This is a genomic window from Phenylobacterium sp. (assembly GCF_036563285.1).
In the GTDB taxonomy this organism is placed as follows: Bacteria; Pseudomonadota; Alphaproteobacteria; order Caulobacterales; family Caulobacteraceae; genus Phenylobacterium.
Genome location: NZ_DATCMR010000002.1, coordinates 115,344 through 171,653 on the forward strand (window position 1 = coordinate 115,344; position 56,310 = coordinate 171,653).

51 protein-coding genes and 1 tRNA gene (2 of these 52 running past the window's edge) are annotated in these 56,310 nt (G+C 69.8%); 27 read left to right on the plus strand and 25 right to left on the minus strand.

The window, feature by feature from the left end:
- The 4 genes from glf to VIL76_RS00825 form a co-directional block, all read left to right on the plus strand.
- On the plus strand, positions 1 to 738 hold the 3' end of the coding sequence (gene glf / locus VIL76_RS00810; RefSeq protein ID WP_332043078.1) for a UDP-galactopyranose mutase. 1,557 nt of this gene lie to the left of the window's left edge; the window shows 738 of its 2,295 coding nt (coding positions 1,558-2,295); its start codon lies off the left edge, out of view; the stop codon is at positions 736 to 738.
- A gap of 109 nt (positions 739 to 847) precedes the next feature.
- Positions 848 to 1,078 (plus strand): hypothetical protein, encoded by a 231-nt coding sequence (locus tag VIL76_RS00815; RefSeq protein ID WP_332043079.1) that lies wholly within the window; start codon positions 848 to 850, stop codon positions 1,076 to 1,078.
- A gap of 34 nt (positions 1,079 to 1,112) precedes the next feature.
- Positions 1,113 to 1,502, plus strand: coding sequence for a helix-turn-helix transcriptional regulator (locus VIL76_RS00820; protein WP_332043080.1), 390 nt, complete (start codon positions 1,113 to 1,115; stop codon positions 1,500 to 1,502).
- A 23-nt stretch (positions 1,503 to 1,525) separates the two neighbouring features.
- Complete coding sequence (locus VIL76_RS00825) at positions 1,526 to 2,845, plus strand: M20/M25/M40 family metallo-hydrolase (RefSeq protein WP_332043081.1); 1,320 nt, start codon at positions 1,526 to 1,528, stop codon at positions 2,843 to 2,845.
- Here the strand turns inward: VIL76_RS00825 and VIL76_RS00830 are convergent.
- Both VIL76_RS00830 and VIL76_RS00835 read right to left on the minus strand, forming a co-directional pair.
- The gene (locus tag VIL76_RS00830) at positions 2,829 to 4,460 is read right to left on the minus strand and encodes an acyl-CoA synthetase (protein WP_332043082.1); all 1,632 of its coding nucleotides are present in this window, start codon (positions 4,458 to 4,460) and stop codon (positions 2,829 to 2,831) included. The genes VIL76_RS00825 and VIL76_RS00830 overlap by 17 nt on opposite strands.
- 69 nt (positions 4,461 to 4,529) lie before the next feature.
- The gene (locus VIL76_RS00835; RefSeq protein WP_332043083.1) at positions 4,530 to 5,375 is read right to left on the minus strand and encodes an enoyl-CoA hydratase; all 846 of its coding nucleotides are present in this window, start codon (positions 5,373 to 5,375) and stop codon (positions 4,530 to 4,532) included.
- A 127-nt stretch (positions 5,376 to 5,502) separates the two neighbouring features.
- Here VIL76_RS00835 and VIL76_RS00840 point away from each other — a divergent pair, with 127 nt between their 5' ends.
- The 3 genes from VIL76_RS00840 to VIL76_RS00850 all read left to right on the plus strand — a co-directional run bounded on the left by VIL76_RS00840 (position 5,503) and on the right by VIL76_RS00850 (position 7,375).
- Positions 5,503 to 5,994, plus strand: a complete 492-nt coding sequence (locus VIL76_RS00840) for a hypothetical protein (RefSeq protein WP_332043084.1) — start codon at positions 5,503 to 5,505, stop codon at positions 5,992 to 5,994.
- 132 nt (positions 5,995 to 6,126) lie between these two features.
- Positions 6,127 to 6,387, plus strand: coding sequence for an SWIB/MDM2 domain-containing protein (locus tag VIL76_RS00845; RefSeq protein ID WP_332043085.1), 261 nt, complete (start codon positions 6,127 to 6,129; stop codon positions 6,385 to 6,387).
- A gap of 136 nt (positions 6,388 to 6,523) precedes the next feature.
- Complete coding sequence (locus tag VIL76_RS00850) at positions 6,524 to 7,375, plus strand: alpha/beta hydrolase (RefSeq protein WP_332043086.1); 852 nt, start codon at positions 6,524 to 6,526, stop codon at positions 7,373 to 7,375.
- Here VIL76_RS00850 and VIL76_RS00855 read toward each other — a convergent pair.
- From VIL76_RS00855 to VIL76_RS00895, 9 genes are all read right to left on the minus strand, one after another.
- Positions 7,372 to 8,334 (minus strand): type II secretion system F family protein, encoded by a 963-nt coding sequence (locus VIL76_RS00855; RefSeq protein WP_332043087.1) that lies wholly within the window; start codon positions 8,332 to 8,334, stop codon positions 7,372 to 7,374. The genes VIL76_RS00850 and VIL76_RS00855 overlap by 4 nt on opposite strands.
- Positions 8,331 to 9,293, minus strand: a complete 963-nt coding sequence (locus tag VIL76_RS00860; RefSeq protein WP_332043088.1) for a type II secretion system F family protein — start codon at positions 9,291 to 9,293, stop codon at positions 8,331 to 8,333. The genes VIL76_RS00855 and VIL76_RS00860 overlap by 4 nt, the downstream gene beginning before the upstream one ends.
- Positions 9,290 to 10,699, minus strand: a complete 1,410-nt coding sequence (locus tag VIL76_RS00865; RefSeq protein WP_332043089.1) for a CpaF family protein — start codon at positions 10,697 to 10,699, stop codon at positions 9,290 to 9,292. Before VIL76_RS00865 ends, VIL76_RS00860 begins: the two co-directional genes overlap by 4 nt.
- Before the next feature lie 3 nt (positions 10,700 to 10,702).
- Positions 10,703 to 11,920: an AAA family ATPase gene (locus VIL76_RS00870; protein ID WP_332043090.1), complete on the minus strand. Its 1,218-nt coding sequence runs from the start codon at positions 11,918 to 11,920 to the stop codon at positions 10,703 to 10,705.
- The gene (gene cpaB / locus VIL76_RS00875) at positions 11,917 to 12,831 is read right to left on the minus strand and encodes a Flp pilus assembly protein CpaB (protein WP_332043091.1); all 915 of its coding nucleotides are present in this window, start codon (positions 12,829 to 12,831) and stop codon (positions 11,917 to 11,919) included. The genes VIL76_RS00870 and cpaB overlap by 4 nt, the downstream gene beginning before the upstream one ends.
- Before the next feature lie 149 nt (positions 12,832 to 12,980).
- Positions 12,981 to 13,151 carry a Flp family type IVb pilin gene (locus VIL76_RS00880; protein ID WP_332043092.1) on the minus strand — a complete coding sequence of 57 codons (171 nt, stop codon included), beginning with the start codon at positions 13,149 to 13,151 and terminating at the stop codon, positions 12,981 to 12,983.
- Positions 13,152 to 13,426: 275 nt separating this feature from the next.
- Entirely contained in the window at positions 13,427 to 14,725 is a 1,299-nt protein-coding gene (locus tag VIL76_RS00885; RefSeq protein ID WP_332043093.1) for a pilus assembly protein TadG-related protein, read from the minus strand.
- Complete coding sequence (locus tag VIL76_RS00890) at positions 14,722 to 15,108, minus strand: TadE/TadG family type IV pilus assembly protein (protein ID WP_332043094.1); 387 nt, start codon at positions 15,106 to 15,108, stop codon at positions 14,722 to 14,724. The genes VIL76_RS00885 and VIL76_RS00890 overlap by 4 nt, the downstream gene beginning before the upstream one ends.
- A complete protein-coding gene (locus VIL76_RS00895; protein ID WP_332043095.1) occupies positions 15,105 to 15,557 on the minus strand; it encodes a TadE/TadG family type IV pilus assembly protein in 453 nt (150 codons plus the stop codon). The genes VIL76_RS00890 and VIL76_RS00895 overlap by 4 nt, the downstream gene beginning before the upstream one ends.
- A gap of 611 nt (positions 15,558 to 16,168) precedes the next feature.
- Here VIL76_RS00895 and VIL76_RS00900 point away from each other — a divergent pair.
- The 7 genes from VIL76_RS00900 to VIL76_RS00930 all read left to right on the plus strand — a co-directional run bounded on the left by VIL76_RS00900 (position 16,169) and on the right by VIL76_RS00930 (position 34,638).
- Positions 16,169 to 25,441, plus strand: coding sequence for an ice nucleation protein (locus VIL76_RS00900; protein WP_332043096.1), 9,273 nt, complete (start codon positions 16,169 to 16,171; stop codon positions 25,439 to 25,441).
- 231 nt (positions 25,442 to 25,672) lie between these two features.
- Positions 25,673 to 27,754 (plus strand): N-acetylglucosamine transferase, encoded by a 2,082-nt coding sequence (locus VIL76_RS00905; protein ID WP_332043097.1) that lies wholly within the window; start codon positions 25,673 to 25,675, stop codon positions 27,752 to 27,754.
- Between the two features lie 8 nt (positions 27,755 to 27,762).
- Positions 27,763 to 29,040 (plus strand): FkbM family methyltransferase, encoded by a 1,278-nt coding sequence (locus VIL76_RS00910; RefSeq protein WP_332043098.1) that lies wholly within the window; start codon positions 27,763 to 27,765, stop codon positions 29,038 to 29,040.
- Positions 29,041 to 29,132: 92 nt separating this feature from the next.
- Positions 29,133 to 30,917, plus strand: coding sequence for a hypothetical protein (locus VIL76_RS00915; RefSeq protein ID WP_332043099.1), 1,785 nt, complete (start codon positions 29,133 to 29,135; stop codon positions 30,915 to 30,917).
- On the plus strand, positions 30,914 to 32,587 hold the full coding sequence (locus tag VIL76_RS00920; protein ID WP_332043100.1) for a hypothetical protein: 1,674 nt from the start codon (positions 30,914 to 30,916) through the stop codon (positions 32,585 to 32,587). The genes VIL76_RS00915 and VIL76_RS00920 overlap by 4 nt, the downstream gene beginning before the upstream one ends.
- Positions 32,588 to 32,619: 32 nt before the next feature.
- Positions 32,620 to 33,570 (plus strand): UDP-glucuronic acid decarboxylase family protein, encoded by a 951-nt coding sequence (locus VIL76_RS00925; protein WP_332043101.1) that lies wholly within the window; start codon positions 32,620 to 32,622, stop codon positions 33,568 to 33,570.
- Between the two features lie 45 nt (positions 33,571 to 33,615).
- Entirely contained in the window at positions 33,616 to 34,638 is a 1,023-nt protein-coding gene (locus VIL76_RS00930; RefSeq protein ID WP_332043102.1) for a mechanosensitive ion channel family protein, read from the plus strand.
- Positions 34,639 to 34,650: 12 nt separating this feature from the next.
- On the opposite strand, the gene VIL76_RS00935 is transcribed toward VIL76_RS00930, so the two are convergent.
- A tRNA-Lys gene (locus VIL76_RS00935) sits at positions 34,651 to 34,726 on the minus strand.
- Positions 34,727 to 34,851: 125 nt separating this feature from the next.
- On the opposite strand from VIL76_RS00935, the gene VIL76_RS00940 reads away from it, so the two are divergent.
- Complete coding sequence (locus VIL76_RS00940; RefSeq protein WP_332043103.1) at positions 34,852 to 35,157, plus strand: Hpt domain-containing protein; 306 nt, start codon at positions 34,852 to 34,854, stop codon at positions 35,155 to 35,157.
- Here the strand turns inward: VIL76_RS00940 and VIL76_RS00945 are convergent.
- Together VIL76_RS00945 and gcvA are read right to left on the minus strand one after the other, a co-directional pair.
- The gene (locus tag VIL76_RS00945; RefSeq protein ID WP_332043104.1) at positions 35,154 to 35,462 is read right to left on the minus strand and encodes a chorismate mutase; all 309 of its coding nucleotides are present in this window, start codon (positions 35,460 to 35,462) and stop codon (positions 35,154 to 35,156) included. The two genes, VIL76_RS00940 and VIL76_RS00945, sit on opposite strands and share 4 nt — an antisense overlap.
- Positions 35,463 to 35,477: 15 nt before the next feature.
- Positions 35,478 to 36,434, minus strand: a complete 957-nt coding sequence (gcvA, locus tag VIL76_RS00950) for a transcriptional regulator GcvA (protein WP_332043105.1) — start codon at positions 36,432 to 36,434, stop codon at positions 35,478 to 35,480.
- Positions 36,435 to 36,606: 172 nt separating this feature from the next.
- Here gcvA and cobA point away from each other — a divergent pair, with 172 nt between their 5' ends.
- Genes cobA through VIL76_RS00980 form a run of 6 tightly spaced genes read left to right on the plus strand, consistent with a single transcriptional unit; the run spans position 36,607 to position 41,546 of the window.
- The gene (gene cobA, locus VIL76_RS00955) at positions 36,607 to 37,437 is read left to right on the plus strand and encodes a uroporphyrinogen-III C-methyltransferase (RefSeq protein ID WP_332043106.1); all 831 of its coding nucleotides are present in this window, start codon (positions 36,607 to 36,609) and stop codon (positions 37,435 to 37,437) included.
- Positions 37,434 to 37,793, plus strand: coding sequence for a DUF2849 domain-containing protein (locus tag VIL76_RS00960; protein ID WP_332043107.1), 360 nt, complete (start codon positions 37,434 to 37,436; stop codon positions 37,791 to 37,793). The genes cobA and VIL76_RS00960 overlap by 4 nt, the downstream gene beginning before the upstream one ends.
- Positions 37,794 to 37,797: 4 nt before the next feature.
- Entirely contained in the window at positions 37,798 to 39,453 is a 1,656-nt protein-coding gene (locus VIL76_RS00965; RefSeq protein WP_332043108.1) for a nitrite/sulfite reductase, read from the plus strand.
- Positions 39,437 to 39,937 carry a DUF934 domain-containing protein gene (locus VIL76_RS00970; RefSeq protein WP_332043109.1) on the plus strand — a complete coding sequence of 167 codons (501 nt, stop codon included), beginning with the start codon at positions 39,437 to 39,439 and terminating at the stop codon, positions 39,935 to 39,937. Before VIL76_RS00965 ends, VIL76_RS00970 begins: the two co-directional genes overlap by 17 nt.
- A gap of 2 nt (positions 39,938 to 39,939) precedes the next feature.
- A complete protein-coding gene (locus tag VIL76_RS00975) occupies positions 39,940 to 40,704 on the plus strand; it encodes a phosphoadenylyl-sulfate reductase (protein WP_332043110.1) in 765 nt (254 codons plus the stop codon).
- 26 nt (positions 40,705 to 40,730) lie between these two features.
- Positions 40,731 to 41,546 (plus strand): ferredoxin--NADP reductase, encoded by an 816-nt coding sequence (locus VIL76_RS00980; protein ID WP_332043111.1) that lies wholly within the window; start codon positions 40,731 to 40,733, stop codon positions 41,544 to 41,546.
- Here the strand turns inward: VIL76_RS00980 and VIL76_RS00985 are convergent.
- Together VIL76_RS00985 and VIL76_RS00990 are read right to left on the minus strand one after the other, a co-directional pair.
- Positions 41,543 to 42,049, minus strand: coding sequence for an AAA family ATPase (locus VIL76_RS00985; protein ID WP_332043112.1), 507 nt, complete (start codon positions 42,047 to 42,049; stop codon positions 41,543 to 41,545). The two genes, VIL76_RS00980 and VIL76_RS00985, sit on opposite strands and share 4 nt — an antisense overlap.
- 90 nt (positions 42,050 to 42,139) lie before the next feature.
- Entirely contained in the window at positions 42,140 to 42,619 is a 480-nt protein-coding gene (locus tag VIL76_RS00990; protein WP_332043113.1) for a 3D domain-containing protein, read from the minus strand.
- Positions 42,620 to 42,804: 185 nt separating this feature from the next.
- On the opposite strand from VIL76_RS00990, the gene VIL76_RS00995 reads away from it, so the two are divergent.
- Both VIL76_RS00995 and VIL76_RS01000 read left to right on the plus strand, forming a co-directional pair.
- Positions 42,805 to 43,395, plus strand: coding sequence for a glutathione S-transferase family protein (locus tag VIL76_RS00995; RefSeq protein WP_332043114.1), 591 nt, complete (start codon positions 42,805 to 42,807; stop codon positions 43,393 to 43,395).
- Between the two features lie 46 nt (positions 43,396 to 43,441).
- Positions 43,442 to 44,443 (plus strand): S1/P1 Nuclease, encoded by a 1,002-nt coding sequence (locus VIL76_RS01000; RefSeq protein ID WP_332043115.1) that lies wholly within the window; start codon positions 43,442 to 43,444, stop codon positions 44,441 to 44,443.
- 7 nt (positions 44,444 to 44,450) lie between these two features.
- Here VIL76_RS01000 and VIL76_RS01005 read toward each other — a convergent pair whose 3' ends face one another.
- Positions 44,451 to 44,912: a low affinity iron permease family protein gene (locus tag VIL76_RS01005; protein WP_332043116.1), complete on the minus strand. Its 462-nt coding sequence runs from the start codon at positions 44,910 to 44,912 to the stop codon at positions 44,451 to 44,453.
- Between the two features lie 71 nt (positions 44,913 to 44,983).
- Between VIL76_RS01005 and folD the strand changes: the two genes are divergently transcribed.
- On the plus strand, positions 44,984 to 45,895 hold the full coding sequence (folD, locus tag VIL76_RS01010; RefSeq protein WP_332043117.1) for a bifunctional methylenetetrahydrofolate dehydrogenase/methenyltetrahydrofolate cyclohydrolase FolD: 912 nt from the start codon (positions 44,984 to 44,986) through the stop codon (positions 45,893 to 45,895).
- A gap of 6 nt (positions 45,896 to 45,901) precedes the next feature.
- Here folD and VIL76_RS01015 read toward each other — a convergent pair whose 3' ends face one another.
- Genes VIL76_RS01015 through VIL76_RS01030 form a run of 4 tightly spaced genes read right to left on the minus strand, consistent with a single transcriptional unit; the run spans position 45,902 to position 49,426 of the window.
- On the minus strand, positions 45,902 to 46,534 hold the full coding sequence (locus VIL76_RS01015) for an ABC-type transport auxiliary lipoprotein family protein (protein WP_332043118.1): 633 nt from the start codon (positions 46,532 to 46,534) through the stop codon (positions 45,902 to 45,904).
- Positions 46,531 to 47,493, minus strand: coding sequence for an MlaD family protein (locus tag VIL76_RS01020; RefSeq protein ID WP_332043119.1), 963 nt, complete (start codon positions 47,491 to 47,493; stop codon positions 46,531 to 46,533). Before VIL76_RS01020 ends, VIL76_RS01015 begins: the two co-directional genes overlap by 4 nt.
- The gene (locus tag VIL76_RS01025) at positions 47,493 to 48,302 is read right to left on the minus strand and encodes an ABC transporter ATP-binding protein (RefSeq protein ID WP_332043120.1); all 810 of its coding nucleotides are present in this window, start codon (positions 48,300 to 48,302) and stop codon (positions 47,493 to 47,495) included. The genes VIL76_RS01020 and VIL76_RS01025 overlap by 1 nt, the downstream gene beginning before the upstream one ends.
- A gap of 8 nt (positions 48,303 to 48,310) precedes the next feature.
- A complete protein-coding gene (locus VIL76_RS01030; protein ID WP_332043121.1) occupies positions 48,311 to 49,426 on the minus strand; it encodes an ABC transporter permease in 1,116 nt (371 codons plus the stop codon).
- Between the two features lie 218 nt (positions 49,427 to 49,644).
- Here VIL76_RS01030 and VIL76_RS01035 point away from each other — a divergent pair, with 218 nt between their 5' ends.
- A complete protein-coding gene (locus VIL76_RS01035) occupies positions 49,645 to 49,968 on the plus strand; it encodes a hypothetical protein (protein WP_332043122.1) in 324 nt (107 codons plus the stop codon).
- A gap of 165 nt (positions 49,969 to 50,133) precedes the next feature.
- Here the strand turns inward: VIL76_RS01035 and VIL76_RS01040 are convergent, their stop codons facing one another.
- The 3 genes from VIL76_RS01040 to VIL76_RS01050 form a co-directional block, all read right to left on the minus strand.
- Positions 50,134 to 50,520: a hypothetical protein gene (locus VIL76_RS01040; RefSeq protein ID WP_332043123.1), complete on the minus strand. Its 387-nt coding sequence runs from the start codon at positions 50,518 to 50,520 to the stop codon at positions 50,134 to 50,136.
- Between the two features lie 918 nt (positions 50,521 to 51,438).
- Entirely contained in the window at positions 51,439 to 51,948 is a 510-nt protein-coding gene (locus VIL76_RS01045; RefSeq protein ID WP_332043124.1) for a hypothetical protein, read from the minus strand.
- Positions 51,949 to 52,501: 553 nt separating this feature from the next.
- Positions 52,502 to 52,849, minus strand: a complete 348-nt coding sequence (locus VIL76_RS01050) for an NTF2 fold immunity protein (protein ID WP_332043125.1) — start codon at positions 52,847 to 52,849, stop codon at positions 52,502 to 52,504.
- Between the two features lie 74 nt (positions 52,850 to 52,923).
- Between VIL76_RS01050 and VIL76_RS01055 the strand changes: the two genes are divergently transcribed.
- Entirely contained in the window at positions 52,924 to 53,202 is a 279-nt protein-coding gene (locus VIL76_RS01055) for a hypothetical protein (protein ID WP_332043126.1), read from the plus strand.
- Between the two features lie 165 nt (positions 53,203 to 53,367).
- On the opposite strand, the gene VIL76_RS01060 is transcribed toward VIL76_RS01055, so the two are convergent.
- Positions 53,368 to 53,916 carry an ATP-binding protein gene (locus tag VIL76_RS01060; protein ID WP_332043127.1) on the minus strand — a complete coding sequence of 183 codons (549 nt, stop codon included), beginning with the start codon at positions 53,914 to 53,916 and terminating at the stop codon, positions 53,368 to 53,370.
- Positions 53,917 to 54,346: 430 nt separating this feature from the next.
- On the opposite strand from VIL76_RS01060, the gene VIL76_RS01065 reads away from it, so the two are divergent.
- On the plus strand, positions 54,347 to 56,310 hold the 5' portion of the coding sequence (locus VIL76_RS01065) for a hypothetical protein (protein ID WP_332043128.1). Its footprint extends 73 nt past the window's final position; only the first 1,964 of its 2,037 coding nucleotides appear in the window; it begins with the start codon at positions 54,347 to 54,349; the stop codon falls past the right edge of the window.

Consider the following 56,310-nt stretch of genomic DNA (forward strand, 5'->3'; position numbering starts at 1 on the left):
TCGGCCGTTGGGCGCGAGCTCTACGAGATGTTCTTCCGCGGCTACACCCGCAAGCAGTGGGGCATGGGCCCGGACGAGCTCGACAAGAGCGTCACCGCCCGGGTGCCGACGCGGACCAACACCGACGACCGCTACTTCACCGACAAGTTCCAGAACATGCCGGCCGAGGGCTACACCCGGATGTTCGAGAACATGCTCGACCAGAAGGGCATCACCATCGAGCTCGGCGTCGACTACGAGGACGTGCGCGACGAGGCGGTGTTCGACCGGCTGATCTTCACCGGCCCGATCGACGAATACTTCGACTACCGCTACGGGAAGCTGCCCTACCGCAGCCTGTCGTTCCGGCACGAGACGCTCGACCAGGAGTGGTTCCAGCCGGTGGGCACCGTGAACTACCCCGACGAGCAGACGCCCTACACCCGGATCAGCGAATACAAGCACCTGACCGGCCAGAGCTCGTCGAAGACGACGATCACCTACGAGTACCCGCAGGCCGAAGGCGACCCGTACTACCCGGTGCCGCGTCCCGAGAACCAGGCGCTGTTCAAGAAGTACGAGGCGCTCGCGCTCGAGACCCCGAACGTCCACTTCGTGGGCCGGCTGGCCACCTACCGGTACTACAACATGGACCAGGTGACGGGTCAGGCGCTGGCCACCTTCCGGCGGATCGCCGAGCGGGAGGGCCGTACGGTCATCGCCGCCCAGGCGGCCGCGAGGGCCATCGCAGCCAACTAGCCGCCGTACCCAAAATTCAACCTATGGGCGGCCCTCGCTTCGCGGCGGGGGCCGTTCGTGTTAAGCGGCCAAGGTTGGCGATAGGCCGCGCTTGGGGGCGAGCTCATCCATGGTCCGGACCGAGATGGAGCGGGCGCGCGAACTGGCGCGCAATCTCGTCGAGCTCCTGGCCTCCTACGAGGAGGAGCTCATGGCTCTGGAGGCCCAGGCGCCCGCCGCCGGGCCCCTGCGCCGTGCGGTCGGAATCGCCATCGCCGAGGCGTGTTACCTGATCTCGGACGAAGGCGGCGGGCGCGAAGGCTGGACGCCCACCGGCGACGCCCGGCGCAGGACGCCCTAAGCCACTCCGCAACAACGAGGACGACCGGAAGCTCATGGCTGGAAAACCCGAAGCGCTCGCCGATCCCGTGGATATCGCCGTGGGGGCCCGTATCCGGCTCCTGCGCAAGGTCAGGGGCATGTCGCAGCAGGCGCTGGCGGAGGCGGCGGGCGTCACCTTCCAGCAGATCCAGAAGTACGAGCGCGGGGCCAACCGGGTGAGCGCCTCGATGCTGTCGCGCATCGCCAAGACCCTGGATGCGCCGGTGTCCGAGATGTTCGGCGAGGCCAACCCCAATTCCGGCGCCATCGACGAGGTGGCGGCCCTGCTCGGCGAGCCCGGCGCGCTGGAGCTGCTGCGCGCCTATTCCAACCTGCCCAAGGGCCCGCCGCGCTCGGCCCTGGTGGACTTCGTCCGCACCCTGGGGGACAAGCCGGTCCGCTGATCCTGCCCCTTCCGGAGTTCCCCATGCGCCTGCCGCTCGCCGCCGCGTTCATGGCCGCCGGCCTCGCGCTTGCCACGACAGCCCACGGCGCCCCGCGCGATCCCGCCGAGCGCAAGATGGTGGAGGTCGTGCGCGCCGAGCACGGGCGCAACGTCGAACTGCTGAAGCAGATGGTGCTGGTCAACTCCGGCTCCATGAACTTCGCCGGCGTCGAGCGGGTCGGGCGGATGATGCGCGCCGAGCTGGAGCCGCTGGGCTTCCAGGTGCGCTGGATCCCGATGGCTGAGGCCGGCCGCGCCGGACACATCGTGGCGACGCACAAGGGTAACGGCCGCGGCAAGCGCATGCTGCTGGTGGGCCACCTGGACACGGTGTTCGAGCCCGACAGCCCCTTCCAGGGCTGGACGGTCCGCGGCGACATCGCCGAGGGGCCCGGCTCCAGCGACATGAAGGGCGGACTGGTGATCATGGTCTCTGCCCTGCGCGCCATGCAGCAGGCCGGGACGCTCAAGGACGCCGACATCACGGTCGTGCTCACCGGGGACGAGGAGAAGCCGGGCAGCCCGATCGCACTCGCCCGCCGCGACCTGATCGCCGCGGGCCAGGCCAGCGACGTGGCGCTGGACTTCGAAGGCCTCTCCCGCGAGGGCGGCCGCGACACCGGCTCCATCGCGCGGCGATCATCGAACAGCTGGACGCTGAAGGTGAAGGCGCGATCGGGACACTCCTCGGGCGTGTGCATGCAGGGCGTCGGCTGCGGGGCGATCTACGAGCTGGCGCGGATCATCGACACCTTCCGCCGGGAGCTGCCCGAGCCGAACCTGACCTACAACGTCGCCCTGGTCTCCGGCGGCGCCCAGGCCTCGATCAACCCGGCCGAGACGGCGGTGAGCGCCAGCGGCAAGGCCAACATCATCGCCGCCGAGGCTGTGGCGCTGGGCGACATCCGCACGCTCTCGCCGGAGCAGGATGCCCGCGTGCGCGCCAAGATGGAGGCCATCGTCGCGCGCAGCCTGCCCAACGCCGAGGCGAAGATCGCCTTCGCCGACACCGGCTATCCCGCCATGGCGCCCACCGAGGGCAACCGGCGGCTGCTGGCCAGGCTGAACGAGGTCAACCGCACCCTCGACCTGCCGGAGATGCCCACAGGCGACCCCGCCAGCCGCGGCGCCGGCGACATCGCCTTCGTCTCCTTCATCGACGGGCTGGTGGGCCTGGGCATGGCCGGGCAGGGCAGCCACGCGCCGGGCGAGACCGCCGACCTGAAGAGCCTCGACGTGCAGGCGATGCGCGCCGCGCTACTGATGACGCGGCTGTCGAAGGAACCTAGGCCGGCGCGCTGAGCGCCGCGAGCGCGCGGTCCTTGATCGCCTTGTAGTCGACCTTGCCGTTGGGGGCGCGGCCGATGGAGTCCACCAGCACGAGCTCGCGCGGCGCCTTGTAGCCGGCCAGCTGGCCCTGCACGTGGCCGGCGAGCTCCTTCAGCGTCGGCTGCTCGCCGCCTTCGGCCTCGACGACGGCGCAGATGCGCTCGCCGAAGCGGGGATCGGGCACGCCCACGACCACGGCGTCACGCACGGCGGCGTGGGTCTTCAGGGCCTCCTCGACCTCTTCGGGGAAGACCTTCTCGCCGCCGGTGTTGATGCAGACGCTTCCCCGGCCCAGGAGCTTCAGGGTCCCATCGGCGTTCACCTCGGCCCAGTCGCCGGGCACGCTCCAGCGCTGGCCCTCGATGACCTTGAAGGTCTTCGCTGTTTTCTCTTCGTCCTTGTAGTAGCCCACCGGCAGGAAGCCGGTGACGGCGACCAGGCCGCGCTCGCCGGACCCCGGCTGCACCCGGCGGCCGTCCTCGGTGAAGACCGCGCAGGCCGGGCCCAGGGCGAACGCCGCGGTGGGTGCTTCCGCGCCCGGGGCCGACGCCGAGAGGCCCATGCCCACGGCCTCGGAGGAGCCGAAGCTGTCCATGATGATTGCGTCCTTCGCGTAGCCCAGCAGACCGCGCTTGTTCTCCTGGCTCCACATCGAGCCGGACGAGCTCATGGCGCGCACGCTCGACAGGTCCCAGCGGCCGGGATTGGCCTCCAGCGCCTCCAGCATGGGCGTGGAGAAAGCCAGGCCGACGATCACCACATTGGTCGCCTGCAGCCGGTCGACCTCGTCCCAGAGCTCCATGGCGTTGAACTTGCGCGAGGGCAGGGTGGCGATGGTCCCGCCGACGTTCAGGCTGATGAAGGACGAGAACTGTCCGGTGCCGTGCATCTGCGGGCAGGCGACCAAGGCGATGGGGCGCAGGTGGTCGGGCGCGGCGATGCGCTCCAGGATCTCCGCCACCGAGCCGGCGGGCGGGATGCCCAGGGCGGCGTTGCCGGCGGCCCCGATCACCTGGAAGAGGTCGTCCTGGCGCCACATCACGCCCTTGGGCATGCCGGTGGTCCCGCCGGTGTAGAGCAGCAGCAGGTCGTCGCCGGAGCGGCCCCAGGGGGCCTTCACGGGACGTTCCGCGGACGCCTTGGCGACGACCGCCTCGTAGTCCTCGGCCCACGCCGGGACCGGATGGCCGGGCTCGGCGACCGCCACCCAGGCCTTCACCTTCGGCAGCCGAGGCCGGATGCCCTCGACGAGGGTTGCGAAACCCGAGTGGAAGACGATGGCCTCGGCGTCGGCGTTGTCGAACAGGTAGACGAGCTCTTCCGGCCCGTAGCGGTAGTTGGTGTTCACCGGGGCGAAGCCGCCCTTGAAGGCCGCGAAGTAGGTCTCGAGGTACTCCGGCCCGTTGTAGAGGTAGGCGGCCACCTTCGCCTGATGGCCCAGGCCTGCAGCGATGAAGTGGGCCGCCAGCGCGTCGGCCCGCCGGTCGAAGTCGGCCCAGGAGAGCACCCGCTCCCCCTGGATGTTCGCCGGATGGTCAGGCTGGGCGGCGGCGATCGCCTCCCACACGTCCGCCAGGGTCCACGCCACGCCTCACCTCCCAACACGCCTTTTGGTTTTGGACGGGATTTGACCGCCCTGACGTGGGGGCATGTCAACTCACGGGGTCTTGGCTTTCCCGCGCACCTGCAGACCTGCGGGGTCCACCGGCATGCCGTGCACCTGCATGTTGTGGCTGTGGGCGAGCTGGTGCAGGGCGAAGGCCGCGCCCATGGCCTGGACCCGGCCCTGGGCGTCCTCGGCGGCGTTCACCGCCTCCTTGGCGAGCTTCAGGGCGAAGAGGGGCTTGGTCGCAATCTTCTGGGCCAGGGCCAGGACGAAGGCCTCCAGCTCCGCGGCGGGGACCACCTGGTTCACCATGCCAAGCGCGCGGGCCTCCTGCGCCGTCAGCCAGTCTGAGGTGAACAGCAGCTCCTTGGCCTTGCGGGGGCCGAGCTCCCAGGGGTGCGCGAAGTACTCCACCCCGCCCACGCCCATGGCCACGGTGTTGTCGGCGAACTGGGCGTCGTCGGCGGCGACGATCAGGTCGCAGGGCCAGGCCAGCATGAGCCCGCCGGCGATGCACTTGCCCTGGACCGCGGCGATGGTGGGCTTGGGGATGTTGCGCCAGCGCTCCGAGAGGCCGAGGTAGATCTCCTTCTCGCGCGCCATGCGGCCCTCGGCGCCGGCGCAGCCGAAGCCGCACCAGGTCCCCACCGTCTCGAAGGGCGCCATCTGCTCGGCGATCGCGCCGCCCTCGCGCAGGTCGTGGCCGGAGGAGAAGTGCGGCCCGCTGGCGGCCAGGACGATCACCTTGACCCCGTCGTCGCGCGCGGCGCGGTCGAAGGCGTCGTTCAGGTCGTAGAGCAGGCGGGTGTCCTGGGCGTTGCGGGCGTCCGGCCGGTTGAGGACCAGGCGGGCCACCTGCGGCGCCGGGGTTTCGTAGAGGATCGTGCTGGCGGTCATGGGCCCCTCCGGGCGCCATAACAGCCCGGCGCGCCCGGCCTGTCGACGCCGCCCTCGCGTCAACCTTGGCGGGAACCCTCAAGGCGCAACGGGGTTGGTCCCGCGACCCGTTCTGAAAGAGGCGAGCATGGCTACGCTGTCCTACACCGACCAATCCACCCCCTACGCGGACGCCCACGCGCCCGCAGCGCACCACGACACCGGCTACGGCCGCGCCCACCGTGACCTGGGCGCCACCGCTTTCGTCTGGCTGGCCTGGGCCGCCGCGGCCTTCTTCTGGGGCATGACGCTGACCACGGCCTTCAACATCATGGGCGTGGCGCCGCCTGCGCAGGCGCTCGGACCGGGCGAGGCGGACGCCGGCGGCGTGGGGTGGGGCCTGATCAACTTCGTGGGCGTGATCGTCCTGGGCCTGGCGATCGCCTACGGGGCGATGCGCTACTTCACCCGTGACAAGCGCAAGGATCCAGTCACCGAGGCGGCCACCGCTTCCCTCTACGACCGGGTCGAGCGGTCGGGCGGGGACGACGAGGTGACCCTCTCGCCCGAGGCGCACGAGACCGGCGAGCGGGCTGCTTACCGCGACGTGACCCTCGATCGGGACCCCCTGCGGCCCTGATTTGGGCTAAAGCGACGCTTTGGCGCGCTTCGCCTGTGGCGCGGCGCGCCTTGCGCCCCTAGAGTACCTCAAGCGACTCAGCCCCTGCGTGACCGTGGGGGCGGCGCCTGAATACATAGCTGGGGGAGCCCAATGGCCGATACCAAGAAGAACAACGCCCTGCAGAAGCCTCTGACGCCCTCGGCCGAACTGGCCGCCGTCGTCGGTTCCGGCCAGCTGTCGCGTGGCGAAGTGGTCTCGAAGATCTGGGACTACATCAAGAAGAACAACCTGCAGAACCCGCAGAACAAGCGTGAGATCGTGGCCGACGCCAAGCTGAAGCCGGTGTTCCACGGCAAGGACCGGGTCAGCATGTTCGAGATGAACAAGCACCTGGCGCAGCACCTGAAGTAGGCCTGCGCAAGGTGTAAGGGGCCTCCTCAGACGAGGCCCCACCGAAGGGACCCCGCCGGCGCGAGCCCGCGGGGTCCTTTTCGTTTGAGCTCCAGCGGCGCATGCTCCGGCCATGCGAGGACTACTCTTGGCCGGAATGACGCTGCTCGGCGTGCTGGCGGTGACGCCCGTGATGGCCGCCACGCCGGGACCGGTGACCAAGGTGTTCAGCCGCGCGACGCCGGCCGGCGAGGTGCGGATCGCCGCCCGGGTGATGGGGCAGGGGCCGCTGGTGGTGCTGGTGCCCTCGCTGGGCCGCGGCGCGAGCGACTTCGACGAGCTGATGGTGCAGCTGGCCGAGGCCGGCTTCATGGCCGCCTCGGTCGACCCGCGCGGGATCGGCCAGAGCCGCGGCCCGACCGACGGCCTCACCCTGTTCGACTATGCCGACGACGTGGCCATGGTGGCGCGGGGGCTCTCCGACCGGCCGGCCGTGTTCGTGGGGCACGCGCTCGGCAATCGGATCGTGCGGGCCGCCGCTTCGCGCCATCCCGAGCAGGTCTCGCGGCTGGTGCTGCTGGCGGCCGGCGGGCAGGTCCCGATCGCGCCTGCGGTGCTGAAGGCGCTGAACGGCGTCTTCGAGGGCTTGCCGGCTGACCAGCACCTGGAGGCCGTGAGGCTGGCCTTCTTCGCCCCGGGCAACGATCCGGCCATCTGGCGGGGCGGCTGGCATCCGGCGGTGGCGCGCCAGCAGCAGGTCGCGCTCGCCGCAACGCCCTCCGAGCAATGGACGGGCGGGGGCTCCACCCCGATCCTCATCGTCCAGGCGCAGGACGACACCGTCGCCCCGCCGGCCAACGCCGAGGCGCTGGTCAAGGCCTATCCCGGCCGGGTGCAGGTGAGCGTGCTGCCCCACGCCGGCCACGCCATGCTGCCCGAGCAGCCGGCGGCGATCGCGGAGATCCTGATCGGCTACCTGAAGACCGGCAAGCCGCCGGCCGCGCCCTAGTTCATCGCCTTCAGGCCCTGGATGATCGCCGGACCCAGCAGCACGACGAACAGCGCCGGCAGGATGAACAGGATCATCGGGATGGTGAGCGTGGCCGGCAGGCGCGCGGCCTTCTCCTCGGCCTTCATCATCCGCGTGTCGCGGAACTCCGCCGACAGCACACGCAGGGCGTGGGCCAGCGGGGTGCCGTACTTCTCGGTCTGGATGAGGGTGTTCACCAGGCCGCGGACCGAGGGCAGGGCCACCCGCTTCGAGAAGTTCATCAGGGCGTCGCGGCGGTTGGGCAGGAAGCTGAGCTCGATGGCGGTGAGCCCCAGCTCGTCCGCCAGCTCGGCGTTGCCGCCGCCGATCTCGCGCGCCACGCGAGCCAGCGAGGCGTCGAGGCTCAGGCCCGCCTCGGCGCAGATCACGAACAGGTCGAGGGCATCCGGCAGGCCCTTCTGCAGCTTCAGGCCGCGCCGCTCGATGGCGTTCTTCACCAGCAGGATCGGCAGGTAGACCCCGACCGCGATCCCGGCCACGCCGATCAGCCCGCGCACCGCCATGCCGCCGTCCTTGGCCAGGTAGGGCGCGAGCATGTAGGCGGCGAGGCCGAGCGCCAGCGGGCTGACCAGGCGCACGGTCAGGAAGATCGTGGTGGCGTCGGGCGAGCGCCAGCCGGCCTGGGTCAGCATGTCGGCGGCCTTCTTCGCCTCCACGCTGCGGTCGAGCTTCAGCCTGGCCAGCATGCGCTTGGCCGCCACCAGGGAGTGTTCGCGCTGGGCCCGCCGCGGCGTCAGGCGCTCGGCCCGCAGCTCCTTGCGCCGGCGGGCGAGATTGCGGGCGCGCACGGCGACCAGGTCCTTGGGCGACAGCGCGCGCATCACCGTGAGGATGGTCAGGAAGTTCGCCGCCCCCACCACGAGGGCGATCACCGTCCCGCCGTTGGGACCGAGCGGCAGCATCTCGGCGAGGCTCATATCTCGAACCTCGTCATCTGCCGCATGACCGTGGCGCCGACGGTCATGCTGACCACCGCGCAGGCGACCATGACCTTGCCGAGCGGATCGGTGAACAGCAGGCGGATGTAGTCGCCGCTGACCATGAACATCAGGGCGGTGGTGACGAAGGGCAGGGCGGACAGGATAATGGCGCTGGCGACCGCTTCCGACGACATGGCCTTGATCTTCAGCTTCATCTGCTGGCGGCGCCGCAGGATGTGCTCGAGGTTCTCCAGGGTCTCCGCGAGGTTGCCGCCGGTCTCCCGCTGCACCGAGAGGCTGATCACCAGGAAGTTGAACTCGGGCAGGCCCAGCCGCCGCGCCGTCTGCCACATGGCCGCGTCCAGCGGGGCGCCCAGGCGCACCTGCTCGGCGATGCGGCGGAACTCCTCGCCGACGGGGTCGGGGCTCTCCTGGCCGATCACGCCGATGGTCTCGGTCACCGGCAGGCCGGCGCGCAGGCCGCGCACCATCAGGGCCACGGCGTCGGGGAAGGCCTTGAAGAACCGCAGCCGCCGACGCGCCATCATGAAGCCCACGGCGACATGTGGCAGCCACAGGCCCGTGGCGACGGCCTCCAGCGCCGCCAGCAGGGCGGGCGCGCCCACCAGCAGCGCCACGACCAGGGCGAGCGCGCCCACCACCAGGCAGGCCGCGCCGTAGTGGGTGAAACTGATCGGGTAGCCGGTCGCCTCCAGCCGAGTGCGCAACAGGGCGGGCTTGGGCATGAAGCGGAGCACCACCGCGTCGAGGCGGGTCTCGCTGGAGCGGCGGATGGCGCTCTCGCGGGCGTGGCTGGCGCCGGTGCGGCCGACCGCCCCCAGCGCCCGGGCGCGCTTGACGAGGGCGCGGTTGCCGCCGCCGCCGTCGAAGATGGCCATGACGACGAGGCCGACCGCGCCCACCATCATCAGCAGGATCAGCGGAGGCAGGGTCACCCCATGGCCTCCAGCAGCATGCGGTCGAGGCCGTAGTACTCGGCCCGCGGGCTGAAGGCGGGGCGCAGGCCCGAGGAGTCGAAGCGGCCGCGCAGCAGGCCGTCGGCGCCTTCGCCCTCATACTTGTAGGCGAACAGCTCCTGGGTGGTGATCACGTCGCCTTCCATGCCCACCACCTCGGTGATGGAGGTGATGCGGCGCACGCCATCGCGCATGCGGGCGATCTGCACGATCATCTGCACGGCGGCGGCGATCTGGGTCCGCACGGCGCGGCTGGGCAGGTTTACGCCGGCCATGCCGACCATGTTCTCGAGCCGGGTTAGCGCCTCGCGCGGCCGGTTGGCGTGGATGGTCCCCAGGGAGCCGTCGTGGCCGGTGTTCATGGCCTGCAGCATGTCCATGGCCTCGGCGCCGCGGACCTCGCCCAGGATGATGCGGTCGGGCCGCATCCGCAGGGCGTTCTTGACCAGGTCGCGCATGCCGACCTCGCCGCGGCCTTCCAGGTTGGCGGGCCGGGTCTCCAGGCGCACCACGTGCGGCTGCTGCAGCTGCAGCTCGGCGGCGTCCTCGATGGTGACGATCCGCTCCTCGGCCGAGATCATCTGCGAGAGCGCGTTGAGCAGGGTAGTCTTGCCCGAGCCGGTGCCGCCGGAGATCAGGATGTTGAGCCGCGAGCGGCCTGCGATCTTCAGCACCGTGGCCATCTCGGGCGAGACGTTGGCCTGGCGGACCATGCGGTCCAGGTCGATGCCCTTCTTGGAGAACTTCCGGATCGAGATCGAGGGGCCGTCCAGCGCCAGCGGCGGGATGATGATGTTGACCCGGCTGCCGTCCAGCAGGCGGGCGTCGACCATCGGCGAGGACTCGTCCACGCGCCGCCCCACCTGGCTGACGATGCGGCCGGCGACGGCGATCACGTGGGAGTCGTCGCGGAAGGCGGCGTCGGTGAGCACGAGGCGGCCGCGCTGCTCGATGTAGATCTGGCGCGCGCCGTTGACCATGATGTCGGTCACGGTCTCGTCGGCGAGGAGGGGCTCCAGCGGGCCCAGGCCCAGCATGTCGTCGAGGATCAGGCCGACCAGCTCGCGCTGTTCACGCTGGTTGAGCTGGATCTTCAGCTCGTCGAGGATCTCGCGCACCGGCTGGGCCAGCTCGACGGCGAGCTCCTCGCGCGGCAGCCGGCTGGCCACCTCGGTGTCGATGCGTTCCATGATCCGGGTCTGGACCTCGGCGGAGGCCGCCTGGATCTTGCTGGGCGCGGCCCGCGACTGCGTCGGCCGGGCGGCCGCGAGCGGATCGGCGTCGTTGGCGGGGCCGTTGGCGCGCGGCTCGGCGGCGACGTCCGTGGCGGCCTCGGCCGGCGGGGCCGCCGGCGTCCTGTCATGAAGTCCGCGGCGGCCGAACATGGATCAGCGCCTCAGGAGCTTCTGCAGCCAGGAGCCCTTCTCCGGCTCCAGGCCTGCGGGAGCCGTCTGGCCGGTGACCAGCGAGGTCAGCCGGCGGAGCTCGTCGGCCAGGGGGCTGGTGCGGGCCGCGGCGATCAGCGGCTTGGCCTGTTCCGCGGAGGCGACTGAGGCCTTGGCGTCCAGCGGCGCCTGCAGGGCGATAGGCGCCCCGATGGCGTTCTCGAACTCCGCGGTCGGCACCTCGCCGAAGCCGCCGCCGGTGCGGTTGGCGGCGACGGTGACGCCGCCCTGCGGGCGCAAGGTCTTCAGCAGGGTGAGCAGCCGCTGGGTGTCGCGCATGGCGGGCAGGGTGAGGTCGGTGACCACCACCACGGCGTCGGCGCGCGCGAGCGCCTCGCGGCTCAGCCGGTCAGCGCGCCGCGGCACGTCCACGACGACCAGGTCGGCGGCCTCGGACATGGCGCCCAGCAGGGCCTGCAGGCCGCGCGGGGCGACCTCGATGTCGTCTTCCAGGGACTCCTCGGCGCCGAGGATGCGGAGGCTGTCGCTCTGGTGGGCCATGGCGGAGCCGAGCAGCAGGCTGTCGATGCGCTCGGGGTTGGCGAGGATCTCGCGCAGGCCGCGGCCGGGCTCCAGGTCCAGCGCCAGCGCGGCGGCGCCGAACTGCAGGTCGAGGTCCAGCAGGACCGTGTTCTGGCCCAGGGTGTGCGCCGCCTCCCAGGCGACGGATAGCGCCAGGGACGTGGTCCCGACGCCGCCGCGGGCGCCGACCAGCGCGACGATGCGGGCGGCCTTGGCCTTGGCGGGCTCGGCGGCCGGCCGCCGGTCGGCCTGGTTGAGCGCATCGGCCAGCACCTCGGGCGCGATCGGCTTCACCAGGTACTCGCTGACCCCCATCCGCATGAGCTCGCGGTAGAGGGCGACGTCGTTCTCGCGCCCGATGGCGACGACGCGGGTGTGCGGCTCGCAGACCTCGGCGAGCGCGTCCATGGCGGCCACGATGTCGCCGCTGTCGCTCACGTCGACGATCAGCAGCCGCGGCGCGGGGGCGTCGGCCAGGGCCTCGCGGGCCGCGGCCGCGCCGCCTTCGCGCACCGGCGCCTTGGCCCAGCCGAAGCGGGCGGCCACGTCGCGGATGGTCTCGCGGGTCGCGGCGTCCTCGGCCACGGCCAGGAAGGTCGGCGACAGCTCGTCGCGCGCGCCGAGCAGGGGAAGGGTCATGATCCGCCTCGTTCGGAAGGCACGCCCAGGGTGAGCGTCTGGGAGCCGCGCACGACCTCCACCTTGGTTACGTTGGGATCGGCGGCCGGGGCGGCGGGTTTCGACGCGGCAGGCCTGGGGGTGCGGGGCGGCGGCGCGCCGATGGCCTCCCTGTCGGAGGTGCGGGTGACGCGGCGCGCCTCGGCGACCGGGGCGTCGGAGGTGGCCAGGCTGCGCAAGCTGAGCGACAGCTTGCCGAGTTCGCTGACCACGGCGATCACCTCGGCGCCCTTGGGGGTGACCTCGAGGGTGGCGGTCTGCGGGACCACCACGTCCTTCTTGCCGTCGTAGGTGCGCTGGTCGACACCCAGCACGCGGACATCGGTGAGCACCGTCTCGCCGATCACTCGCCGTTGGCCGCCGGCGCCGGTCGGCTCGATGATGCGGGAGAGCACCACGTCGACGTGGTCGCCGGGCATGACGAACCCGCCGACGGCGGTCGCGGCGGAGACGTTGACGGTCATGGCGCGGTAGCCGGGCCGGAGCACGGCGGCCAGGATGCTGCGGTCGCCCGGGAAGGCGATGCGGTCCGGCGAGAGCGGCTCGCCGGGGCCGAGGCTCGTGCGCACCACGGCGCCGGTGACCTTCGGGATCTGCGTGTTGGCTTCGGTGAGGTAGCCGTTGACCGGCGCCTCCGCGGGCCAGGCCTGCCAGCGCAGGTGCTGCGGCTGCAGGATGGTGCCGGCGGGGAGGGCGGCGTTGGCCACCAGCACGCGCTTGCCGCTCACCGGGGCGAAGCCGGGCGACCGGGAGGACGCCTCCTGGGCGGCCTTCTCGACGGCCCCCTGCAGCCACTGCTGGGTCATGACGACGGTGCCGCCCGAGAGCAGGAGCGCGAGGCCCAGAAGTTTGACGCGGTTGGCGGTGAGCACGGACGGGTGTCCTGAAGTACGCGATGGAACTGGGGCGGGAGCCTGGTCTCCGAGCCGCGCCCGTCACGCGGCGACAGAGACGGGGGGCTCCGGATGGACCGGCTGCGGTGACGGGCTCTGCGCCCGTCACCGCGCCAGGCCGTTCAGCCTTAGCTGGCGGCCAGATCGCTCGCGACGGTTTCGAACTTGTCGCTGATGCCGGTGCCGAGAACGCCGGCGCCGACCGCTATAGCGAGCGCGATGAGCGCCGCCATCAGGCCATACTCGATCGCCGTGGCGCCCGAACGGTCACCGGCGAACTTCTTGAACATCTTGGTCATGGAGAACCCCTTCCTCATCCGTTCCGAGGGAAGACGGGGTAAAGACCTGATCCGGCCCCCTTCGGATGAGCTATGGATAAAGCTACGGTTAACTAACCGCAATGGTTGTGGTCCGCGACATTTTGGACGTACCGGGAAGAGCAGGGCGAATAGTCATTTGTATACGGAGAAGCCACGAAAAGGCCGGCAGCCCGCCATGATTGCACCTGAGGCGAAGGGCGGCGGCGCAAGCGCCACCGTAACTAAGGTGAAGCTGAACTAAGCTTTGCCGTAACCTACTCCACCAGCTTCGTCGGGAAGCCGCCAAGAGCGCGCACGCCCACCCCGGCGCACTTGATCTCGAAGGCGGCGTTGCCGCTGAACTGGACCTTGTCGGCGATCAGCTGCGTGCAGCCCGTACCGCTCGAAGTGTTGTTGGTGCCGTTGAACCGCACAGACTGTTTCGGGAAGTAGATCGCGCCCCGGATGGAGCCCGAGGACCCGCCGTTGATGGAGTTTACGCTGGTGCTCGCAGGCGCGGCGCGATCCTGCATGATCGCAATGCCGGCCGTCGGACCGGTGGGCGGGGCGACGATGTTGAGCGAGGCCGTCCCATTGACCTGCGCCTGGGCGTAGGCCGGCCCAGAGCCGCGCGTCAGGACGAAGGTGGTGCCCTGGGTGGCGTTCACGGTCACGCCGCCGTTCACGACGAAGTTCGCGCCCGTGATCACCACTACGCCTGGCGGGAAATTCACCGTCTGGCCGGTGGAGTTCAGCTGCAGGCCGCCACACCAGGTGAGCACCCCGCTCGGGGACGGCGCGATGTTCCAGACGCTCCCACCCGGGTTCCCCGGTCCGTTGCAGGCGCCCGCCGCCGGGATCGGCATGTCGGCGTAGGGGTCCTCGATGGAGGGCTGGCTGGTTTTGACGCCCTGGGTGACGTTCAAGGTCGGATTGCCGGTGATGCTGTAGCCGCCAACCAGGTTCACGCCGAGCGCCGTGAGCTGGGCGCTGCCGGTGATCTGCATCGCCGTGCCATGCGAGGAGTTCGCCTGCAGCTTGCAGTCCACGAGGTTCGGGCGGGTCGAGCCCACGAAGTTCACGGTCTGGATCTCGCTCCGGTTCAGCGCCAGGACGCAGGCGTCGCCGGCGCGGCCGGCCACCGCCACGGCGCGGGCGCGGATGGTGCTGTCGCCCTGGCCGAACAGGCCGGAGAAGAACCGCCGCATCGGCCGCTCGACGATCACCTCGACGGAGGTCGGCGTGCCGGCGACGGGGCCCGTGGTGGCGGGCTGGTTCACGATCACGCGGGCGCCGTCGACGTTGTTCGTGACGCCGTAGGTCTTGGCGACGCTGCGGGCCTGGTTGGTGACGGACGTGGCGCCGCTCATCACGCCCATGGCGGCGCTGAACGCCGCGGAGTCTGCCGCGCTCTGGGCGGCCCGGCGATGGGCGTAGGCGACGCCCAGGTCGGCGCCGAGGCCCACGAAGCCCAGCGACACCAGCATGGTCACGCCCGTGATGACGGCGGTCGCGCCCGATCGATCCGCGGCCAGGCGGACGGCCAGCGATCGTAGGCGCACGAAGATGCTCATGGGCGGCAGGCTCGCGCGGTCAGGGCCGGCGCGCTCGGCGCCAGGGTGTAGACGAGGAAGCCGCTGTCCAGGCGCGCGCTGACCTCGCGGCCGCAGGCGGCGCCCGGGGTGACGGTGAAGGCGCTGGTCGGCACGTTGAGCGCGGCGACCTTTTGCGCCGCGAAGGTCTGGATCTGCAGGCTGCTGCCGCAGAGGTCGGTGCGCACGGCCGCGCAGCGGCTGGCTTCCTGCACCGCGAAGGTCAGCGCCGCCTGGGTCCAGGCCATGCGGCCGGTCTCCATGACCCCCAGCAGCAGCGCGATCAGCGCCGGCAGCAGCATGGCGGTCTCGACGGCGGTCGCGCCCGAGCGGTCGCCCCACAGGGAGGGGAGGGGCTGCCTCATGGGATGCGCACCTGGGCGTCGGCGGTGATCCTGGACGGCAGCGGGATGGCCGGCCACGGCGCCAAGGGCGTGAACGTCGTCTGAGCCCGCACCGTGACGAAGCGGCCGGGCAGGTCGCCTTCGGGACAGCGCGCGCCGCTGGGCGCCACGATGGCGCCGCTCACCGCGCAGCCTTGCGAGAGCACGGCGGGCAGGGCGGTCACCGAGCCCTTGGCGGCATTGCGGACCACCCCGGCGATCCCCGCGGCGTTCCAGCCGGCCACCTTGGCGTAGTCCGCGCCGGCTTGGGCGGCGGCGTTCACCTCGATGGTCCGCGCGATGTAGCGGCCGGCGTCCACGGTCCCGGCGGCCACCATGCACAGCACGGGCGCGACGAGTGCGAACTCGACGGCCGAAGCTCCGGCCTTGTCCCGCGCGAGGCGGCGAAGATCTGTACGCAGACGAACCAAGTAAACCTGCAACGAACGCTAAGACATCATCGCAGCCGCACGCCAGACGGCGAGCAGGCTCCGTCGTTCACGCTAGCGCGCGGACTGCGGCGCCTGGGGCCTGCAAGTTGTCGCATCAACCAGACACGAGACGGCGCTGGCCATTACGGTCGAGCTTCCGAAGGCGGCTTGCGAACTCCTGCTGCGAGCTTGGCTGTAAGGGGCCAAGTCCAAGCCAGCACTGGGCTTGTAGCTTGGCCATAGCGACGGCGGCGGCGGCCGCCGCAGGACCTCTCCTGAACGTCAAACTGAGCTGTGCGGCATGACGCCACAGCTTTGCCGTTCCCCTTGATCCGGGGGCGATCCGCGGCCTCGGCGGCAACGTCCGGGGCCGGAGTAAGGGCTCTGCTCCCTGTACGCCGTAACCCCTGCAATCCGTTGGCCAAGTCGGCCGCCTGCGTCGTTCGGCCCCACGAGCCCCAGGTCCAGCTTTGCCCCCAACGACTCAGTGTAACGAGTTGGTAAGGGGACTCTTGGTGTGCGTACCCAGGGGGAAAAGTAATGCGCCCCCTCCTTGTCTTGATTCTTCTGACCTCGACCGACTGAAGCGCCGTATTTGAACAGGGTGGATAATGGGCATCTCTAACCTCACGACGCAGCAGATCGGTGCGCTGTCCGTCACCTCCATCCAGAACCTCACAACGACCGACATCCGGTCGTTGAGCGCTACCCAGCTTGGGGCGATCAACACCACCGGGATCGCGGTCCTCGATGCGACCCAGGTCGGGGCCATCACCGCCACGCAGATCCGGGGGCTGACGGCCGCCCAGATCCCCTACCTGCAGACATCGGTGGTCTTCGACACCACCCAGCTGGTGATGCTGGGCGGAACGCAGCTCAACGCCTTCACGCTCACCCAGCTCGGCGCGCTGGACACCACCCACATCGGCGCGCTTACCGCCACCCAGCTCTCGGCGCTGTCCACCACCAACATCTCGGTCCTCGACGCCACCCAGATCGGCGCGCTCTCCACGTCCCAGGTCCGCGGCCTCACCGCCGGCCAGCTCGCCGCGCTGAGCGTCACGGACATGGCGGAGTTCAGCCAGACGCAGATCGGCGCCTTCTCGGCGACGCAGCTCGGCTCGCTCTCCAACACCAACTTGGCGGCCCTCGACACCACCCAGGTGGGCGGCCTGACCGCCACCCAGATCAGCGGCCTGGCGACCGGCAAGCTCTCGGCGCTGGACGCGACGCAGATCGGCGCCCTGACCACCACCCAGACGGCCGGCCTGACGGTGACGCAGCTGCGCACCATGTCGACCACCGACTTCGGCGAGCTGAACTCGACGCAGATCACGGCGCTGACTCGCACGCAGCTGGGCGCGTTGAGCACCCAGAACCTGTCGAGTCTCGACGCGACGGAAGTCGCGGGGCTGACGACCACGCAGCTCGGCGGCCTCACCAGCACCCAACTGGCCGGGCTCTCCACCACCGACGTGGCGGAGTTCGCCGACACGCAGATCGGCGGCCTGACCTCGACCCAGGTGGGTTCGCTCGGCAAGACCAACTTCTCGGCGCTGGACGCCACCCAGGTCGCGGCGCTCACCGGCACCCAGCTGCGCGGCCTGAACGCCACCCAGATCGGCGGCCTCTCGACGACCGACATCGGCGAACTGGCCGACACCCAGGTGGCTGCGCTTACGGCGAGCCAGGTGGCGTCCCTCAGCACCACCAACCTGCGTGCGCTGGACGCCACGCAGGTGGCGGCGCTGACCGCGACCCAGATCCGCGGCCTCACCACCGCCCAGCTGAGCGGGCTCACCACGACCGGCATCGGCCAGCTCACCACCACCCAGGTGGCGGCGCTCGCTTCGACGCAGTTGGCGGCGCTCAACGCTACGAATCTGTCCGCCTTGGACGCCACCCAGGTGGGCGCGCTCACCGGCACCCAGATGAAGGGCCTCACCGGGGCCCAGCTGCTCGGGCTTTCGACCGCCGACATCGCCGAATTCTCCGAGACCCAGGTGGCCGCGCTCACCGGCAGCCAGGTGGCCGCCATGGGCTCGACCAACCTGTCGGCCTTCGACGCCACCCAGATGGCCGCGCTGACCACGACCCAGCTGCGCAGCCTCACGCTCGGCCAGCTCGGCGGCCTGACCACCACCGATATGGGCGAGCTGTCCGCCACCCAGCTGGGCGCGCTGACCGCCGCGCAGGTCGGCGGCCTGTCGCTGACCAACATCCAGGCGCTGTCGACCACCCAGATCGAGGGTCTCACCGCCACCCAGCTCGCCGGGCTCAACAACACCAGCCTGGCGGCGCTCGACGCCACCCAGATGGCCGCGCTGAACACCACCCAGGTGCGCGGCCTCAGCGCGACCCAGCTGCGCTCCCTGTCCACCACCGACTTCGCCGAGCTGACCCAGACCCAGCTCGAGGCGCTGACCTCCACGCAGATCGGCGCGCTGTCCACGACCAACCTGTCGTCGCTCGACGCCACCCAGGTTGCGGGCCTCGCCACCACCCAGCTCAGCGGCCTGACCGCCAGCCAGCTCGGCTCGCTCAGCGCCACGGACATCGGCGAGCTGTCCGAGACCCAGGTCGGCGCGCTCTCCGGCACCCAGCTGGCGGCGCTGACCCCCACGGCGCTTTCCGCGCTCGACGGCACCCAAGTCGCGGCGCTCAGCGCCACCCAGCTGCGCAGCCTCACCGCCACCCAGCTGCGCGGCATCTCCACCACAGACGTGGGCGAGCTCGACGCCACCCAGGTTGCGGCGCTGACGGCGACGCAGATCGGCGCGCTCAACGCCACGAATCTGTCCGCCCTGGACGCCACCCAGGTGGCGGCGCTCACCACCACCCAGGTCCGCGGGCTGACCACCACCCAGCTTCAGGGCCTCTCGACCACGGACGTGGGCGAGCTCTCGGCCACCCAGATCGGGGCGCTGGCCAGCACCCAGCTGGGCGCGCTCACCAACACCAACATCGGCGCGCTCTCGACCACCCAGGTGGGCGGCCTGACCGCCACCCAGGTCGGCAGCCTCTCGGCCACCGCCTTCTCCACCCTCGACGCGACCCAGGTGGGCGCGCTGTCGGAGACACAGGTCCGGGGCCTGACCGCCACCCAGCTGCGCGGCCTCTCCACCACCGACTTCGGCGAGCTCTCGACCACCCAGGTCAACGCCCTGACGAGCACGCAGCTGGCGGCGCTGTCGGCGACCAACATCTCCTCGATGGACGCGACGGCCGTCGCCGGCCTGTCGACCACCCAGCTGCGCGGCCTGACTGCGACCCAGCTCGGCGCGCTCAGCACCACCGACATCGGCGAGTTCGACGCCACCCAGATCGGCGCGCTTGCCGGCACCCAGCTGGCCGCGCTCTCCGCCACCGCCGTCTCGGCGCTCGACGCCACCCAGGTGGCCGCGCTCTCGACCACCCAGCTGCGCAGCCTCACGGCGACCCAGCTGCGCGGCCTGTCGACGACCGACGTCGGGGAACTGGCCGACACCCAGGTGGCGGGCCTCACCGCCACGCAGGTGGGCAGCCTCACCGCCACCGGGCTTTCCGCGCTGGACGCCACCCAGATGGCGGCGCTCACCGCGACCCAGGTCCGCGGGCTGACCAGCACCCAGCTGCAGGGCCTGTCGACCACCGACGTCGGCGAGCTCTCGGCCACCCAGATCGGGGCACTCGCCACCACCCAGCTGACGGCGCTGTCGACCACAAACCTGCAGGCGCTCAGCACCACCCAGCTCGCCGGCCTGACCGGCACGCAGCTGGCGGCGCTCTCCAACACCGCGGTCGGCACGCTCGACGCGACGCAGATCGGCTCGCTCAGCGAGACCCAGGTCCGCGGCCTGACCGCCGGACAGCTCTCCAGCCTCAACGCCACCAATTTCGGCGAGCTGACCACCACCCAGCTCAATGCGCTCACCGCGACCCAGCTGGCGGCGCTGTCGGCGACCAACATCTCCTCGATGGACGCCACCGCGGTCTCCGGGCTTTCCACCACCCAGCTGCGCGGCCTCACCTCCACCCAGCTGCGCGGCCTGTCGACTACCGACATCGGCGAGTTCGACGAGACCCAGATCGGCGCGCTCACCGCGACGCAGATCGGCTCCCTGAGCGAGACGGCGGTCTCCGCCCTGGATGCGACGCAGGTCGCGGCGCTCTCGGCGACCCAGCTGCGCGCGCTCACCGCCACCCAGCTGCGCGGCCTCTCCACCACGGACATCGGTGAGCTGGACGCCACCCAGGTGGCGGCGCTGGCCGCCACGCAGGTCGGCTCGCTCACCGCCACCAACGTCTCGGCGCTCGACGCCACCCAGATGGCCGCTCTCACCGCCACCCAGGTCCGCGGCCTGACCACAACCCAGCTCGGCGGGCTGTCGACCACCGACATCGGCGAACTGTCGGAGACGCAGATCGGCGCGCTGGCCACGACCCAGCTGCAGGCGCTCTCCGCCACCAACCTGCAGGCGCTCTCCACGACCCAGATCGGCGGCCTGACCTCGACCCAGCTCGGCGCGCTCACCGCGACCAACTTCGGCGCGCTGGACGCCACCCAGGTCGGCGCGCTCTCCGAGACCCAGGTCCGCGGCCTGACCGCCGGCCAGCTCTCCAGCCTGAACGCCACCAACTTCGGCGAGCTGACCACCACCCAGCTGAACGCGCTCACCTCCACCCAGCTGGCCGCGCTCTCCGCCACCAACGTGTCGTCGATGAACGCCACCGCCGTGGCAGGGCTCTCCACCACCCAGCTGCAGGGCCTCACCGCCACGCAGCTGCGCGGCCTCTCCACCACCGACATCGGCGAGCTCGCCCACACCCAGGTGGCGGCGCTGACCGCCAGCCAGGTGGCCTCGCTGACCGAGACGGCGCTGTCGGCGCTCGATGCGACCCAGGCCGCGGCGCTGACGACCACCCAGCTGCGGGCGCTGACCGCCACCCAGCTGCGCGGCCTGTCGACGACCGACATCGGCGAGCTCTCCGAGACCCAGGTCTCGGCGCTCGCGGCGACCCAGATCGGCTCGCTGACCGCCACCAACTTCTCGGCGCTCGATGCGACGCAGGTCGGCTCGCTGACCGCCACCCAGGTGCGCGGCCTCACGACGACCCAGATCACGGGGCTGTCGACCACCGACGTGGGTGAGCTGTCGGCGACGCAGCTGGGCGTGCTGAACGCCACCCAGCTCGGGGCGCTGACCACCACTAACCTGGCGACGCTCTCGACCACCCAGATGGCGGGGCTGACGGCCACCCAGCTGGGCGGCCTGGCCAGCGCCAAGCTGTCGACCTTCGACGCCACACAGATCGGCGCGCTGGAGACCACCCAGGTCCGCGGCCTCACCGCCACGCAGCTCGGCGCGCTGTCGACCACCGACTTTGCCGAACTGACCACCACCCAGCTCAATGCGCTCACCGGCGCCCAGCTGGGGGCGCTGTCGGCCACCAACATCTCTTCGATGGACGCCACGGCGGTGTCCGGCTTCTCGACGACCCAGCTGAACGCGCTCACCGCGACCCAGCTGCGCGGCCTGTCCACCACCGACGTGGGCGAGCTCTCCGAGACCCAGGTCGGCGCGCTCTCCGGCACCCAGCTGGCGGCGCTGACCGTGACGGCGCTGTCCGCGCTGGACGCGACCCAGGTCGCCTCGCTCTCCACGACCCAGCTGCGGGCGCTGACCGCCACCCAGCTGCGCGGCCTCTCCACCACCGACATCGGTGAACTGGCCAACACCCAGGTGGCCGGGCTGACCGCCACCCAGGTGGGTTCGCTGACCGCCACCGGCGTGTCAGCGCTGGACGCCACCCAGGTGGCGGCGCTGACCACGACTCAGCTGCGCGGCCTCACCGCCACGCAGCTGCAGGGGCTGTCGACCACCGACATCGGGGAGCTCTCCGAGACCCAGGTCGGCGGGCTGGCCACGACCCAGCTGCAGGCGCTCTCGGCGACGAACCTGCAGGCGCTCTCCACCACCCAGATCGGCGGCCTCAGCGCCACCCAGCTGGGCGCGCTGACGGCGACCAACTTCGGCGCCCTGGACGCCACCCAGGTGGGGGCCCTGTCCGAGACCCAGGTGCGCGGCCTGACCACCGCCCAGCTGTCGAGCCTGAACGCCACCAACTTCGGCGAGCTGAGCACCACCCAGCTCAATGCGCTCACCGCGACCCAGCTCGCGGCGCTGTCGGCGACGAACATCTCCTCGATGGACGCCACCGCGGTCTCCGGCCTCTCGAACACCCAGCTCTCGGGCCTTACGGCCACCCAGCTTCGCGGGCTCTCGACCACCGACGTGGGCGAGCTGGACGAGACCCAGATCGGCGCGCTCTCCGGCTCGCAGCTGGCCGCGCTCACCGAGACGGCGCTCTCCGCCCTCGACGCCACCCAGGTGGCCTCGCTCTCGGCGACCCAGCTGCGCGGCCTGACCACGACCCAGCTGCGCGGGTTGACCGCCACCGACGTTGGCGAGCTGGCTGACACCCAGGTCGCGGCGCTGACCGCGACCCAGCTCGGCGCGCTCACCGCCACCAACCTCTCGGCGCTGGACGCCACCCAGGTGGCGGCGATCACCACGACGCAGCTGCGCGGGCTGACCACGACCCAGCTCGGCGGCCTGTCCACCACCGACGTTGGCGAGCTGTCGCAGACCCAGCTCGGTTCGCTGGCGACCACCCAGCTGACGGCTCTGTCGACAACTAATCTCTCGGCCCTCAGCACCACCCAGCTGACCGGCCTCACCGCGACCCAGCTGGCGGCGCTCTCCAACACCGCCCTGGGCGCGCTGGACGCGACCCAGATCGGCTCCCTCAGCGAGACCCAGGTCCGCGGCCTGACCACCGGCCAGCTGTCGAGCCTCAACGCGACCAACTTCGGCGAACTGACCACCACCCAGCTGAATGCGCTCACCGCGACCCAGCTGGCGGCGCTGTCGGCGACGAACATCTCGTCGATGGACGCGACCGCGGTCTCCGGCCTCTCGACGACCCAGCTGCGCGGCCTGACCGCCACCCAGCTTCGCGGGCTCAACGCGACCGACATCGGCGAGCTCGACGAGACTCAGGTGGGGGCGCTGACCGCCACCCAACTCGGCGCCCTGACCGAGACCGGCGTTTCGGCGCTGGACGCCACCCAGGCGGCGGCGCTCTCCACGACCCAGCTGCGCGGCCTGACCGCCACCCAGCTGCGCGGCCTCTCCACCACCGACGTCGGTGAGCTGGACGAGACCCAGGTCGCGGGCCTGGCCGCCAGCCAGGTGGGCGCGCTCACCGCCACCGGCTTCTCGGCCCTCGACGCCACCCAGGTCGCGGCGCTCAGCACCACCCAGGTGCGCGGGCTCACCAACACCCAGCTGCAGGGACTCTCGACCACCGACGTGGGCGAGCTCTCCGAAACCCAGCTGGGCGCGCTCACCGCCACCCAGCTCGGGGCCCTGTCGACCACTAACCTGGGCGCCCTCTCCACGACCCAGATCGGCGGCCTCACGGCGACCCAGATCAGCACACTGACGAACACCGCGTTCGCCACACTCGACGCCACCCAGGTGGGGGCGCTCAGCGAAACCCAGGTCCGCGGTTTGACCGCCGGTCAGCTGTCGGCCCTGAACGCCACCAACTTCGACGAGCTGACCACCACCCAGCTGAACGCGCTCACCGCGACCCAGCTGGCCGCGCTCTCGGCGACCAACGTCTCCTCGCTGGACGCCACCGCGGTGGCCGGCCTGTCGACGACCCAGCTCCGCGGGCTCACGGCCACGCAGCTGGCCGGCCTGTCAGCCACCGACGTGGGCGAGCTGGACGCGACCCAGGTGGGCGCGCTCACCGCGACGCAGCTCGGCGCGCTCACGGCCACGGCCGCTTCGGCGCTGGACGGCACCCAGGTGGCGGGGCTGTCGACCACCCAGCTGCGCGGCCTCACCGCCACCCAGCTGCGCGGGCTGTCGACCACCGACGTCGGCGAGTTGGCCGACACCCAGGTGGCGGGTCTCACGGCCACGCAGATCGGGGCCCTGACGGCGACGGCGGTTTCGGCCCTCGACGCCACCCAGGTCGCGGCGCTGACCGCGACCCAGGTCCGCGGCCTGACCACCACCCAGCTCGGCGGCCTGTCGACCACCGACATCGGTGAGCTGTCGGAGACCCAGATCGGGGCTCTGGCCACGACCCAGCTGGCGGCGCTCTCCACCACCAACGTCTCGTCGCTGTCGACGACCCAGATCGGCGGCCTGACGGCCACCCAGCTGGGCTCGCTGTCGGCGACCGCCCTCTCGGCGATGGACGCCACCCAGATCGGCGCGCTCAACGACACCCAGGTGCGCGGCCTGACGGCCACCCAGCTGCGGGGCCTGTCGACCACCGACTTCGGCGAGATCACCACCACCCAGGTCGGGGCCCTGACCTCGAGCCAGATCGCGGCGCTCTCGGCCACCAACGTCTCTGGCCTCGACGCCACCGAGATGGGCGGCCTGACGACCACCCAGCTGTCGGGCCTGACGGCCACCCAGCTGCGCGGCCTCTCCACCACCGACGTGGGCGAGCTCGACGCCACCCAGATCGGCGCGCTCACCGGCACTCAGCTGGCGGCGCTCACCGAGACGGCGACCTCGGCGCTCGACGCCACCCAGGTGGCGGCGCTCTCCGCGACCCAGCTGCGCAGCCTGACGGCCACCCAGCTGCGGGGGCTCTCGACCACCGACGTCGGCGAACTCGACGCGACGCAAGCCGCCGCGCTCACCGCCACCCAGGTGGCGGCGCTCTCGGCGACCAACGTCTCGGCTCTGGACGCCACCCAGGTGGCGGCGCTCAGCACCACCCAGGTGCGCGGCCTGACCACCACCCAGCTCGGCGGTCTGTCGACCACCGACGTGGGCGAGCTCTCGGAGACCCAGATCGGGGCCTTGGCGACCAGCCAGCTGGCCGCTCTGTCGACGACCAACGTCTCGGCGCTTTCGACCACCCAGATCGGCGGCCTCACCGCCACCCAGCTGGGCAGCCTCTCGACCGCCAGTCTCTCGGCGCTCGACGCCACCCGGGTGGGCGCGCTCTCCGAGACCCAGGTGCGCGGCCTGACGGTGACCCAGCTCAGGAGCCTCTCGACCACCGACTTCGGCGAGATGACGACGACCCAGCTGAACGCGCTCACCGCCACCCAGCTGGCGGCGCTCACGGCGACGAACATCTCCTCGATGGACGCCACCGCAGTCGCCGGGTTCTCGTCGACCCAGATCTCCGGGCTGACGGCCACCCAGCTGCGCGGCCTGTCGACCACGGACATCGGCGAGCTGGCGGACACCCAGATCGGCGCGCTGACGGGCACACAGCTCGGCAACCTGACCGCGACGGCGGCCGCGGCCCTCGACGCCACCCAGGTGGCGATCCTGAACGCCTCCCAGATCCGGGGCCTCACCACCACCCAGCTGGCGGCGTTCTCCACTACCGACATCGGCGAGCTCTCGGCGACGCAGGTGGGGGCGCTCACCACCGCGCAGCTGTCCAACCTCTCGACCACCAACCTGCTGGCGCTCGACGCCACCCAGGTGGGCGGCCTGACCGGGACCCAGGTGCGCGGGCTGACGACCACCCAGATCGGCAGCCTCGACAGCACCAACTTCGGGGAGCTCAACGTCACTCAGATCGGGGCGCTGTTCTCCAGCCAGGTCGGTTCGCTGAGCACCACGGTCATCTCGGCGCTGACGACCACCCAGGTCCAGGCGCTGGAGGCGACCCAGATCGGCGGCCTGAAGGGGACGCAGATCGCGCAGATCCTGTCGCCGACCCAGATCACCGAGTTCCTGACCACGACCATGATGTCGGCGATGAGCACGACCCAGATGAACGCCTTCACCTCCACCCAGGTGCAGGCCATGTCGGACGCCCAGGTCGACATCTACCTGGCCGGCCTCTAAGGGCCGCCGCCAGACCTGACGGACGCGCCGGGCGGGACCCACCCCGCCCGGCGCTCTGTCGCTTGTGCACAGGATTATCGCCGCCGGGTGCGGCCTGATGGCGCGAAGCGGCCTTGCGCGATGGGCGGGCCCTGGGCTGCGTGCAATCCTTTCTTCAGCCGAATCGGTCCGCGCCCCAGAGACCACTGGGGGCGGCGCGGGCGGCTCTGACCACAGGCGCTGAAGAACCCGATGTCTGACGAACCCTTCCTCGTGGCCGTCCAGAAGGTCACCGCCGGCGGCGTCTCGCTGGCCGAGGTGATCAACTGGGCTAACGAGCTCGCCCAGCGCGGCCAGGCGGGCCTCGCCCAGCAGCTCTACAAGATCTGGATCAACTTCAACCGCGAGCACCCGCAGCTATTCGTCGCCCACTTCAACATGTCGGTCGTGGCGACCGCCGCCGGCGACATCGGCGCGGCCATGGAGGCGCTCAAATCCGCGCTTGCGGTCAACGGCGACTTCCTGCCGGCCTACATCAACCTCGGCGGCCTGCTCGAGAAGGCCGGCACACCCGACCAGGCGATCGAGCTCTGGAAGACCGCCATCACCAAGCTGCAGCCGATCACCGGCCCGTCCGTGGGCTGGAAGATCGCCACCCTCAAGCAGATCGGCCGCCTGCTCGGCGAGCACCAGAAGCTCGACACGGCGGAGACCGCGCTGCAGGAGTGCCTGACGCTCAACGGCAATCAGCGCGACGTCATCGAGCAGCTGATCGCCATGCGGCTCGGCCAGTGCAAGTGGCCGGTGGTCGTGCCGTTCGAGGGCGTCGACCGCAAGGCCCAGGTCTCGGCCATCCACCCGCTGTCCATGGCCGCCTACACCGACGACCCGCTGCTGCAGCTGGCGTCCTCCTGGCGCTACACCGGCCAGCTGGTGGACGAGGAGCAGGACCTCGGCAGGTCCGATCGCCGGCATGCGCCGGCGCCGGCCAACCGGCGCCTGCGCATCGGCTACGTCTCCTCCGACCTGCGCGACCACGCCATTGGCTACCTGATGGCCGAGCTGTTCGAGGTGCACGACAGGTCCAAGGTGGAGGTATTCGCCTACTACTGCGGCCGCCCGTCGAGCGGGGAGGGGCTGCAGCAGCGGATCAAGGCGGCGGTCGAGCACTGGGTCGACATCCGTGAGATGACCGACGACGAGGCCGCCGCGAGGATCGCCGCCGACGGCGTCGACATCCTGGTGGACGTCAACGGCCACACCCGCGACGCCCGCACCGCGGTCTTCGCCCGCCGGCCGGCTCCGATCCAGGTGAACTGGCTGGGCTTCCCCTCGACCATGGGCAGCCCCTACCACCACTACATCATCGCCGACGACTGGATCGTGCCCGAGGGCTCGGAGATCTACTACTCGGAGAAGGTCCTGCGGCTGCCCTGCTACCAGTCCAACGACCGCAGGCGGGTGGTGGCGCCGGAGCGGCCGACGCGGGCCCAGTTCGGGCTCCCCGACGATGCCGTGGTCTTCTGCTGCTTCAACGGCGTGCAGAAGATCAACACCTTCACCTTCGGCCGTTGGATGGAGGTCCTCAAGCGCACGCCGGGCAGCGTGCTGTGGCTGCTCGAAGCGTCGCCCGAGGCCAACGAGCGCCTGCGTGCGGAAGCCGAGCGTCACGGCGTGGACCGCGCCCGCCTGCACTTCGCGCCGAAGCTCGCCAACCCGTGGCACTTGGCGCGCTATCCGCTGGCCGACCTGTTCCTCGACACCGCGCCTTACGGCGCCCACACGACCTGTTCCGACGCCCTGTGGATGGGCGTGCCGATCGTCACCCTGTCCGGCAAGAGCTTCGCCAGCCGCGTCTGCGGCAGCCTCGTCCGCGCCGCGGGGCTGCCCGAGCTGGTGGTCGAGAGCCCGGAGGCCTTCGTCGACCTCGCCGTGCGCCTGGGCAACGACCCCGCCGCCATCGCCGACATGAAGGCGCGGCTGGAGGCGGGGAGGGCGACCTGCACCCTCTTCGACATGGACCTGCTGGTCGATCGGCTGGAGGGACTCTACGCCGAGATGGCGGACGACTACCGCGCCGGCCGGCTCCCGAAGCCTGACCTCGCCAACATGGAAGCCTACCTCGCCGTCGGCGTCGCGCAGGACCATGAGGGCCGCGAGATGCTGGCGCACCCGGACTACCTCGCTCTCTACCGCAACGCGCTCGCGCGCAAGCACCGCGTCCGGCCGTTGGCGGCGGACACGCGCCTGTGGACGCAAGCCCATATCTCCGCCACCGAAGCGCCGCCCGCCGAAGACGACGAACAGCCCCTCCGCCGCGCCGCGAGCGCCTAAGGACCTTCATGCGCCCCTCAGTCGTCCAGGCCCTGCGCTTCCAGGGGTATGCGCCGCGTACCCTGCTCGATGTCGGCGCGCACGTCGGCGACTTCACGCGGGGGTTCCTCGAGCACTTCCCGGACTGCCGCCCGACCCTGGTCGAGCCGAACCCTCATTGCCGCCCGGCGCTGGAGCTGATGCCGTTCGAGCGGCACGAGGTCGCCGCCTTCCACGAGGCCGGCCGCCAGCAATTCTTCCTCTCCAAGCAGTGGCTGCAGTCGACGGGCTCGTCGCTCTATCGCGAGAAGAGCGACTATTTCCGCGACGAGCTGGTGGAGATGCACGAGGTGGAGACCGTCCGTCTCGATGACCTGTTCGAAGGCCGACGGTTCGACTTCGTTAAGATTGACGTCCAGGGCGCCGAGCTCGACGTGCTGCGCGGCGGCGAGGCCGTCCTGCGGCAGGCCGACTACATCCTGCTCGAGATCCCCGTCGTCGACTTCAACGAGCGCGCGCCCGAAGCCGAGACGATCTTCGCCCAGCTACACCGGATGGGCTTCCACTGCACCGAGGTGATGGAGGTCCACCGCCTGCCGGACGTGAACGCCAACGGCATCCTGCAGATGGACTTCCTGTTTGAGCGCAACGTGAAGCGGCCGTCGCAGTCCTACGCCTACGGCCCGCTGCACGGCCACGACGAGCTGCTGGAATGGCTGAGGCAGCAGAAGGCCAAGTGCCCGGACTTCACCGTCATCGACGTGGGCGCGGCGGCCAATCCCTGGTCGGCGGAGGTGCTCGACGCCACTTTCGACATGAGCGAGTGCGGGGTCGCCCCGCTGCACTTCCGCGGCAACCTCAACGACAGCCGCAGCTTCGACGAGGTGCTGCGGCACGTCGCCCGCCACGGCCGCTTCTCCTACTGCATCTGCTCTCACACGCTGGAGGACCTGGCCTACCCGGCCATGGCGCTGGAGATGCTGCCGCGCATCGCGGAGGCGGGTTACATCGCGGTGCCCTCGCGCTACCTGGAATCGCTGCGGCCCGAGGGGCCCTACCGCGGCTTCATCCATCACCGCTGGGTGCTCGACACCCTAGGCGATGAGCTGATCCTGGCGCCCAAGCTGCCGTTTCTGGAGCATCTGTCGCTGGGGGAGGAGGGCGGCTGGACCGCCCAGCCGGACCGGTTCGAGTTCCAGATGACCTGGCGCGGCGCCATCAACTTCAAGGCGCTCAACGGCGACTACATGGGCCCGACCATGGGCGACGTGGTCGACATGTATGGCCGGTTCCTCGACCGGCCGTGACACCATGCCGCCGCGATTGCGCGAACTGCGGCGCGCCGCGGCGGCGACTCATCTCATGATCAACCGGTTAACGCCCAAAGGGGACTGAAGGCATGCGCTCGCCCGCCGACATGGACATCGTCCAGATCGACATCAGCACGAAGTGCCACCTGAAGTGCTCCAACTGCACGCGGCTGATCCCCCACCAGCCGTCGCGGGACGACATGTCGCTCGAGACCTTCGAGCGCGCGGTGAAGAGCATGGAGGGCTGGAACGCCCCCAACAAGCTGATCGGCATCATCGCCGGCGAGCCGACCCTGCATTCGAACTTCGAGGAGATCTCGCTGAAGTTCGCCGAGCTGTGGGGCGGGGAGAACACCACCAACGGCCGGTTGCCGATCAAGGACTTCAACGACTTCGCCACCGAGCGCCTGTTCGACCGCTCCAATGGCCGTGGACTGTGGACGAGCCTCGGGAAGGGCTTCTACCAGCACTACGAGACCATCATGGAGGTCTACAGCCACTTCAACACCAACACCCACGAAAGCGCCGGCCAGCACCAGGCGCTGCTGATCACCCGCCAGGACTACATCAACGCCTCGGGCATCTCCGACGCGGAGTGGGAGCGCAACCGCGACGACTGCTGGGTGCAGAAGCTGTGGAGCGCCTCGATCAACGACAAGGGCGCCTACTTCTGCGAAGTCGCCGCCGCCATCGACCGTCTATATTTCGGCGGCAAGCACGCCTGGCCGGTCGAGCACGGCTGGTGGCAGCGCAAGCCGGAGGATTTCGGCGCCCAGCTCGACCTCTGCAACTACTGCGGCCTGGCCCAGCCCGGGCCGTCGCAGCTCGACATCCTCGACCGCGACATCATCTCGGTGGAGAGCCGCGAGCTCCTGAAGAAGGCCGGCAGCCCGGCGGTCAAGAAGGGCAAGTACGAGCTCTTCGACGCCGTCCTGCACAAGCAGAAGCGCTCCGTCGAGACGCGCGACAACTACGTGGGCGAGGCCTCGAACGGCCGCCGCGTCGGCATCGGCAACGACTCCATCCGGCCGAAGAAGCTGTCATGCGTCGTGGTCTCGGTGGGCTACGGCAAGTACCTGGCCGAGACCCTGCCGAAGAACATCGACCTGTTCGACGAGGTGGTGGTCGTGTCCTCGACGGAGGACATCGAGACCCACGAGGTCGCCCGCGCCCACGGCGCCAAGCTCGTCCTCTCCGACCGCTGCTACGAGGACGACCACGCCTTCAACAAGGGCAAGATGCTCAACGACGGCCTGGCCGCTCTGAAGGAGCCGGACTGGATCGTGCTGACCGACGCCGACGTGATCCACGCCCCGCAGCTGCGCGAGCTGTTCTTCGCCCACTCCTGGAACCCCGGCTGCTTCTACTTCACCGGACGTTTCGACAGCGCGCCGGTGGCGGGCCAGAACGACAAGGTCAACGCCCAGCCCAACGGCTATTTCCAGCTCTTCCATCCGAAGGCCAAGGCCATCCGCGAGCGCTGGCCGAACCTGATGTGCGAGGAGTTCTGCTCGGCCGGCGGCGTCGACAGCTGGTTCTGGCAGCAGTGGGGCTGGCACCGCATGGTCGCCGTGCCCGAGTTCTCCGTGCACCACCTGGCCAGCGACAGCCTCGGCCAGAACTGGAACGGCGTGGAGCGCAAGGAAGGCAAGTGGCGCCAGCTCGGCGTGCTCACGGTGAACGGCATCTCCGGGTTCGGCGACGTCACCGAGCTGCCCGAGGTCCTGAAGCTCACCGACACCCTCTATGGCCAGAGCGTGGTGATCGAGGTGAAGGACCTCGACAGCTACGCCAAGATCCTGCCGACCGGCGGACTCGAGTTCATGGGCAAGGCGCTCGGCCACAGCCACGTGCACGTGGCGTACAAGGCTTGACGGCGACGTTCCACCACTGGGGCTGGCCCACCAAGGCCGCCGAGCCGGAGCCGCAGGGCGATCCCATGCTGCGGCTCGGTCGTGAGCTGATGGCCGAGGGCCGGCCCGACCGGGCGCTGACGATCTTCGAGCACATGCACGCGCAGCGCCCGCTCGACCCCGAGCCGCTCAGCGACGTGGTGGCGGCCCTGGCCGCCGGCGGCCGCACGCTGGAGGTCCTGCACCGGCTGGCCGACCTGCAGTCGCTGCACGGCGGGCCGGCGCCCGTCGCCGACCAGATCCGCGAGCACGGCACCGCGGCCATCGCCAAGTTCAACGCCGCCATCTCGGCCCAGAAGATCGAGGAGGCGGCCCAGTACGCCGAGGCCCTGGCGCGGCTGATGCCGACGGCCTCGGGCGTCGTGGCCGCCGCGCTGTCCTGCAACCAGGCGCTGGGCCGCACCGACGAGGCCCAACGCTACGCCCGCGCCCTGGTGGCGCTGGAGCCCGGCAACGTCGCCGCCCACACGGCGCTCTGCGACCTCGCCAAGGCGGCAGGGGACGCCGAGGGCGAGATCCGCCACCGGATGGCCATCGCACTCGCCGAGCGGGCGGACGTCGTCCCGCTGATCCGCCTGCGCGACATCCACGACGTCGCCAGCATGATCCTCTGCCGGCCGCTGACGCCGGACTCCGAGGCCCAGCTCGGCGCCCTGCTCAAGGCCGGCCTGGCCTTGGACATTCCCGCACCCGAAGGCTCCGAATGGGCCGCCTGGGCCAAGCACTATGGCGTGCTGCTGCAGGCCATCGACCTCGACGCCATAGCCGCGGCCACGCCTGCCGCCGGCCCGGAGCCCGAGCTCGCCTTCCTGAGCTCCAAGGGCAGGGCCATGGACTGGAAGGCCGTCCAGGCACGGGCCAGGAAGCTCGGCGCGCAGGCGGTGTTCTTCGCCGCCGCCGATGCCCACTACGTCGAGCTCTACGCCCGCTGGTACGTGCTGAGCCTGCTCAAGTTCTGCGACGTCCCCTTCATGGTGGTGGTCCATGTGATCGGCGGCGCCGCCAGCCTGAAGGCTGCGGCGAAAACCGTGGGAATCCAGGATGATCGCCTCGTCTTCTGCGGCGATTCCTTCGACGCCTCGGCGGTGGCCACCAAGGCCTACGACGCCCCGCCCAAAGGCCAGGCCGAGAAGCCCATCGCCCACTTCCAGTGCGTCCGCTTCCAGCGCCTGGGCGAGCTGCTGACGAGGCTCGAGCGGCCGGTCTTCGTCTCCGACATCGACCTCCTCCTGCAGCGCGGCGTGGCCGACCTGCTGGACCGCCACGCGGCCGCGGACCTCGTCCTCAACGAGAACGAGCTCAGCTGGAACGCGGGCTCCAGGATCACCGCCAACCTGCTGCTGCTGAAGCCCACCGGCAACGCCCAGGCGTTCCTGCGCTTCCTGCGGGCCTACCTGGACGACAAGCTGGGCCGGCCCGAGGTCACCCGCTGGATCGACCAGGTCGCCCTGGTCCACGCCCGCCACCACCTGGTCCGGCACGGTTTGGACCCGCAGATCGGCTATTTCGACACCGCCACCGACATCAACAACGTGATGTACCCGAGCTTCCAGGCGCACCCCTTCCGCTTCCTGTCCCTCTACCACGGCTTCGACACGTCGAGCTTGGAGGACCCCCGCGTCCTCGGCTAAGCCGTTCCGCGGAGAGCATCTTAAGGGGTCCCATGAAGCGTATCCTGGTCACCGGCGGCGCCGGCTTCATCGGCTCGCACCTGTGCGAGCGGCTGCTGGCGGCGGGCAATGAGGTGCTGTGCGTCGACAATTTCTACACTGGCGTGCGCCGTAACGTGACGCACCTGCTGGACAACTCGAACTTCGAGCTGCTGCGCCACGACGTGACCTTCCCGCTCTTCGTGGAGGTCGACGAGATCTACAACCTGGCCTGCCCGGCCTCGCCGATCCACTACCAGTACGACCCGGTCCAGACGACCAAGACCAGCGTCCACGGCGCCATCAACATGCTGGGGCTGGCCAAGCGCCGGAAGGCGAAGATCTTCCAGGCCTCCACGAGCGAGGTCTACGGCGACCCCACAGTGCACCCGCAGCCGGAGGAGTACTGGGGCAACGTCAACCCGATCGGCTACCGCTCCTGCTACGACGAGGGCAAGCGCTGCGCCGAGACCCTGTTCTTCGACTACCGCCGCCAGCACAACCTGCGCATCAAGGTGGCGCGGATCTTCAACACCTACGGCCCGCGCATGCACCCCAACGACGGCCGGGTGGTCTCCAACTTCATCGTCCAGGCCCTGAAGGGTGAGCCGATCACCCTCTACGGGGAAGGCCACCAGACCCGCTCGTTCTGCTACGTCGACGACCTGGTGGAAGGCTTCATCCGCTTCATGGGGACGGACGATGAGATCACCGGGCCGATCAACCTGGGCAATCCCGGCGAGTTCACCATCCGCCAGCTCGCGGAGATGGTCGTGGACCTCACCGGCTCGAAGTCGGCCATCGAGTACCGGCCCCTCCCGCAGGACGACCCCCAACAGCGCCAGCCGAACATCGCCAAGGCCAAGGAACTCCTCGGCTGGGAGCCCAAGATCGTGCTCCGCGACGGCCTGACCCGCACCATCGCCTACTTCGACGAGCTCCTGAAGGAGAACGTCCCGGTCTGAGCCTGACCGGAACAGCCAGGCCGCGCCCGACGTTGGCCGGGCGTGATGGGTGATCTCGACAACGTCGGCGGCCTGGTCCTGTTCGCCATCGGCCGCACGCCCGTGACGCTGGGCGGCGTGCTGACCGGGCTCCTGCTGATCACGGCGGGGTTCGTGGCGGCCCGGCTGGCCGGAGCCGGCCTGCGCCGCATCCGCGGCCGCGTGCACTCCGGAGCCGCAGCGCTCTACATCGTCGAGAAGCTGGTCTCATACGGGCTTGTGATCGTCTTCTTCATCGCCGGCCTTTCGACGGTCGGCCTGAACCTGTCATCCCTGGCGGTGTTCGCGGGCGCCCTCGGCGTCGGCGTGGGCCTCGGCCTGCAGGGGCTGGTGAAGGAGTTCGTCTCCGGCCTTGCCCTGATCTTCGACCGGGTGCTCAACGTCGGCGACTACGTGGAGCTGGAGGACGGCAAGCGCGGGCTGGTGCAGGAGATCGGGCCCCGCGCGGTGCGCATCCGGACCAACGACAACATCGACATCGTCGTCCCGAACTCGAAGTTCATCGACGGCCCGGTGATCAACTGGACCCTGCACAACGAGACCCGGCGCATCCACATCCCGTTTAGCGTCGCCTACGGCTCGAACCGAGAGCAGGTGAGGGACGTGGTCCTGGCGGCCGCCCAGAGCGTGCCCTTCACCAGCCCGGACACTGAGAGCCGCAAGAGCCAGGTCTGGCTGGTCGGCTTTGGCGACTCGGCCCTGAACTTCGAGTTGCTCGTCTGGCCGACGCTGGACGCCGTGAAGCGGCCGGCGGCGATGCATGCCGCCTACACCTGGGCCATCGCCGACGCCCTGGAGTGCGCCGGGATCGAGGTGCCGTTCCCGCAGATGGACGTGCGCCTGCGCAGCCTGTTCGGCCAGGAGGGCCGCCAGGCCCTGAGCGCGCTGAAGCTGGACTACGAGCCAGAGCCCGAACGTCCGACCGCTGCGCCGAACCCTACGGGCAAGAACGACGCCGCCGAGGACCTGGAGCGGCCGCTGCCGCCCCTGGACGCGCCGGTCAGCGACACGCCGCCGCCGCTGCACTGATGTTGAGGGAAGTGGTGGGTGCAGTAGGATTCGAACCTACGACCCGCTGATTAAGAGTCAGCTGCTCTACCAACTGAGCTATGCACCCGTCCCTGCGTCGCGGGGAGACGGAGCCCCCTGCGGCGAGGGCGCGGAACATACTGGAAAAAGCCGCCTTGGCAAGGCGGGCTCTCTTCACCCCGACGTAAGCTTCCGCAGTCTACGGTTGCGCTCATGTCCGCCGTCGATTTCACCTACCTGGAAACCTTCGTCGCCCACGATCCGGGCATCGTGCGCGAGGTGCTGGCGCTGTTCAGCGACCAGGCGCGAAGCTGGTCGGAAAAGCTCGACGGCGCCCCGGCCGACTGCCGTGACCTGCTGCATACGATCAAGGGGGCGGCGAGGGGCGTCGGGGCGAACGCCCTGGGCGACGCCTGCGCCGTGGCCGAGGCGCAGGCCACGCCCGACCTCTCACCTGTGCGGGCGGCGCTCGATGCCGTGGTGGCCGACATCGCGGCCTACCAGTCGGTGAAGGCCTAGGCCTCCGCGCGGATCGCGTCCCAGACGGTGAACTCGTAGGCGATGCAGCGCTCGATGAGCGTGCGCCACACCGGCTCGGCGATCTCCTCCGACAGCCCCGCCTCGCGGGCGGCGGCCTTCACCTTGGAAACCACGTCCTCGATCCGCGCCTCGTCGCGGACTGCGCCGCGGTCCTGTTTGATGCGCGCGGCGGCGTCCATGTACCCCTGGCGCTCGGCCAGCAGGGCGACCAGCTGGCGATCGAGGGCGTCCACCCCCTGGCGCACCTGCGCCATCGTGGTGCAATCGGCGGGAAGAACTCGCATCGGTACTCGTCTCGTCTAGATGCCGGCGCCGTTGTCGATGGCGCGCATCGCCTCCTCGTGCGCCTGCGCCTCGGCCTCGATCCAGCTGATGAACGCCTTTACCTGGGGGAGGCGGCCCTTGGCCTTCGGATGGACGAGGTAGTAAGCGAAGTCCACCGCCGTGGCGATCTGCAGGGGGGCGACCAGCCGGCCGGCCTCCAGGTCGGCCTGGGCCAGCGTCCGCTTGGCCAGCGCCACGCCGCGGCCGTTGGCGGCGGCCTCGATCACCAGGCTGGACTGGTTGAAGCGCGGGCCCCGGTGGCCGTCGATGCCGCGCAGGCCGCGGGCCGCCAGCCACATCGACCAGTCCGGGCAGCTGTCGTCGATGTCGGGCGAACCGTCGTGCAGCAGGACGTGGTGGGCCAGGTCCTCCGGCGTCGACAGCGGCTGTTCGGCCAGCAGCGCGGGGCTGATGACCGGGATGACCGCCTCGCTGACCAGCCGCTTCACCTCCAGCCCGGGGTAGCGGCCCGCGCCGTAGCGCAGCGCCAGGTCCACCTCGCCGGCGGTGAGGTCCACCAGCTCCATGCCGGCGTTCAGCCAGACGTCGACCTGCGGGTGCGCCCGCTCGAAGGCGCCCAGGCGGGGCGCCAGCCACTTGGCGGCGAACGAGGGCGGGGCGGTGATCGTCAGCCGGCGGCCGTCGACGGCGGCGGTGAGCAGGCTGGCGGCCTCGGCGAGTCGGTCGAAGGCTTCGCGGAGCGCGGGCAGGGCGGTCTGGGCTGCGTCGGTCAGCAGCAGGCCCTTGGGCGTGCGCTTGAAAAGGGCCGCACCGACGTAGTCCTCCAGATTCTGGATCTGCTGCGAGACCGCGCCCGGCGTCACCGACAGCTCGTCGGCGGCGCGGCTGAAGTTCAGGTGCCGGGCGGCCGCCTCGAAAGCGCGCAGCGCATTGAGCGGCGGCAGGCGGCGGCGCTCGTGGGTACGTTCCATGAGTTTTCCTGACAGCCCCGGCAGAAGTCCTCGCCTTGCGAAGTGGCGTCCCCGCCCCCTATTTGCAAGCGTCCGCCGATGTATCGGCCCTTTTCGTCGGTGGACATCGGCGGGGCGGGCGCCAGCCCGTCCCGTCTCGATTCAGACAGTTCAGCGTTTAGAGAAGCTAATTATGGCGCAATCCCGCGACAGGTCCAAGCGAGCCGACGGCCTGGTCGTCCTGGGCGGCAAGCCGCGGGTGCGTCCCGGCGCCGTCTGGTTGGTGGGCGCCGGCCCCGGCGACCCGGAGCTTCTCACCATCAAGGCGCTCAAGGCCCTGCAGCGGGCGGACGTGGTGGTCCACGACGGCCTGGTCTCCGACGAGATCCTCGACCTGGCGCCCGAAGGCGCGCGACGGATCTCGGTGGCCAAGCGCAAGTCGCGCCACACCTACGCCCAGGACGAGATCAACCGCATGCTGGTGGCCTTCGCCCAGGACGGCCTGAACGTGGTGCGCCTGAAGGGCGGCGACCCGTTCATCTTCGGCCGCGGCGGCGAGGAGCTGGAAGCCTGCCGCGAGGCCGGCGTGGAGTGCCACGTGGTTCCGGGCGTGACCGCGGCGCTGGCCGCCGGCGCCTCGGCCGGGGCCCCGCTGACCCACCGCGGCTCGGCCCAGGCGGTGACCTTCGTGACGGGCCACGCGGCGCACGGTGAGCCTGACCTCGACTGGGAAAGCCTGGCCAGGTCCAACCACACCGTCGTCATCTACATGGGCCTGTCGACCGCGCCGGCGATCGCCGCGCGCCTGATGGCCGCCGGCCGGGACGGCGCCACCCCCGCGCTCATCGTGGTGAACGCCTCGCGCGCCGACGAGCGGCGGGTGAAGACCACCCTCGGCGGCCTGGGTGAAGCGGCGTCGGCCTTGTCCGGTCCGGCCCTGCTGATTGTGGGCGAGGCCATGGCGCTCGCCGCCGAAGGCGAGGCCGAGGCGGTCGAAGCCCTGCTCAAGGGAGCCACCGCATGAAGGCCCTGACCGGCAACCGGCTCTCCGACGGCGAGGTCGTCTTCTGGAAGGACGGCCAGTGGGTCGAGCGCTTCCTCGAGGCGCAGGTCTTCGCGGAGGAAGACGCGGCCATCGCCGCCGAGGCCCACGCCAAGACCGAGCAGACCATCGTCGTCGACCCCTACCTGATCGACGTCATCGAATCCGAGGGCCTGTGGGCGCCGCTCAGCTACCGCGAGCGGATCCGCGCGCTCGGTCCGTCGAACCATCCGCAGCACGGCAAGCAGGCGGCCGGCGGCGACGACATCGCCGCCCTCCAGCATGCCCACGGCGCGGCCCGGTCCACCGGCCGCGTCGCCCTCATCAAGCGCAAGTAGACCGATGTACCGCTACGACCAGATCGACCGTGAATTCGTCGCCGACCGCACGGCCGAATTCCGCGAGCAGGTAAACCGCCGCCTGGCCGGCGAGATCACCGAGGACCAGTTCAAGCCGATCCGGCTAATGAACGGCCTGTATCTGCAGCTGCACGCCTACATGCTGCGGATCGCGATCCCCTATGGCTTCCTGAACGCCGCGAAGCTGCGCAAGCTGGCCTGGATCGCGTCCACCTACGACCAGGGCTACGGCCACTTCACGACGCGCACCAACCTGCAGCTGCACTGGATCAAGCTGAAGGACGCGCCGGCGATCCTGGAGCATCTCGCCGAGGTCGAGATGCACGCCATGCAGACGTCGGGGAACACCATCCGTAACGTCACCGCCGACCCCTATGCCGGCGCCACGTCCGACGAGCTGGACGACCCGCGCGTGTGGGCCGAGGTGATCCGCCAGTGGTCGACCCTGCACCCGGAATTCTCGTTCCTGCCGCGCAAGTTCAAGATCGCCGTGACCGCCGCCGCCAAGGACCGCGCGGCGACCAAGATCTACGACATCGGCCTGGCCATGCGCCGGGGCCGCAACGGTGAGCTGGGCTTCGAGGTGATGGTGGGCGGCGGTCTGGGCCGGACGCCCTACCTGGGCCCGACGATCCGCGAGTTCCTGCCCGTGCGCCACCTCCTGAGCTACCTGGAGGCGATCCTTCGCGTCTACAACCGCCACGGCCGGCGCGACAACATCTGGAAGGCCCGCATCAAGGTGCTGGTGGCCTCCCTCGGCGCCGAGGAGTTCGCCCGCCAGGTCGAGGACGAGTGGGCCAAGTCGGACCACGAGCGGACCGACGTGCCGGACACCGAGCTGGCCCGCATCCGCGGCTGGTTCACGCCGACCTTCGAGACCCTGCCGGCCCGCTCCGAGGCGCTGGAGCGCGCCAAGGCGGCCGACCCGCGGTTCGCCCGCTGGCTGCGCCGCAACACCCATCCGCACAAGCAGCCGGGCTACGCCATCGTCGACGTCTCGCTGAAGAAGCCCGGCGACACGCCTGGCGACATGTCCAGCGCCCAGATGGAGCTGGTGGCCGACCTCGGCGAGCGGTTCTCGCTCGACGAGATCCGGGTGCACTACAACCAGAACCTCATCCTGCCGCACGTGAAGCTCGACGACCTCTACGAGGTCTTCCAGGCGCTCGACGCCGCCGAGCTGGCGACGCCGAACATGGACCTGGTGAGCGACATCATCGCCTGCCCGGGGCTGGACTACTGCGCGCTGGCGAACGCCCGCGCCATTCCGGTGGCCCAGCAGATCGCCAAGCGCTTCGACGACGCAGAGCGCGCCGAGCTCATCGGCGAGCTGAAGATCAAGATCAGCGGCTGCATCAACGCCTGCGGCCACCACCACGTGGGCCACATCGGCATCCTCGGCGTCGATAAGAAGGGCGAGGAGTTCTACCAGGTCACCCTGGGCGGCTCCGGCGCCGAGGACGCGACGCTCGGCCAGATCCTGGGCCCGGCGCTGCCGGCCAACCGGGTCGCCGAGGCGGTCGAACAGCTGGTCGACGTCTACATGCGCGAGCGGAAGGAGGGGGAACGCTTCCTCGACACCTACCGCCGCACCGGCGTCGCCCCCTTCAAGGAGGCCGTCTATGCCGACGCGCATTAAGGTCGTCGAAGGCCGGATGCTGCCGGTCGAGGACCCCTTCACCAACCTGGACGACGACCAGGACCTGGTCCCGGGCGACGTGATCATCTCCCTGACCCGCTTCCAGGCGGAAGGCGAGCGGCTGCTCTCCGAGGGCCGCAAGGTGGGCGTGCGGCTGAACAGCGACGAAGAGGTGGAGGCTCTGGCCTACGACCTGCCGCGGATCGCGGTGGTGGCGCTGGCCTTCCCGAAATTCCGCGACGGGCGCCACTACTCGAACGCCCGGATCCTGCGCGAACGCTACGGCTACGCGGGCGAGGTGAGGGCGGTGGGCGACGTGCTGCGCGAGCAGGCCCACTTCATGCTCCGCGCCGGCTTCGACGCCTTCGAGCCGGCGGACGGCTCCTCCTCGCAGGACTGGGAGCACGTCACCAGGCGCTTCCGTCATGTCTATCAGCGCGCCGCCGACGACCGCGTCCCGGCCTTCGTGGAGCGGGAGCGTTGAGCTTGGCCTACGACAATCTCACCCGCCCCGCCGACGCCGGGCCCGAAACCGCCGAGCAGCTGGCCCAGCGGCTCGACGCCGAGTTGCGCCACGTCCACCCGCGCGAGGTGCTGAAGGCGGCCGTGAAGTTCTTCGACGGCCGGCTGGCGGTGGTCTCGTCCTTCGGGGCGGAGTCCGCCGTGCTGCTGCACATGCTGTCCGAAGTGAAGCCGGACACCCCCGTGCTCTTCCTCGACACCGGCATGCTGTTCGGCCAGACGCTGGACTACCGCAAGAGCCTCGCCGCCAGGCTCGGCCTCACCGACGTGCGCGACCTGCGCCCGCACTACCAGGACCTGGCCACCGGCGATCCGGACGCCAAGCTCTGGCAGAAGGATACGGACGCCTGCTGCCATATCCGCAAGGTGCTGCCGCTGGACCGCGCCATCGAGGGCTTCGAGGCCTGGGTGACGGGGCGCAAGCGCTTCCACGGCGGCGACCGCCTGCGGCTGCCTGTGGTGGAGTTCACCGACGGCAAGGTGAAGTTCAACCCGCTAGCCAACTGGCAGAAGGCCGACCTCGACGCCTACGCCGCCGAGCACGACCTGCCGGCTCATCCGCTGGTGGCCCAGGGCTTTCCGTCGATCGGCTGCTGGCCCTGCACCCAGCCGGTGGAGGCAGGCGAGGACGTCCGCGCCGGCCGCTGGAAGGGACAGGACAAGACCGAGTGCGGTATCCATGTGGCCCGCGCGCCGGGCGCCGTCGCCAACGTCGGCGGTGACATCTGATGGCCTACGACAAGCCTGAGAGTTCGATGACCGAAGTTGCCGCGGCCGCGCCGCCCCTGAAGGCGTCCGGCGCCTTCTACGTCGAGACGGTCACCTGGGTTCAGCACTGGACCGAGAGCCTGTTCTCGTTCCGCACCACTCGCGATCCCGGCCTGCGCTTCGCGTCCGGCCAGTTCGTGATGGTCGGGCTGATGAAGGAGGACGGCAAGCCGCTGGTCCGCGCCTATTCCATCGCCTCGCCGGCCTGGCACGAGGAGCTGGAGTTCTACTCCATCAAGGTGCCCAACGGCCCGCTCACCTCGCGCCTGCAGAACATCAAGGTGGGCGACCAGGTTCTGATCGGCCGCAAGCCCACCGGCACCCTGGTGCTGGACGGCCTGAAGCCCGGCAACCGGCTCTACATGCTGGGCACCGGCACGGGGCTGGCGCCCTGGCTGTCGCTCGCCCGTGACCCGGAGGTCTACGAGCGCTTCGACGACGTCATTGTCACTCACACCGTGCGCGAGGTCCGCGATCTCAACTACCGCGACCTGCTCGAGCACGAGCTGGCCAGCGACGAGACCCTGGGCGAGTTGATCGCGCCGAAGCTGAAGTACTATCCCACGGTCACCCGGGAGGACTTCAGGACCCGCGGCCGGATCACCGACCTGATCGAGAACGGCCAGCTATTCGCCGACCTCGGCCTGCCGCCGTTCAACCCGGCAGAAGACCGCGTCATGCTCTGCGGCGGCCCCTCGGTTCTGGCGGACCTGAAGCAGCAGCTCCTCGACCGCGGCTTTGAGGAAGGCTCCATCGCCAATCCCGGCGACTTCGTCCTCGAGAAGGCGTTCGTCGAGACCTAGCGGGCCCGGTCGAGCACGAACTCGGCCCGATCCTCCACCGACACCCGCGGCAGCTCCACGAGCTCGTAGCCGGCGGCCTGGTAGGCCTCCGCGCAGCGCTCGTAGGTCTCCACCGCCTCCGCCCAGGTCTGAATGCGCTGCGCGTCCTGGACATAGATCTCCCGCCAGGGCGGGGCGATGAAGGCCAGCCGGTGGTAGCGGCAGGTGCGTACGGCCTCGTCGGCGGCGGGGCAGGGGCCGCGGGCCCTGAGCATCGCCCAGGCGTCCACCAGGCTGCGGTCGAAGAAGGTCCGGCCCCGCGCCGCGCGATAGGCGGCCAGGTCCCGCTCCAACATCAGCTCCGCCAGCCGGGCCTGATCCGGCCGCACGCCGTGGGCCTGCAGGATCGCCCGCGCGCTCTCCTCCACCACGATCTCGCCGAGGCCCTGCAGGTGGCGCAGCAGTGTCGTCTTGCCCGCTCCGGGGCCGCCGGTGACGGCAAAGAAATTCGGCTGATGTAGCAAGGACTTTTCCCCGGAACGTGAGACATCGCGCCGCCGCGTCTGCGCCGGCGGCTGGCGGCTCCAGGGAGGATTGAGGGCTCGGGTCGGCGGTTACGCCGGCGGGCAGCCCTTGAAGTCGCCGACCTTCACCACCGACAGCTTGGCGAGGTTCAGCGGCATGGCCGGCTTCATCGATTGGGCACCGAGGCCGGTGTAGAGGTCGATCCGCTCGCCCTTGATGGCGCCGCCCACGTCGGAGGCGTACCAGTAGCCGTCGTGCAGCTTGCCGTCGGGCATCTTCAGGCCGACGGTCTCCTTGATGAACAGGACGCTGCGGCGCGGGATCAGCTTCTTGTCGACGGCCACGGTGCGCATGGCGACGACCTTGCAGCCAAGCGAATCCAGCGCGCCGACGCCCTTGGCGCCGGCATGGTAGAGCGTGGCCTTCACGTTCCAGCCGGGAGCGCCCGGAATGGAGCCCGTGATCACGGATTTAATCAGGTCGCCAATGGGATCACTGGTGGCGGCTTGCGCGTTGTTAGCCGCAAAGATCGTGGCGAAAGCGGCCAGGGCGGCGAGGCGGCGTCGCATGACGGCGTCTCCTTCGTCGTTGAACTGGTGCCGGGAGTCCTACCCGGTTAGCCCCCTTTGGGCAACCCACAGAGGGGCGTCGCGGCGTGCCTGTAAGCAAAGCTAACAGGCCCGTACAGTAAGGATAGCTTGCGCCGGTTAAGAAATTCTCGCCCCCTCGGCATGGCCAAGCTGGGGGCGGGACCATGAGAATCTATGGCGACTCGAAGTCGGGCAACTGCCTGAAGGTCAAGTGGACGGCCGAGTTCCTGGGCCAGCCCTACGAGTGGATCGAGACCGACATCATGGTCGGCGAAAGCCGCACGCCGGACTTCCTGGCCCTCAATCCGGCCGGCCAGGTCCCCACGGTCATCCTCGACGATGGCCGCCCGCTGGCTCAGTCCAACGCCATCATCCTGCACCTGGCGGAGGGCTCGGAGCTGATCCCCGAGGACGCCTACGAGCGCGCGCGCATGCTCGAATGGCTGTTCTGGGAGCAGTACAGCCACGAGCCCTACGTCGCCGTCGTCCGCTTCCAGGTGAAGTACCAGGGCAAGCCCGTCACCGAGGTGGAGCCCCGCCTCGTGGAGCGCGGCAAGGCGGCGCTGCAGCGTCTGGAGGACGGCCTCGCGGCTTCCAGCTTCCTGGTCGGCGAGCGCCTGAGCCTCGCCGACGTGGCGCTGGTCGCCTACACCCGCATGGCCGAGCACGGCGGCTTCCGGCTGGCCGACTACCCTCGGGTCCAGGCCTGGATCGGCCGCGTCGAGCAGGCGCTGGATATCCAGGACCCCGTCTAGGGCGCACCCCCTTGCGTCCGGCTGGGCGAGCCCGCAAACGGGACGCATGAAACGCCTCGCCGCCGCGGCCGTTCTGGCCGCCATCACCATGCCCCAGCCCGCGCTCGCCTGGGGCGCCACCGGCCACCGCCTGATCGGCGAAGCCGCCGTGCGCGGGCTGCCCGCCGAGATCCCCGCCTTCCTCCGCACCCGCCAGGCCGCCCTCGATGTCGGCGAGCAGTCGCGCGAGCCCGACCGCTCCAAGGGCGCCGGCAAGATCCACGACCAGGACCGCGACGCGGCCCACTTCGTCGACACCGAGGACGACGGCCGCATCCTGGGCGGCCCCAGGCTGGACGCCCTGCCGCCCACCCGCGCGGACTACGAAAAGGCGCTGCAGGCCGCCGGCCAGGACAGCTGGAAAGCCGGCTATCTGCCCTACGCCATCGCCGACCGGTGGCAGCAGCTCACCCGCGACTTCGCCATGTGGCGGGTGCTGAAGGCGGCCGAGACCAATCCGAAATGGAAGAAGAACCGCGCGTGGTTCACCGCCGACCGCCTGCGCCGGGAGAAGCAGATCCTGGTGACCCTGGGCGAGCTCTCCCACTTCGTCGCCGACGGCAGCCAGCCGCTGCACCTGTCCAACCACTACAACGGCTGGGGCGACTACCCGAACCCGCAGGGCTTCACGACCGCGCGCATCCATTCCTCCGTCGACACCGACATCGTCCTGCGCGGCGGGACGGGGAGCCTGACGGCCGCGATGAGCCCGCTGCGGCTCTGCAACTGCTCGGTGGAGGCGCGCACGCGCGACTATCTGCTGTCCAACGCGAGGCTGGCGATCCCGCTCTACGAGCTGGAGAAGGCCGGCGGCCTGAAGGCCGGCGATCCCCGCGGGCCTGCCTTCGCGCGCAAGCAGATGGCGCTCGGCGCGTCCGAGCTGCGCGACGTCATCGTGGAAGCCTGGCGGGCCAGCGAGACGCAGACGGTGGGCTGGCGGCCGATCCCGGTGAAGGACGTGCTATCGGGCAAGACCGACCCCTACGCCGCGCTCTACGGCATCGACTGAGGCGCTCCTAGGCGCGGCGGCGCGCCGGCAGCGGCTTCATCGAGGCCGTCCGCTTAGGCGCCTGGGCCTTGCGGCGCTCCCGGCGCACGTTCGCCTCGGCGCGGTCGATGACGTGCGGGCGGTGCCGCTCGCAGTCCGTCAGGATCTCCTCCAGCTCGCGGTCCGACAGGTGTTCGATGCCGATGAAGTCGTTCTTGGCCTTCGAGACCCGGATCAGCTCGTCGAGCTTGGCCTGCAGGGCGGCGTTGTCGCGGTTCTGGGTGTTCTGGATCAGGAACACCATCAGGAAGGTGGCTATGGTGGTGCCGGTGTTGATCACCAGCTGCCAGGTGTCGGAGAAGCCGAACATGGGCCCCGACACCGCCCAGGCGACGACCACGGCGCAGCAGACCAGGAACACCGCGGGGCGGCCGGTCCAGCGCGACACCGCGCTGGCGATCCGCGAGAAGAGGGCGTCCAGGTCGCCCATGGAACTTATCTTTCGATAATTGCGTGCGTTCCGGGGAACGGCTAGGCGGGGGTCCAGTTCCGGGAGGCCTCATGAGCGATCCAGGCGCGGCCGCCGCCGCCCAGATCATCGACGGCAAGGTGTACGCCGAGGGCGTGCGCGCGGAGGTGGCCGCCGAGGTGACCCGGCTGAAGTCCGAGCACGGCCTCCAGCCCGGCCTCGCCGTCGTGCTCGTCGGCGACGACCCGGCCAGCCAGATCTACGTCCGGTCCAAGGGCGAGCAGTCCCTGGCCGCCGGCATGCACTCGGTCACCCACCGGCTGCCGGAGGCGACCACCCAGGACGAACTCCTGCGCCTGGTGGCCGAGCTCAACGCCGACCCGGCGATCCACGGCATTCTCGTCCAGCTCCCGCTGCCGAAGCACCTAGACGAGAAGCAGGTGCTGGCCATCCTCGATCCCGAGAAGGACGTCGACGGCCTGACCATGGTCAATGCCGGCCGGCTCGCGAGCGGCCTGCCCGGCCTCTATCCCTGCACGCCGCTGGGCTCGATGATCCTGCTGCGCGAGGCGGTGGGGGAGCTGGCCGGCAAGCGGGCCGTGGTCGTCGGCCGCTCCATGCTGGTGGGCCGTCCCATCGCCCAGTTGCTGCTGCAGGCCGACTGCACCGTCACCATCGCCCATTCCCGCACCGGAGACCTGCCGGCGGTCTGCCGCGAGGCCGAGATCCTGGTGGCCGCCGTGGGCCGCCCGCGCATGATCCGCGGCGACTGGATCCGCCCGGGCGCAGCGGTGATCGACGTCGGCATCAACCGTGTACCCTTCGACGATCCCGAGAAGGCGGCCCAGGGCAAGACCAAGGTGGTGGGCGACGTCCACTTCAAGGAGGCCCGCGAGGTGGCCGGCTGGATCACCCCGGTGCCCGGCGGCGTCGGTTTGATGACCGTGGCGGTGCTGCTGCAGAACACGGTCACCGCAGCCAAGCGGATCGCGGGCGTCAGCTAACTCCGCTCAGCCCGCGCCCACCTGGCTCTCCGTCCAGCGGACCACCTCGCCCAGCACCTGTCCGACGGCCTGGTCGTAGGCGGCCACGATGCTGCCCACGCGGTTGCTGGCGGCGGGAATGCGCGCCTCGAAGATCCGCTCGGGCCCGAGCCCCTGGTCCTTGTCGCGGGCCAGGGCCGCTCGCACCCGCACCACCACCGTGGGCGCCGCCTCGGCGCCGTTGTCGTAGCGGGTCTCGAAATTGCGCACGTCGAGGCGCAGGGCGTGGCTCGTGCGACCCTGCTCGCCGCGCGAGAGGAGCCGGACCCGGCCCGGGGCGGCGTCGAAGGCCGCAAGCACCGCCTGGTTGAACAGCACCTCGGCGGGCGCCGCCCAGCGGCTCTGGGCGATGTACTGGGCCTCACCGCCGGTGATCGCCAGGATCTTGTCGCCGGCCGCCTCGCGGGCGAACGTCCCGCCGGCGCGGAACACGCCCACGGAGCCCGCGGCAGGCGCCGCGTCCGACGCCGCCGCCGGCGCCTGGCCGAAGCGGTAGAGCTGCGCGGGCTTGCCGCCGAGCAACCCGCCGAGGCAGCCGGAGAGCGCCACCGCGGCGAGCGCGAGGAGGGCGGGGCGGAGGAGGGCGTTTCGTCGGGTCATGGCTGCACCTCCAGCTCCTTGGACTTCGGCTTCAGCACCGCGCCGGCGCCGTTCGCCTGCAGTTCGTTGGCCAGCCGCTCCAGCGCGATGGCCGCCTCCTGCAGCTGCACGGCCGCGGCGGTGATCTGCGGCAGCCCGTTGGTGGCGAAGTCGGCGGTCGGCGCCTGTAGCTTGGCCACCAGAGCGCGCAGGTCCGCGGCCGTGGCGCGCGCCTCGTCGGCCGCCTGGGCGGCGCTGCGCATGGTCCGCCGCCCGTCGGTGTCGAGGATCTGCCGGCCGCTCTGGGCCAGGCCGGTGAACTCCTGGGCGGCGGCGTCGATGTCCTGCAGGGTCTTCTGGGCGTCGGCCAGGATCGCCTTGCGGGCGCGCACCTCGGCGCTGACCGCCTGCACGTCGTTGAGGGTGGCGGAGAAGGTGCGGATGTTCTGATCGGAGAGCACGCGGTTGGCGCGGTCCAGGACCTCGATCGTGCGGTTCAGCACGGTGCCGCCGCCGGCCAGCAGGTCGGAGAGCGCGCTGCGCTGGCTCCTCAGGATGGGGATGCAGTTGCGCATGCCGCGGGCCTCGCAGCGCCGCTGCTCGACCTCCTTCAGGAGCGGCCGCGAGGGCGTCCCGGCGGTGATCTGGATCAGGCTGACGCCGGTGATCGAGAGCGGCTCCAGCGTGGCGTAGGAGTCCGACCGGATCGGCACCTCCGACCCCACCCGGATGCGCGCGATCACCCGGGTCGGATTGGTGCGGTCCAGCGCGATCTTCGTGACCTCACCCACCTTGATGCCGTTGAAGTGCACCTCGCCGCCCTGGTTCAGGCCGCGCACCGGCCCGTCGAACACCGCGTCGTAGAGGTCGTTCTCCTGCCGGAACTGCCAGCGCGACAGCCAGACCACGAAGATCAGGGCCGCCATCAGCAGGAGGAGGGCCGAGAGGCCGACCATGGCGTAGTTGGCGTTCTTTTCCATCAGGCCTCCGTCGCAGCCCGCACCGCGCGTCCGCGGGGGCCGAGGAAATATTCGCGGATCCACGGGTGGTCCGAGGATTCCAGCTCACGCACCGGGGCGACCGCCACCACCTTCTTGTCGGCCAGCACCGCCACCCGGTCGGTGATCTCGTAGAGCGTGTCCAGGTCGTGTGTGATCATGAACACCGTCAGGTCCAGGGTATCGGAAAGATCCTTGATCAGCTCGTCGAAGGCCGCGGCCCCGATCGGGTCTAGCCCGGCGGTGGGCTCGTCGAGGAACAGCAGCTCCGGGTCGAGCGCCAAGGCGCGGGCCAGGCCCGCCCGCTTGCGCATCCCGCCGGAGAGCTCGGCCGGCTTCAGAAGGCCGGCCTCGGGCTTCAGGCCGACGAGGGCGATCTTCAGGTCCGCCAGCTCGTTGATCTCCTGCCGGGTGAGGTCGGTGTGCTCGAACATCGGCGAGGCCACGTTCTCCCGCACCGTCAGGTTCGAGAACAGCGCGCCCTGCTGGAAGAGCACGCCCCAGCTGCGGTTGATGGCGTCCCAGCGCCGCCGCGACGCCGTCTCCAGGTCCTGGCCGAACACGCGGATCACCCCGGCCTGGGGCTCCCGCAGGCCGATGATCGAGTTGAGCAGCACCGACTTGCCGGCGCCGGACCCGCCGACCACGCCGAAGACCTCGCCGCGCTCCACCGACAGGTCCAGCTTGTCGTGCACCACGTTGTCGCCGAAGGCGTTGACCAGCCCGCGCACCTCCAGGGCCGGACCCTCCTGGTCCAGCAGCTCCTCGTCGGAGAGGTGTTCTTCGTCCACCGCGCCGCTCAAATCTCCAGCTCCATGTAGACCAGGGCGAAGACGGCATCGATCATGATGATGGCGAAGATGGCGTGCACCACGGCCGCCGTCACCCGCCGGCCCAGGGATTCCACGTCGCCGCCCACCTCCAGGCCCTGCCGGCAGCCGATGCCGGCGATCACCGCGGCCATCACCGGCGCCTTGGAAAGGCCGACGTAGAGCTGGGTGGCGCCCACGTTGTCGACGATCCGCTGCAGGAAGAAGGCCGGGCCCAGGTCGAGGACCGTCCAGGTGACCACCAGGCCGCCGAACAGGCCGGCCAGCGTCGCCACGAAGGTGAGCAGGGGGATGGTCAGCAGCAGGGCCGCGAACCTGGGGAAGACCAGGGCCTCGAACGGATCGACGCCCTGCACCTTCATGGCGTCGATCTCCTGGTTCATCTTCATCGAGCCGATCTCGGCGGCGAAGGCCGAGGCCGAACGGCCGGCGAGCAGCACCGCGGTGATGATGATGTTGAACTCGCGCAGCACCGCGATGCCGATCAGCTCCACGGCGAACACCTGCGCGCCGAACTGCTGCAGCATGTTGGCGCCCAGGAGGCCCACCACCGCGCCGATGAAGAACGAGGTGGTGGCGACGATCGGGATGGCGTCCAGCCCGGCCCGCTCCATCAAGGACACCATGGGCGCGAGCCGGATCCGGCGGGGATTGATGATCGAGCGGCCGACCACCACCAGCAGGTGGCCGAGGAAGCCCAGGGTGTCCCAGGCCTCGAGGCCCAGGTCGACGACGCCGCGCCCCACCCGGATGGTCAGGGCCTGGAAGTCCCGCGGCTCGCGGCTCACCACCGGCGGCTGGCGCCGGGTCTCGGCCACCAGGGTGATGAGCTTCAGGTGCTCCTTGCGCGCCTGCACGCGCGAGACGTCGTAGTCCCTGCCGGCCGCCTTCACGACCGCGTAGGCCCCGGCGGTGTCGAGCCGGCGGACCTTGCGCATGTCGAGGACTTCGCCGTCGATCCCGTCCAGCGCCTCGGCCAGCCGCACGCCCGCGTCGCCGAGCCGCGTCGCCGTCCAGTCGCCGGTGAGCACCGCGGTCAGGCGGTCCCCGTCGGTCTTCATGGTGAACTCGGCGGGTCTGTCCATTCAGCGGGCGGAGGTTATCGACTCGGAGGTCCCTGGGGTCATAACGACCCTAGCAGAGCCTTCGCCTTCGCCGCACGCGTTCTCCTGAGGGTTGTTGCAGGCGCGCATCAGGCCCTAGATGCGCCGCGGAGCCGCGCCCAAGGCCAAGCTTGGGCCCACTTTCGCCCAACTCCGCCGCGAAACGGGGGGACAGGCAACTTGGCTGGAGAGAGTTGAGCTTGAGCCGTCAGATCGAGTTCGCCGGCAAGTCCGGCGCCCGCTACCGCTACACCGCCATGGAGGAGGATCGCTTCCTGCCGCCCGCGGGGGCGAATTTCGTGATCGCCGAGCTGACCGACGACGGCGCGACCGTCGTCTATGCCGGCGAGACCGACAACCTGGCCAACCAGAGCTGGAAGCCGAAGCTGGACGCCGCGCGCAAGAAGCACCCGGCGGCCAAGGTGCTGACGCGGCTGAACGTCACGCGCGCCATGCGCGAGGCCGAGCGCACCGACCTCATCGAGCAGCACCAGCCGCCGATGAACCGAGAAAACCGCGCCTGAGTCCGATTCTTTCCGCTCATCCCGGCCAGGGCCGGGATGCAGATGGTCCAGCCGAGCTGACCGCTCGCCCGCGCCGGAATCCGCCGCCCGCCCGGAGCGGACATCGGCGGGTGGGAAGCGGACGTTCACGTGGGGCCGTATCAGACCGCGCTCGCCGCGTGGCGATCAGCGTCTCGGAGGCTTGCCCTCGGTAGCAGGATCGGCGGGACAGCGGCCTTGCGTGAGGAACTTGGTGTTGAACTCCCCGGGGCTCCTCATCACGTAACGATCGAAGGCGTCGCTGACCTTGTCGTTCATGCCTTGCAGGCAAGCGAGGACTAGGTCGCCCTTCTGCAGTGCCGCCAGGTCCGTCTTGAGGCGCGCCTCATCGACCGGTCGACCGCCCCGCAAGACCTTGCCGTTCAGGAAGAAGGCCAGCACGATTTTCGGCTCGGGTTCGGCAACCGGCGCGGCCGTGGCGCTGATGGGGCAGGCTAGCGCGGCGAGAACCGCGAGAGCCTTCAGGCCCCTGGCTGTGCGACCCCCGAAGGGCCGCCCGTGGTGCTTCAACACTCAGGACCTCACCGATCATTCAACTACGGCCGCCGGCTTCCTTCGCGCGCCGGATTGCCCCTCCATAGTCTCCGAAGTTGGCCGCAATGGGTCGGCAGAGCACCGTTCGAACGTCAGCTAATGAGTCGAGTGCAGGCTTGGGCCCGCAGCCCTAAAGCGGGCATTCTCTCCCTAAGCTCAAGAGCGGACACTCCGAAGGTCACTCACGGGTGGAAAGGCGACCTAGCTCTTGCGGCGACTGAGGTGCATTGCTCCCACCGTCAGCAAGACTGCGAGAATGAGGCCTCCAACGAGCCAGTAGATGGCGTCTCCTCGGTCAAGGAAGCCGCCGCAGTCGGCCACACACTTGCCAGCACTTTTGTAGACCGGTGCAGCGTTCATGCCCGCACCCTAGGTTACTGTGCCGCTGGGCTGAAGGTCCGAGTTGGGTGGATTGCAGACCTCTCGCGGTGCAGCTTGTCTAAATGGCAAAGCTGCCCGTGAATCCATTTGCTTGGCTCGAACCCGACCGACGTTGGCTCTATCTCACGTTGCTCGTGCTCACCGACCAACGGCTCACCTAAGGTCGGCTCGCGGTGGTCCGCCATGTGCTGTTGGTTGACCTGGAGGTGTACGATGATCCTCGCCAAGGCGCAGGGAGTTGGCTGTTTCCGGATGAGCAGCCGCTACTGGATCAGCTAGGTGATCAACTCCAGACCATTGGTTCGGCGGCCCTAGATAACGATGGCTGGGGCCGCATCGTGAAGACCGCGACTGACTTGCGCGCTCGAGTCGAGGCTAACGGCGTCGGACGGCCTGTGCGCAATGTCCGCTAGGGGTCGCAAGCGGACTCTAGAGGCGCATCGTCTGATGCTTCCTGGCCATTGATCTCACGATGGGTGCCAGTCTGCCGGCCTCGCCAAGTCAAGGACGTGGGCTTCAGGCCACCAACCACGGGCGGTACGTCTCCCACGCGCCGCTCAAGACCCATAGGCTGCCAAAGGCGATCCCGACCGTGACGGCGTTGGCCGCTGTCCATTGCAGCCACCTCGTGCGCGTCCAGTCCAGATGGAAGAGGCGCCGAAGGCAGGTCACCTCAACGGCTGTGGTGACGAGTAGGGCCAGCACCGGCGTCACGGCCCAGGTGAGCGGAGAGAAGGTGGAAGCGATGCCCGCCCTGTAGAGCAGCAATCCGGGGAAGACTTCCCAGGCGATACCGGCCAGGGGCACGAGGAACGCGCCGAGAGCAGCCGAGATCGCGTTGGCGCCCAAGGCGGCGGCCGCTGACCTTGGCCAGGACAGGCGAAAACCAAATCGTAGTGTCAGGACCTCGATGATCAGGCTGAGCGCCACGACCGGGATCGTGGCCAGTCGCGTCTGAAGGTAGAGCGCGGGCCAGACCATGTTGGCGTGAGCGGCGGTGGGAACCAGGCAGACGAGGAGGCCCACCCATGCTGCCTGTCTCGCTGCTCTACGCGAAATGATCAGTCCTCCCGGAGGAGCATCCCTGAGGGATGCTTCCTAGCCCTTGATCTCGCGGTGGATGCGACCCTGCCGGCCTCGGCAAGTCAAGGACGGCGCCGGAGGCGCCGCCGCGGCGCGGCCGGCCTGCGGCCGGTGCTTGAGTTGCCGAGACCGGCAGGCAGAATGGCTGCCATGGGATCAAGGGCGGGGCCTGTACCGGTGCAGGACAAAGGAACACGAGCGAAGGGGTGGGGCGCGGTCGTGGTGGCCGCCCTTGCCGGCGCGCTGCCGGCGTGGATTGCGGTTGTCCTGGCCACCTTCCTCGTCACGCCGACGGCCAGGGGGCTCGTGTTCTGGGGACTATGGGGCGCCTGGACTCTGGCGGTCGTCTGGTTCGAACTTCGCCGGCGACGCTAGAGCCGTCGAGACCGGCTGACAGACTGGCTGCGATGATCCATGCCGACGTGGGATGACATCCCGCTCCAGAGCGGACACTCCGAACGTCCGCCGTGGGTGGATAGCTGACGTTTTGCCGGCGCTACCTTCCGTGATCCACGTATAGGACTTGGCCCGTCGATTGGCAGAATTTGATTTCGGCAACACCGCCCTTGAGGTTCGCTTTGAGGGTGCCTTCGACCCGCCAAACCCCTTCATGGACCGTGGCTTTCAGAGGAAGTTGATCGTTGATCTGTTTCACGCCGTAGATTGCTGAGAGGTAGGTGCGGGCAAGGGCCACGGCGACAGATGGGGTCGCGACCAAGGCCTTTGGGGGTGGATGGCCTTCAACTTTCGCGGCGCATCGAACGGCGGTTGCGGCAGAGGCTGGTGTCGCAAATCCTGCCAGCAGGAGGAGCAGCGCGCAGGTGGTATTGGGGCCGACGTTCATTCGGGCAGCTTCGCTTCGCACTCGAACGTCTGCAACGGGTGGTTTGCCGATATTCAGCCCGGTAGCATTGGTGGATGGATACCGGCGCCCGCTTCGACATCGCCCGACTCCGGCGCATTGGGTTCGAACAGTGGGACCCCATTGGAGGCAGCGTGCCGGAAGATGAGTACGACAGCTATCTGCTTAAAGCGGCTGGAAACTTGTGGAACGGCGATCCTATCGACCAAGTCGCCAGCTACTTCGTAAGGGTGGAGGTGGACGCGATGGGACTGGAGGCCGTACCCGGTGTCTACGAGCGAGCACTGAAGGCCTCAGAGGCGATAAGCCAGTATGTAGCTTCGCTGAAGGTTTAATTGCCTGAGCGTCAGCTAAGGGTCGCGTGCGGACCTTAGCCCGCAGCCCTAAAGCGGGCATTCTCTCGCTAAGCCCAAGAGAGCGGACACTCCGAAGGTCACCTAAGGGTGGTTAGCGCTCCCCCCTGGCCCAGCCGCACGACCGGCAACGGGACCATGGTTGAGCTAGTCCACCGCCTGAGGCTGCGCCGCGGCTGGCGCGGCAGCCCTGTTGTCATCGCTGACGCTCAGCACCGCGCCCTCCAGTTCCGCCGGCGCCGGCGGCTCGTAGATGGCCTCGAGCATTTCGAACATCTGCGGCGTCACCTCCATCACGAAGGTCTCGCCCTTGGCGGCGTTGCGATTGGCGACGCGGGCGCGGCGGACCTCCTGCGGCGCGTCGACGAAGTGCCACTGCAATGACAGGCCCTTGGCCTCGGCCATCTGGCGGATGCGATCCCGGTCAGCCCGCCGCATGGCGCCCACGTCGAGCACTACCGAGGCCCCGGCGGCGAGCACACTCTCGGCGATCGACCAGATCAGCGCATTGCAGCGGCCGAGGCGCTCCAGCATCCACATGAACTCGATGGAACCCTGAACGTCGGGGCCGAACAGGCGCGCACCCCATTCGTCCAGGACGAAAGGCACCGCGTTTTCCCGGCGGGCCAAGGCATGGGCGTAGGTGGTCTTGCCTGCCGCGCAGGGCCCGAAGATCACGTTGAGAGTGGCTGGCATGGCGCCCACCTTCTCCGACTATGCTCGGGAGCCAGGTGGCGTTCATGCTCCCCGTGACACGGCAACGGCTAAGCTTGATCTTCGTTCCCCGGCGCCTCGTCGATGACCGATCAAGGGTCTGCTCGGGGTCGGAAACCGAACGTGGCTGCGGACCCCGAAGCGGACTTTCGAACGGCCCAGAGCGACGCTGCGCACGCCAACTAAGGGTGGGAGGCAGGCGTAGGTTATGACGGGAGTGATCATGTCGCGCCGCCTTACGTCGCCCCGGAATTTTTGGGGGGCCGGAAGGCGATACTCCGACCATCGCTGACACGGTGAGCACCCTACCGATGGGACTGCTGCCGCGACCCATCGTCCGTACCGCAAATGGGAGGTGACGGCCGTCTTCCGCCTCCCTACGGCTGCTTGGCCGCATCCGCGGGAGGGGCGCTTGTTCGTGAAATCTGGGCTGATGGCCCTTGTGGTGAGCGCGGTCGCGCTGGGATGGTCGGGCGACGCGCAAGCGCAGTCGAAGAAGAAGGCTGCAGCCAAGCCGCGCCCCGCTGCCGCCGCGCCCGCAAAGCCGCCGTCGCCCTTTGAACGGTGGGGGATCACGGCCGACGACCTGCGCCAGGCGCCAGCCGCGGACTTGCTTGCGAAGGCGGGCTTCCCAGCCAAGCTGGCGCTGGCGCAGGGGGAGGCCGACAACGGGGAGCCGGTGGCCATGACGCTGGTCGCGCTGGCCTATGTGGAGGGCTATGGCGCGCCGAAGGACTATGCCGCCGCCAAGCGCTACGCCGAACTGGCCGCCGCGCAGCTGCAGCCGCGCGCGCTAAACACCATGGGTCTGCTCTACCTCAACGGCTGGGGCGTCAAGCGCGACCGCAAGGCGGCGGACGTCTGGTTCAAGCAGGAGGAAGAGCTCCTGATCGCGGCCGGCGTGAAGCGTGAGCAGCTCGCACAGAAGCCCGGAACCGCTGGGGCCGGGCGCAGTAAGGTCCTCGGCGCCTTAGCCAGTGCGATTACCGGCAACGTCCAGCCTGCTGCCGGCTCTGGGAGCGCCAAAACCTCGACGGACGACACCGCCGTTGCTCGTCCGGCTCCGCCGCCGTACCCAACCACGAAGTGCAACCAGACCGCCTGCTGGGGAATGCTGGCGCAGATCGAAGGTACCCGGTTCAGCTACAGCGACTGGACCGTCGGGACGCAGGGCTGGATCCGATATGAATGGGTCAAGCCGGGTCAGGTCATGCGCGTATGGAGTTCGTTCGGAGGCAACGCTCCCGCGACATGGGAGCTGAAACTTGATCCCAAGACCCGGATGCCGGGAGGGGCTGAAGTTCTCGCCGACGGTTCATTGGCGGGTCCGCCCGTCTGGTATGAGAACAGCTACATCAGGAGCCTGAAGCGCGTCGTCGGCGGACGGTATGAAGAGGTGACGCAGGAGTTCAGAAAAGGCCAGTGGGCCGACAAGAAGCACTTCCTCGGGCTTGGAACTTACAAGCAGGCCTACCAAAGCGACCAGGCTCTTCGCGAGCGACAGGAGGCGCGCAGTCAGTTCTGGGGTAACGTTGCTCAGGGGGCGGTGGCCATCTCGCAGGGGATCGCCGAACAGCAGGCGTACGACAACAGCCTCAATGCGATCCGCTCGCAGGGCGCGGCGCAGACAGCGCAGATCATAGCCAACGCCCAGCAACAACAGCAGCAACGCCAGGCGCGTGAGGCCGAGTCGCAGCGCCAGGCCGCGGCTCAGCGGGAGGCGCAGCAGGCGGCCGGCCGCGCGGCCCTGACCCAGCGACTGGCGGAGGCGAACGCTTATCGCGAGAGGCAGATCGCCCAGTCGAGCGACCCCGCCGAACGGGCGCGACTTGCGGAGGTGAGCCGCAAGGCCATCGCCGACACCCAGCGGCAGCTCGGTCCCACCGCTGCGGCCCAGGTTCAGGCACAGACCAGGGCGATCGTGGCCGGCCGGCCGTCTGGCGCTGTGATGGCCCAGGCGCCGGCTCCCCCTGCCCAGGACTCCGCACCAATGAAGCTGGGCCCAAGGCCGCCGAAGGGCGCCGGCAATTGCGACCCTGGTCCGTGTCGCAACCCGGTCGCGCCGCCGCCCCCGATACGGCTCGAAAAGCGTGCTGGCGGCTCGGGCTCATCGGGCCCCACGGACGCGGTCTCCGACCCCTATCCGCTGATGCTAAGCAGCGACAAGTGCGACAAGGCCATCCAGCCGACGCTGGAGCGGACGCAGCGCGTCATTGAGATGAAGGGAGGGGGGGACTGGTTCCGTTGGGACGGCCGGATCACCCAGACGGGGTACACGGCTGTTGCCTGCCTTATCCATCCGAACGGCCGCGAGTACTTCGTGGTGCAGGGCTACGCTACGGCCGGTGACGCCACAAGGGCGGCGTTGGAGCTGGC

What these genes read in the sequence shown, in the direction of transcription:
- VIL76_RS00815 (WP_332043079.1), top strand. Translation starts at nt 848, where the DNA reads ATGGTCCGGACCGAGATGGAGCGGGCGCGCGAACTGGCGCGCAATCTC.
- VIL76_RS00820 (WP_332043080.1), top strand. Translation starts at nt 1,113, where the DNA reads ATGGCTGGAAAACCCGAAGCGCTCGCCGATCCCGTGGATATCGCCGTG.
- VIL76_RS00825 (WP_332043081.1), top strand. Translation starts at nt 1,526, where the DNA reads ATGCGCCTGCCGCTCGCCGCCGCGTTCATGGCCGCCGGCCTCGCGCTT.
- VIL76_RS00835 (WP_332043083.1), bottom strand. Translation starts at nt 5,375, where the DNA reads ATGACCGCCAGCACGATCCTCTACGAAACCCCGGCGCCGCAGGTGGCC.
- VIL76_RS00840 (WP_332043084.1), top strand. Translation starts at nt 5,503, where the DNA reads ATGGCTACGCTGTCCTACACCGACCAATCCACCCCCTACGCGGACGCC.
- VIL76_RS00845 (WP_332043085.1), top strand. Translation starts at nt 6,127, where the DNA reads ATGGCCGATACCAAGAAGAACAACGCCCTGCAGAAGCCTCTGACGCCC.
- VIL76_RS00850 (WP_332043086.1), top strand. Translation starts at nt 6,524, where the DNA reads ATGACGCTGCTCGGCGTGCTGGCGGTGACGCCCGTGATGGCCGCCACG.
- VIL76_RS00855 (WP_332043087.1), bottom strand. Translation starts at nt 8,334, where the DNA reads ATGAGCCTCGCCGAGATGCTGCCGCTCGGTCCCAACGGCGGGACGGTG.
- VIL76_RS00865 (WP_332043089.1), bottom strand. Translation starts at nt 10,699, where the DNA reads ATGTTCGGCCGCCGCGGACTTCATGACAGGACGCCGGCGGCCCCGCCG.
- VIL76_RS00870 (WP_332043090.1), bottom strand. Translation starts at nt 11,920, where the DNA reads ATGACCCTTCCCCTGCTCGGCGCGCGCGACGAGCTGTCGCCGACCTTC.
- VIL76_RS00880 (WP_332043092.1), bottom strand. Translation starts at nt 13,151, where the DNA reads ATGACCAAGATGTTCAAGAAGTTCGCCGGTGACCGTTCGGGCGCCACG.
- VIL76_RS00885 (WP_332043093.1), bottom strand. Translation starts at nt 14,725, where the DNA reads ATGAGCATCTTCGTGCGCCTACGATCGCTGGCCGTCCGCCTGGCCGCG.
- VIL76_RS00890 (WP_332043094.1), bottom strand. Translation starts at nt 15,108, where the DNA reads ATGAGGCAGCCCCTCCCCTCCCTGTGGGGCGACCGCTCGGGCGCGACC.
- VIL76_RS00900 (WP_332043096.1), top strand. Translation starts at nt 16,169, where the DNA reads ATGGGCATCTCTAACCTCACGACGCAGCAGATCGGTGCGCTGTCCGTC.
- VIL76_RS00905 (WP_332043097.1), top strand. Translation starts at nt 25,673, where the DNA reads ATGTCTGACGAACCCTTCCTCGTGGCCGTCCAGAAGGTCACCGCCGGC.
- VIL76_RS00910 (WP_332043098.1), top strand. Translation starts at nt 27,763, where the DNA reads ATGCGCCCCTCAGTCGTCCAGGCCCTGCGCTTCCAGGGGTATGCGCCG.
- VIL76_RS00915 (WP_332043099.1), top strand. Translation starts at nt 29,133, where the DNA reads ATGCGCTCGCCCGCCGACATGGACATCGTCCAGATCGACATCAGCACG.
- VIL76_RS00925 (WP_332043101.1), top strand. Translation starts at nt 32,620, where the DNA reads ATGAAGCGTATCCTGGTCACCGGCGGCGCCGGCTTCATCGGCTCGCAC.
- VIL76_RS00930 (WP_332043102.1), top strand. Translation starts at nt 33,616, where the DNA reads ATGGGTGATCTCGACAACGTCGGCGGCCTGGTCCTGTTCGCCATCGGC.
- VIL76_RS00940 (WP_332043103.1), top strand. Translation starts at nt 34,852, where the DNA reads ATGTCCGCCGTCGATTTCACCTACCTGGAAACCTTCGTCGCCCACGAT.
- VIL76_RS00945 (WP_332043104.1), bottom strand. Translation starts at nt 35,462, where the DNA reads ATGCGAGTTCTTCCCGCCGATTGCACCACGATGGCGCAGGTGCGCCAG.
- gcvA (WP_332043105.1), bottom strand. Translation starts at nt 36,434, where the DNA reads ATGGAACGTACCCACGAGCGCCGCCGCCTGCCGCCGCTCAATGCGCTG.
- cobA (WP_332043106.1), top strand. Translation starts at nt 36,607, where the DNA reads ATGGCGCAATCCCGCGACAGGTCCAAGCGAGCCGACGGCCTGGTCGTC.
- VIL76_RS00960 (WP_332043107.1), top strand. Translation starts at nt 37,434, where the DNA reads ATGAAGGCCCTGACCGGCAACCGGCTCTCCGACGGCGAGGTCGTCTTC.
- VIL76_RS00965 (WP_332043108.1), top strand. Translation starts at nt 37,798, where the DNA reads ATGTACCGCTACGACCAGATCGACCGTGAATTCGTCGCCGACCGCACG.
- VIL76_RS00970 (WP_332043109.1), top strand. Translation starts at nt 39,437, where the DNA reads ATGCCGACGCGCATTAAGGTCGTCGAAGGCCGGATGCTGCCGGTCGAG.
- VIL76_RS00980 (WP_332043111.1), top strand. Translation starts at nt 40,731, where the DNA reads ATGACCGAAGTTGCCGCGGCCGCGCCGCCCCTGAAGGCGTCCGGCGCC.
- VIL76_RS00990 (WP_332043113.1), bottom strand. Translation starts at nt 42,619, where the DNA reads ATGCGACGCCGCCTCGCCGCCCTGGCCGCTTTCGCCACGATCTTTGCG.
- VIL76_RS00995 (WP_332043114.1), top strand. Translation starts at nt 42,805, where the DNA reads ATGAGAATCTATGGCGACTCGAAGTCGGGCAACTGCCTGAAGGTCAAG.
- VIL76_RS01000 (WP_332043115.1), top strand. Translation starts at nt 43,442, where the DNA reads ATGAAACGCCTCGCCGCCGCGGCCGTTCTGGCCGCCATCACCATGCCC.
- VIL76_RS01005 (WP_332043116.1), bottom strand. Translation starts at nt 44,912, where the DNA reads ATGGGCGACCTGGACGCCCTCTTCTCGCGGATCGCCAGCGCGGTGTCG.
- folD (WP_332043117.1), top strand. Translation starts at nt 44,984, where the DNA reads ATGAGCGATCCAGGCGCGGCCGCCGCCGCCCAGATCATCGACGGCAAG.
- VIL76_RS01015 (WP_332043118.1), bottom strand. Translation starts at nt 46,534, where the DNA reads ATGACCCGACGAAACGCCCTCCTCCGCCCCGCCCTCCTCGCGCTCGCC.
- VIL76_RS01020 (WP_332043119.1), bottom strand. Translation starts at nt 47,493, where the DNA reads ATGGAAAAGAACGCCAACTACGCCATGGTCGGCCTCTCGGCCCTCCTC.
- VIL76_RS01030 (WP_332043121.1), bottom strand. Translation starts at nt 49,426, where the DNA reads ATGGACAGACCCGCCGAGTTCACCATGAAGACCGACGGGGACCGCCTG.
- VIL76_RS01050 (WP_332043125.1), bottom strand. Translation starts at nt 52,849, where the DNA reads ATGAACGTCGGCCCCAATACCACCTGCGCGCTGCTCCTCCTGCTGGCA.
- VIL76_RS01055 (WP_332043126.1), top strand. Translation starts at nt 52,924, where the DNA reads ATGGATACCGGCGCCCGCTTCGACATCGCCCGACTCCGGCGCATTGGG.
- VIL76_RS01060 (WP_332043127.1), bottom strand. Translation starts at nt 53,916, where the DNA reads ATGCCAGCCACTCTCAACGTGATCTTCGGGCCCTGCGCGGCAGGCAAG.